The 55,786-nt window shown below is 68.1% G+C and carries 57 protein-coding genes (1 of these 57 cut by a window edge); 31 read left to right on the top strand and 26 right to left on the bottom strand.

Annotated features, from left to right (window positions below):
• The 3 genes in view from C5E06_RS14410 to C5E06_RS14400 are tightly spaced (each overlapping or abutting the next) and all read right to left on the bottom strand, a layout consistent with a single transcriptional unit that may run on beyond the window.
• On the bottom strand, positions 1-295 hold the start of the coding sequence (locus C5E06_RS14410; protein ID WP_104307348.1) for an NAD(P)H-binding protein. 455 nt of this gene lie to the left of the window's left edge; the window shows 295 of its 750 coding nt (coding positions 1-295); the start codon lies at positions 293-295; its stop codon lies off the left edge, out of view.
• Positions 292-1,302, bottom strand: a complete 1,011-nt coding sequence (locus tag C5E06_RS14405) for an ankyrin repeat domain-containing protein (RefSeq protein ID WP_219820218.1) — start codon at positions 1,300-1,302, stop codon at positions 292-294. Before C5E06_RS14405 ends, C5E06_RS14410 begins: the two co-directional genes overlap by 4 nt.
• A complete protein-coding gene (locus C5E06_RS14400) occupies positions 1,299-2,321 on the bottom strand; it encodes an alpha/beta fold hydrolase (RefSeq protein WP_104307346.1) in 1,023 nt (340 codons plus the stop codon). Before C5E06_RS14400 ends, C5E06_RS14405 begins: the two co-directional genes overlap by 4 nt.
• Before the next feature lie 123 nt (positions 2,322-2,444).
• Here C5E06_RS14400 and C5E06_RS14395 point away from each other — a divergent pair, with 123 nt between their 5' ends.
• Both C5E06_RS14395 and C5E06_RS14390 read left to right on the top strand, forming a co-directional pair.
• Positions 2,445-3,071: a TetR/AcrR family transcriptional regulator gene (locus C5E06_RS14395; protein WP_219820217.1), complete on the top strand. Its 627-nt coding sequence runs from the start codon at positions 2,445-2,447 to the stop codon at positions 3,069-3,071.
• Complete coding sequence (locus C5E06_RS14390; protein WP_104307345.1) at positions 3,059-3,862, top strand: alpha/beta fold hydrolase; 804 nt, start codon at positions 3,059-3,061, stop codon at positions 3,860-3,862. The genes C5E06_RS14395 and C5E06_RS14390 overlap by 13 nt, the downstream gene beginning before the upstream one ends.
• Positions 3,863-3,898: 36 nt before the next feature.
• Here the strand turns inward: C5E06_RS14390 and C5E06_RS14385 are convergent, their stop codons facing one another.
• A complete protein-coding gene (locus C5E06_RS14385) occupies positions 3,899-5,086 on the bottom strand; it encodes an MFS transporter (RefSeq protein WP_104307344.1) in 1,188 nt (395 codons plus the stop codon).
• 262 nt (positions 5,087-5,348) lie between these two features.
• Here C5E06_RS14385 and C5E06_RS14380 point away from each other — a divergent pair, with 262 nt between their 5' ends.
• Genes C5E06_RS14380 through C5E06_RS14370 form a run of 3 tightly spaced genes read left to right on the top strand, consistent with a single transcriptional unit; the run spans position 5,349 to position 9,585 of the window.
• Positions 5,349-7,280 (top strand): glucose PTS transporter subunit IIA, encoded by a 1,932-nt coding sequence (locus C5E06_RS14380; RefSeq protein WP_104307444.1) that lies wholly within the window; start codon positions 5,349-5,351, stop codon positions 7,278-7,280.
• Complete coding sequence (locus C5E06_RS14375; RefSeq protein WP_104239893.1) at positions 7,267-8,721, top strand: family 1 glycosylhydrolase; 1,455 nt, start codon at positions 7,267-7,269, stop codon at positions 8,719-8,721. Before C5E06_RS14380 ends, C5E06_RS14375 begins: the two co-directional genes overlap by 14 nt.
• 36 nt (positions 8,722-8,757) lie before the next feature.
• Positions 8,758-9,585, top strand: coding sequence for a PRD domain-containing protein (locus C5E06_RS14370; protein ID WP_104239894.1), 828 nt, complete (start codon positions 8,758-8,760; stop codon positions 9,583-9,585).
• 27 nt (positions 9,586-9,612) lie between these two features.
• Here the strand turns inward: C5E06_RS14370 and C5E06_RS14365 are convergent, their stop codons facing one another.
• Positions 9,613-11,040, bottom strand: a complete 1,428-nt coding sequence (locus C5E06_RS14365) for an MFS transporter (protein WP_258067657.1) — start codon at positions 11,038-11,040, stop codon at positions 9,613-9,615.
• Positions 11,041-11,101: 61 nt separating this feature from the next.
• Here C5E06_RS14365 and C5E06_RS14360 point away from each other — a divergent pair, with 61 nt between their 5' ends.
• A complete protein-coding gene (locus tag C5E06_RS14360; protein WP_104307342.1) occupies positions 11,102-11,761 on the top strand; it encodes a TetR-like C-terminal domain-containing protein in 660 nt (219 codons plus the stop codon).
• 42 nt (positions 11,762-11,803) lie between these two features.
• Here C5E06_RS14360 and C5E06_RS14355 read toward each other — a convergent pair whose 3' ends face one another.
• Positions 11,804-12,343, bottom strand: a complete 540-nt coding sequence (locus C5E06_RS14355; protein WP_104307341.1) for an ABATE domain-containing protein — start codon at positions 12,341-12,343, stop codon at positions 11,804-11,806.
• Positions 12,344-12,385: 42 nt separating this feature from the next.
• Between C5E06_RS14355 and C5E06_RS14350 the strand changes: the two genes are divergently transcribed.
• Together C5E06_RS14350 and C5E06_RS14345 are read left to right on the top strand one after the other, a co-directional pair.
• The gene (locus C5E06_RS14350; protein WP_104239898.1) at positions 12,386-12,772 is read left to right on the top strand and encodes a carboxymuconolactone decarboxylase family protein; all 387 of its coding nucleotides are present in this window, start codon (positions 12,386-12,388) and stop codon (positions 12,770-12,772) included.
• On the top strand, positions 12,769-13,689 hold the full coding sequence (locus tag C5E06_RS14345) for a phosphotriesterase (RefSeq protein ID WP_104307340.1): 921 nt from the start codon (positions 12,769-12,771) through the stop codon (positions 13,687-13,689). Before C5E06_RS14350 ends, C5E06_RS14345 begins: the two co-directional genes overlap by 4 nt.
• A 1-nt stretch (position 13,690) precedes the next feature.
• Here the strand turns inward: C5E06_RS14345 and C5E06_RS14340 are convergent, their stop codons facing one another.
• Positions 13,691-14,062: a DUF4440 domain-containing protein gene (locus tag C5E06_RS14340; RefSeq protein ID WP_104307339.1), complete on the bottom strand. Its 372-nt coding sequence runs from the start codon at positions 14,060-14,062 to the stop codon at positions 13,691-13,693.
• Positions 14,063-14,150: 88 nt separating this feature from the next.
• On the bottom strand, positions 14,151-15,005 hold the full coding sequence (locus tag C5E06_RS14335) for a siderophore-interacting protein (protein WP_104307338.1): 855 nt from the start codon (positions 15,003-15,005) through the stop codon (positions 14,151-14,153).
• A 132-nt stretch (positions 15,006-15,137) separates the two neighbouring features.
• Here C5E06_RS14335 and C5E06_RS14330 point away from each other — a divergent pair, with 132 nt between their 5' ends.
• From C5E06_RS14330 to C5E06_RS14315, 4 genes are read left to right on the top strand one after another with little or no spacing between them, the layout of a single operon-like run.
• Positions 15,138-16,124 carry an ABC transporter substrate-binding protein gene (locus C5E06_RS14330; RefSeq protein WP_104307337.1) on the top strand — a complete coding sequence of 329 codons (987 nt, stop codon included), beginning with the start codon at positions 15,138-15,140 and terminating at the stop codon, positions 16,122-16,124.
• Entirely contained in the window at positions 16,114-17,178 is a 1,065-nt protein-coding gene (locus C5E06_RS14325; RefSeq protein ID WP_258067655.1) for an iron ABC transporter permease, read from the top strand. The genes C5E06_RS14330 and C5E06_RS14325 overlap by 11 nt, the downstream gene beginning before the upstream one ends.
• Positions 17,175-18,242, top strand: coding sequence for an iron chelate uptake ABC transporter family permease subunit (locus C5E06_RS14320; protein ID WP_104307335.1), 1,068 nt, complete (start codon positions 17,175-17,177; stop codon positions 18,240-18,242). Before C5E06_RS14325 ends, C5E06_RS14320 begins: the two co-directional genes overlap by 4 nt.
• The gene (locus C5E06_RS14315) at positions 18,239-19,033 is read left to right on the top strand and encodes an ABC transporter ATP-binding protein (RefSeq protein WP_104341739.1); all 795 of its coding nucleotides are present in this window, start codon (positions 18,239-18,241) and stop codon (positions 19,031-19,033) included. Before C5E06_RS14320 ends, C5E06_RS14315 begins: the two co-directional genes overlap by 4 nt.
• On the opposite strand, the gene C5E06_RS14310 is transcribed toward C5E06_RS14315, so the two are convergent.
• The 5 genes from C5E06_RS14310 to C5E06_RS14290 are packed head-to-tail and all read right to left on the bottom strand — an operon-like array spanning position 19,023 to position 23,729.
• Positions 19,023-20,246: an MFS transporter gene (locus tag C5E06_RS14310; RefSeq protein ID WP_104307333.1), complete on the bottom strand. Its 1,224-nt coding sequence runs from the start codon at positions 20,244-20,246 to the stop codon at positions 19,023-19,025. The genes C5E06_RS14315 and C5E06_RS14310 overlap by 11 nt on opposite strands.
• A gap of 9 nt (positions 20,247-20,255) precedes the next feature.
• Entirely contained in the window at positions 20,256-20,813 is a 558-nt protein-coding gene (locus C5E06_RS14305) for a hypothetical protein (protein ID WP_258067654.1), read from the bottom strand.
• Positions 20,810-21,886 (bottom strand): LacI family DNA-binding transcriptional regulator, encoded by a 1,077-nt coding sequence (locus C5E06_RS14300; RefSeq protein ID WP_104307332.1) that lies wholly within the window; start codon positions 21,884-21,886, stop codon positions 20,810-20,812. Before C5E06_RS14300 ends, C5E06_RS14305 begins: the two co-directional genes overlap by 4 nt.
• Positions 21,883-22,719, bottom strand: a complete 837-nt coding sequence (locus C5E06_RS14295; protein ID WP_104307331.1) for a TIM barrel protein — start codon at positions 22,717-22,719, stop codon at positions 21,883-21,885. Before C5E06_RS14295 ends, C5E06_RS14300 begins: the two co-directional genes overlap by 4 nt.
• Positions 22,716-23,729, bottom strand: coding sequence for a Gfo/Idh/MocA family oxidoreductase (locus C5E06_RS14290; protein WP_104239909.1), 1,014 nt, complete (start codon positions 23,727-23,729; stop codon positions 22,716-22,718). The genes C5E06_RS14295 and C5E06_RS14290 overlap by 4 nt, the downstream gene beginning before the upstream one ends.
• Before the next feature lie 139 nt (positions 23,730-23,868).
• Here C5E06_RS14290 and C5E06_RS14285 point away from each other — a divergent pair, with 139 nt between their 5' ends.
• From C5E06_RS14285 to C5E06_RS14265, 5 genes are all read left to right on the top strand, one after another.
• A complete protein-coding gene (locus C5E06_RS14285; RefSeq protein WP_104307330.1) occupies positions 23,869-25,371 on the top strand; it encodes a sugar porter family MFS transporter in 1,503 nt (500 codons plus the stop codon).
• 307 nt (positions 25,372-25,678) lie between these two features.
• On the top strand, positions 25,679-27,544 hold the full coding sequence (locus C5E06_RS14280) for a BNR-4 repeat-containing protein (RefSeq protein WP_219820216.1): 1,866 nt from the start codon (positions 25,679-25,681) through the stop codon (positions 27,542-27,544).
• Between the two features lie 175 nt (positions 27,545-27,719).
• A complete protein-coding gene (locus C5E06_RS14275) occupies positions 27,720-28,391 on the top strand; it encodes a FadR/GntR family transcriptional regulator (RefSeq protein ID WP_104239911.1) in 672 nt (223 codons plus the stop codon).
• Positions 28,388-28,720 (top strand): L-rhamnose mutarotase, encoded by a 333-nt coding sequence (locus C5E06_RS14270; protein WP_104307329.1) that lies wholly within the window; start codon positions 28,388-28,390, stop codon positions 28,718-28,720. The genes C5E06_RS14275 and C5E06_RS14270 overlap by 4 nt, the downstream gene beginning before the upstream one ends.
• A gap of 1 nt (position 28,721) precedes the next feature.
• Positions 28,722-29,600, top strand: a complete 879-nt coding sequence (locus C5E06_RS14265; protein WP_104307328.1) for an amidohydrolase — start codon at positions 28,722-28,724, stop codon at positions 29,598-29,600.
• Positions 29,601-29,643: 43 nt separating this feature from the next.
• Here C5E06_RS14265 and C5E06_RS14260 read toward each other — a convergent pair whose 3' ends face one another.
• Together C5E06_RS14260 and C5E06_RS14255 are read right to left on the bottom strand one after the other, a co-directional pair.
• Positions 29,644-30,603 (bottom strand): aldo/keto reductase, encoded by a 960-nt coding sequence (locus C5E06_RS14260; RefSeq protein ID WP_104239914.1) that lies wholly within the window; start codon positions 30,601-30,603, stop codon positions 29,644-29,646.
• Positions 30,600-31,898: an enolase C-terminal domain-like protein gene (locus tag C5E06_RS14255; RefSeq protein WP_104239915.1), complete on the bottom strand. Its 1,299-nt coding sequence runs from the start codon at positions 31,896-31,898 to the stop codon at positions 30,600-30,602. Before C5E06_RS14255 ends, C5E06_RS14260 begins: the two co-directional genes overlap by 4 nt.
• A gap of 112 nt (positions 31,899-32,010) precedes the next feature.
• On the opposite strand from C5E06_RS14255, the gene C5E06_RS14250 reads away from it, so the two are divergent.
• From C5E06_RS14250 to C5E06_RS14225, 6 genes are all read left to right on the top strand, one after another.
• Positions 32,011-32,853 (top strand): fumarylacetoacetate hydrolase family protein, encoded by an 843-nt coding sequence (locus tag C5E06_RS14250; RefSeq protein ID WP_104239916.1) that lies wholly within the window; start codon positions 32,011-32,013, stop codon positions 32,851-32,853.
• An 8-nt stretch (positions 32,854-32,861) separates the two neighbouring features.
• Entirely contained in the window at positions 32,862-33,593 is a 732-nt protein-coding gene (locus C5E06_RS14245; protein WP_104239965.1) for an SDR family NAD(P)-dependent oxidoreductase, read from the top strand.
• Between the two features lie 137 nt (positions 33,594-33,730).
• Entirely contained in the window at positions 33,731-34,957 is a 1,227-nt protein-coding gene (locus tag C5E06_RS14240; RefSeq protein ID WP_104307327.1) for an ABC transporter substrate-binding protein, read from the top strand.
• Positions 34,954-35,904, top strand: coding sequence for a carbohydrate ABC transporter permease (locus C5E06_RS14235; protein ID WP_104239918.1), 951 nt, complete (start codon positions 34,954-34,956; stop codon positions 35,902-35,904). The genes C5E06_RS14240 and C5E06_RS14235 overlap by 4 nt, the downstream gene beginning before the upstream one ends.
• Positions 35,897-36,775, top strand: a complete 879-nt coding sequence (locus C5E06_RS14230; protein ID WP_104307326.1) for a carbohydrate ABC transporter permease — start codon at positions 35,897-35,899, stop codon at positions 36,773-36,775. The genes C5E06_RS14235 and C5E06_RS14230 overlap by 8 nt, the downstream gene beginning before the upstream one ends.
• An 82-nt stretch (positions 36,776-36,857) precedes the next feature.
• A complete protein-coding gene (locus tag C5E06_RS14225) occupies positions 36,858-38,216 on the top strand; it encodes an alpha-L-fucosidase (protein ID WP_104307325.1) in 1,359 nt (452 codons plus the stop codon).
• A gap of 140 nt (positions 38,217-38,356) precedes the next feature.
• On the opposite strand, the gene C5E06_RS14220 is transcribed toward C5E06_RS14225, so the two are convergent.
• The 3 genes from C5E06_RS14220 to C5E06_RS14215 all read right to left on the bottom strand — a co-directional run bounded on the left by C5E06_RS14220 (position 38,357) and on the right by C5E06_RS14215 (position 40,597).
• On the bottom strand, positions 38,357-38,857 hold the full coding sequence (locus tag C5E06_RS14220) for a MarR family winged helix-turn-helix transcriptional regulator (RefSeq protein WP_104239921.1): 501 nt from the start codon (positions 38,855-38,857) through the stop codon (positions 38,357-38,359).
• A 21-nt stretch (positions 38,858-38,878) separates the two neighbouring features.
• Positions 38,879-39,052 (bottom strand): hypothetical protein, encoded by a 174-nt coding sequence (locus C5E06_RS19390; RefSeq protein ID WP_181058150.1) that lies wholly within the window; start codon positions 39,050-39,052, stop codon positions 38,879-38,881.
• 129 nt (positions 39,053-39,181) lie between these two features.
• Positions 39,182-40,597 (bottom strand): CitMHS family transporter, encoded by a 1,416-nt coding sequence (locus C5E06_RS14215; RefSeq protein ID WP_104307324.1) that lies wholly within the window; start codon positions 40,595-40,597, stop codon positions 39,182-39,184.
• A gap of 124 nt (positions 40,598-40,721) precedes the next feature.
• Between C5E06_RS14215 and C5E06_RS14210 the strand changes: the two genes are divergently transcribed.
• Entirely contained in the window at positions 40,722-41,468 is a 747-nt protein-coding gene (locus C5E06_RS14210) for a GntR family transcriptional regulator (protein ID WP_104307323.1), read from the top strand.
• A 6-nt stretch (positions 41,469-41,474) separates the two neighbouring features.
• Here C5E06_RS14210 and C5E06_RS14205 read toward each other — a convergent pair whose 3' ends face one another.
• Positions 41,475-41,786, bottom strand: a complete 312-nt coding sequence (locus C5E06_RS14205) for a putative quinol monooxygenase (protein WP_104307322.1) — start codon at positions 41,784-41,786, stop codon at positions 41,475-41,477.
• A 56-nt stretch (positions 41,787-41,842) separates the two neighbouring features.
• Between C5E06_RS14205 and C5E06_RS14200 the strand changes: the two genes are divergently transcribed.
• Genes C5E06_RS14200 through C5E06_RS19680 form a run of 3 tightly spaced genes read left to right on the top strand, consistent with a single transcriptional unit; the run spans position 41,843 to position 45,074 of the window.
• Positions 41,843-42,937 carry an Ldh family oxidoreductase gene (locus tag C5E06_RS14200; RefSeq protein ID WP_219820388.1) on the top strand — a complete coding sequence of 365 codons (1,095 nt, stop codon included), beginning with the start codon at positions 41,843-41,845 and terminating at the stop codon, positions 42,935-42,937.
• Between the two features lie 29 nt (positions 42,938-42,966).
• Positions 42,967-44,340, top strand: coding sequence for an NAD-dependent succinate-semialdehyde dehydrogenase (locus C5E06_RS14195; RefSeq protein ID WP_104307320.1), 1,374 nt, complete (start codon positions 42,967-42,969; stop codon positions 44,338-44,340).
• Positions 44,337-45,074: a cupin domain-containing protein gene (locus C5E06_RS19680; protein ID WP_228496681.1), complete on the top strand. Its 738-nt coding sequence runs from the start codon at positions 44,337-44,339 to the stop codon at positions 45,072-45,074. The genes C5E06_RS14195 and C5E06_RS19680 overlap by 4 nt, the downstream gene beginning before the upstream one ends.
• A gap of 76 nt (positions 45,075-45,150) precedes the next feature.
• Here the strand turns inward: C5E06_RS19680 and C5E06_RS14185 are convergent, their stop codons facing one another.
• On the bottom strand, positions 45,151-45,900 hold the full coding sequence (locus C5E06_RS14185) for an IclR family transcriptional regulator (RefSeq protein ID WP_181062992.1): 750 nt from the start codon (positions 45,898-45,900) through the stop codon (positions 45,151-45,153).
• Between the two features lie 174 nt (positions 45,901-46,074).
• Between C5E06_RS14185 and C5E06_RS14180 the strand changes: the two genes are divergently transcribed.
• Positions 46,075-47,097 carry a VOC family protein gene (locus C5E06_RS14180; RefSeq protein WP_104239928.1) on the top strand — a complete coding sequence of 341 codons (1,023 nt, stop codon included), beginning with the start codon at positions 46,075-46,077 and terminating at the stop codon, positions 47,095-47,097.
• A 174-nt stretch (positions 47,098-47,271) separates the two neighbouring features.
• Here the strand turns inward: C5E06_RS14180 and C5E06_RS14175 are convergent, their stop codons facing one another.
• Positions 47,272-48,006 (bottom strand): SDR family NAD(P)-dependent oxidoreductase, encoded by a 735-nt coding sequence (locus C5E06_RS14175; RefSeq protein ID WP_104307318.1) that lies wholly within the window; start codon positions 48,004-48,006, stop codon positions 47,272-47,274.
• A 140-nt stretch (positions 48,007-48,146) separates the two neighbouring features.
• On the opposite strand from C5E06_RS14175, the gene C5E06_RS14170 reads away from it, so the two are divergent.
• A complete protein-coding gene (locus tag C5E06_RS14170) occupies positions 48,147-48,389 on the top strand; it encodes a hypothetical protein (RefSeq protein ID WP_104239930.1) in 243 nt (80 codons plus the stop codon).
• On the opposite strand, the gene C5E06_RS14165 is transcribed toward C5E06_RS14170, so the two are convergent.
• Positions 48,350-49,186, bottom strand: coding sequence for an IclR family transcriptional regulator (locus C5E06_RS14165; RefSeq protein WP_258067650.1), 837 nt, complete (start codon positions 49,184-49,186; stop codon positions 48,350-48,352). The genes C5E06_RS14170 and C5E06_RS14165 overlap by 40 nt on opposite strands.
• Positions 49,187-49,622: 436 nt before the next feature.
• Here C5E06_RS14165 and hutH point away from each other — a divergent pair, with 436 nt between their 5' ends.
• A complete protein-coding gene (hutH, locus tag C5E06_RS14160; RefSeq protein WP_104307316.1) occupies positions 49,623-51,233 on the top strand; it encodes a histidine ammonia-lyase in 1,611 nt (536 codons plus the stop codon).
• 34 nt (positions 51,234-51,267) lie between these two features.
• Here hutH and C5E06_RS14155 read toward each other — a convergent pair whose 3' ends face one another.
• Entirely contained in the window at positions 51,268-52,074 is an 807-nt protein-coding gene (locus tag C5E06_RS14155) for a nitroreductase family protein (RefSeq protein ID WP_104307315.1), read from the bottom strand.
• 168 nt (positions 52,075-52,242) lie between these two features.
• On the opposite strand from C5E06_RS14155, the gene C5E06_RS14150 reads away from it, so the two are divergent.
• Positions 52,243-53,112, top strand: a complete 870-nt coding sequence (locus tag C5E06_RS14150; protein WP_104307314.1) for a ThuA domain-containing protein — start codon at positions 52,243-52,245, stop codon at positions 53,110-53,112.
• A gap of 181 nt (positions 53,113-53,293) precedes the next feature.
• Here the strand turns inward: C5E06_RS14150 and C5E06_RS14145 are convergent, their stop codons facing one another.
• Genes C5E06_RS14145 through C5E06_RS14135 form a run of 3 tightly spaced genes read right to left on the bottom strand, consistent with a single transcriptional unit; the run spans position 53,294 to position 55,610 of the window.
• On the bottom strand, positions 53,294-53,647 hold the full coding sequence (locus C5E06_RS14145; protein WP_104307313.1) for a hypothetical protein: 354 nt from the start codon (positions 53,645-53,647) through the stop codon (positions 53,294-53,296).
• Complete coding sequence (locus tag C5E06_RS14140) at positions 53,644-54,408, bottom strand: class I SAM-dependent methyltransferase (RefSeq protein ID WP_258067647.1); 765 nt, start codon at positions 54,406-54,408, stop codon at positions 53,644-53,646. The genes C5E06_RS14145 and C5E06_RS14140 overlap by 4 nt, the downstream gene beginning before the upstream one ends.
• A complete protein-coding gene (locus C5E06_RS14135; RefSeq protein ID WP_104307312.1) occupies positions 54,405-55,610 on the bottom strand; it encodes a type III polyketide synthase in 1,206 nt (401 codons plus the stop codon). Before C5E06_RS14135 ends, C5E06_RS14140 begins: the two co-directional genes overlap by 4 nt.
• Between the last annotated feature and the right edge of the window lie 176 nt (positions 55,611-55,786).

The following is a 55,786-nucleotide window of genomic DNA, read 5'->3' as shown; positions in this document are numbered from 1 at the left end:
CGCAGTCCCGGATCATCGCCCCGAGCTCGTCTGCGGTGGAGGCTCCGAGGTCCCCGAGCAGCGGCGACACCTCGGCCCGCTCGAGCGCTGCGGCCTGCCGCCGCGTCCGAACGAGACCGGAAACGGGCACGCCCTGACCTTGGAGGCGGGCCGCGAGCAGCCGGCCGACCCTGCCTGAGATGCCGAAGATGAAGACGCGAGGAGGCACCGCCCGCTTCGGCGCTGAGCTCGACTGCTCATCCGCAGAAGTGGGAGCTGAGTGGATGGGCTTCGAAATGATGATGCTCCCTTTCATCGGCGAACCTCTTCTGCTGCCAGCAGGTTCACGAGCTCCTCGTATCCGTAGAGACGGGCGAGATCCTTCGGCGTGAGCCCTGCGTGTGTTCGCAGCACCAGTGAGGCCCCCGCCTCGAGGAGCACCCGAGCCGAGTCGACGTGGCCGTGCCAGACCGCGTCGTGCAGCGCAGTGAGGCCGTTGTACAACCCCTGGGCGTCAAGGTCTGCCGACAGGCATGTCTGGCGTGGCGCAAGCAGGCAGCGGAGGACGTCAGCATGTCCGAAGTAGGCGGCATCGTGAACCGCGGTGCCCTTCATCAGGCCGATCGTGAGGCGCGGGTCTGCGCCGGCATCGAGGAGACGATCTGCGACATCGACGTGACCTTCGCGAGCGGCCACACCCAACGGCGTGTAGTCGTCATCGAAGCCACCGACGATCGGGTGGCGCTCGTCGAGCGCGGCGCCGCCTGCGATGAGCTGCTCCACCGCGGAGAGATCCCCCGCGCTCGCGGCGGCGAACAGCGCAAGGGAAGCCACATGCCGCTCGTTGGCACTGTCATGGTCCAGGATGAGCGCTTCGATGGCACCCAAGCCATCCTCGCGGGCGAGCTGGACTGCCGTCTGGTGCCAGTGGTTCATCACGTCGGTTCGAGCTCCTCGGTTCAGGAGAACCTGGACGGCTTCCGGCTGCTTCTGCAGGACAGCATCCATGAGCGCGGTGTTGCCGAGAGACGGGGACTGCTGATCGATGAACGCGCCGTGATCGAGGAGCAGCGACACCACATCGCCGTTGCCGCCCTGCGCTGCCTTGTGCAGAGCTGTGGCGCCCATGTGACGTTCCACTGTCAGCGGGTCGGCTCCTGCGGTCAGCAGCAGGTCGACGAGTTGCGCGTTCCCGAAGGCGGCGGCGACCATCAGGGGCGTGAGGCCGTCTGGCAGGGGCTGGCTGGCGTCTGCTCCCGTGCGAAGAAGGTCAGCGACCCTGGACAGGTCTTCCGCTCGGACAGCTTGGTCGAGGTTCATCATCGTTTGCTCTCACTTTCAGCACCCATGTCACTGGTGCATTGCCATTCGATACCGGCAAGGAATGCCAAGATCTCCGCCGTCACCCGTTCGGCCGCTTCGTGCTGCGGCCAGTGCCCGACCCCTTCGAGGCGGACGACGTCTACCAGCCCAGGGGCGGATGCGCGCAACTGCTCAACGGTGGGCGGCTCGGGGTGGAAGAGCTGGCAGAGGCCATCTTCAGCGCCCCATATGTACAGAGCGGGCTGCCGGATCGGCACCCCCTTGAACGCCGACATCTGCTCGAAGGTGATGTCGGACGCGCGGTAGTAGTTCAGACCCGTTGCGAAGCCGCTCCCTTGGAAGGCGGCGATGGAGCGCGAGACATACGTGGGGTCGGCCCAAGCGGGGATGCCGACTGGCGCAGGTCGGAGCATGCCTCGGGAGGAGTCGACGGGATCCCACCCTTCACCAACGGCGGGACTTCCGGAAAGCCAGTACAGCGCACTCGGAATGGATGCAGCCGCGGGCTCGAAGGCAAGATGCCCATCGGGCTTCATCATCTCGAACGCGTAGTAGCTGTCGCCCAAGCCGTCCTTCTTCAGCTGGCTCCACAGGCTCGCTTCCCCGCGGGGCAGAAACGGGATGCTCAAGCTGACAAGTCCGCGGAACAGGTCTGGACGGAGCACCATCGCGCGCTGCGCCACGTCCGCACCCCAGTCGTGGCCGACAAGCACGGCCTCGGAGATCTCCAGCGCATCCAGAACCCCGACAAGGTCCCCCACCGTGTGGAGAGCGCTGTAGAGCTCGACACTGCTTGGGGAGTAGCTGGCTCCGAACCCTCGCATGTCGAGAGCCACAGCCCTGTACCCCGCCTCGGCGACTCCGGCCATCTGACCGAGCCAGGTCTCCCCCACGTCAGGGAACCCGTGGGCGAACAGGACAGTGGGCCCATCTCCTTGATCGAGCACTCGGAACGGGTGGCCGTTCACGTCGATCTGCCGCTCGCGCAACGGCGGCCTGTTTCCTTCTCCTCGGTTCAACGGTGGTCCTCCTTCTCTCTTGCGTGGCCGAGCCGAAGCGCTTGGGCGCAGAAACGCCCCATTGGTGCCTTCGACTCGGTAAGCTACTTTCTGTAGCAACAGTAACCTACTGAAGGTAGCTTAATGACGGCCCAAGCAACACCGCCCCCCGAAGAACCACGGAAGCGTCGCCTCCCCTGGGATGCTCGCCACCAGGATCTGCTGGAGAAGGCGCTGGCCATCGTGCGGCAGGACGGGGTGGACGCCCTGACGCTGGGCACCCTCGCCCAGCACGGGGGCGTGTCGAAGCCCGTCGTCTACGATCACTTCGAGTCGCGCTCGTCGCTGCTGACGGCCCTGTACCGGTGGATCGACGCGGAGCGGAAGCGGGCGTTCCAAGAGGGGATGGCCCAGGACGGTCTCGCCCACGAGCCCACGATCGACGCCCTCTCCGAGACGTACATCCGGTGCGCGACGGATGCCAGCAGCGAGTTCTTCGCCGTCGGGGCTGCGATGACGGGCAACGAAGAACGTGCCAGCATCTACCGCGAGCTCGAGGAGACGGGCGTGCAGATGTTCGAGGCGATCCTTCGGCCGCACGTCCGCATGCCCGACCCGGAACTCCACCGCCTCTGCATCGCCCTTGTCGGCGCGGGCGAGTCCCTGTCGGCCTCGACCCTCAAGGGGGCGATCACGGAGGCCGAGGCGATCGCGACGTACGCCCAGCTGATCGGACTGGCGACGAAGAAGGACAGCGGATGTCGGAGCTGAGCGCCGACGACCGGGTGATCCTCGTCCATGGGTGGCCGGGACTCCCGTCGGACTACGACGCGGTGCGAGACGCCCTCCAGCCCGCGACGACGATCGTGCCCGACCTCCGCGGATTCGGAGCAGCGTTCGCGGGCGAGCTCCCGCTCGCTGAGGCCACAGCGGAAGCGCACGCCCGCCGTCTCCTCGATGGACTTGCGGACCCTGCCAGCGGCGGCCGCACCATCATCGCCGGCTACGACATCGGCAGCCGAATCGCTCAGGCAGCGCTTCGCCTCGACCCGTCGCGGTTCGACGGGGCCGTCCTCACCCCCGCGTATCCGGGCATCGGCGACCGCGCGACGGCGCCGTCCCTCGCACCGACATTCTGGTACCAGCACTTCCAACGCGAGCCGATCGCTGCCGAGCTGATCGATGGCAGACCCGACGCGGTCGCCAGCTACCTCGACTACCTCTGGCGCACCTGGAGCGGAGCCGCCGCACCCCAGCGTCACCCGCAGCGCGAGGAGCTCATCGCGGCCTACTCCCGGCCGGGAGCGTTCGCCGCGAGCATCCAGTGGTACCTCGCGAATCGCGGGTACGCGGGCGAACTGCCACCGATCGAGACCCCGACCGTCATGCTCTGGCCGACGGAGGATCCCCTGTTCCCGATCGAGTGGGCCGACCGGCTCGACGATCACTTCAGCCGCGTCAGCCTGCACCCCGTCGTCGGAAGCGGACACCTCCTCCCGATCGAAGCACCCGCCGCCTTCGTCAGCGCGATCCGCTCCCTCGTCGTCGCCAGCGAGCGCTGAACACACCGGGCGCGCGGCAGCCGACGTCGCCAGGACTCAGAGCGCTCCGTTGCCGGTGGGTCCCTCGGCGAGGTCCCTGAACCGGGGCGCGCCCAGATGCATGCAGAAGGCCGCGACGCTCAGCAGCGTCGCGAACACCGCGAGTACGACCTCGGTCCGCACCACGCTCCCGAGGACTCCGATCGCCAGCACCGTCGACGCGGATGCGGCGTAGGTGGCGACGGCGAACTTCGACGCGAGCGAGCTCTGCTGGCTCGCGGCCGCTCCGCGCGTCAGATGCACCAGCGACGTCCGGTAGGCCACAGCCCCTCCCGCACCGAGCAGCGCCATCGCGAGCAACGCGAGCGGGTTGTTCGAGAGCAGCACCGACGTGACCGCGAGCGCACAGCCGACGGCGAACGCGAGGTGACCGCTGGCTGCGGGGAGCAGTCGACCGAGCGGCACGCTCGCGAGCTGAGCGACGGCCGCGGCAACCAGCATGGTGACGCTGCCGCCGAACTGCGCCAGCGGCATCGCGGCATCGGAGAACACCGTCGGCGCGTAGACGACGCCAGCGCTGAGCCCCGTCCAGACCACCGCGGCGCGCGCGATCGTCCGGACGTCGGCGCGCGTCAGCCGACGGGAGGTCGGAGCCCCGACTCCGCGCTTGCGCGCAGCCCGTGGCACGCTTCGGGGAAGCAACAGGACAAGGGCCAGTGCGAGCAGGAGCGCTATCGCGGCGCCAGCGACGTACATGGACATCGCCCCGGCGATGGTCTCGAGCGCCGCAACCCCCTGGGCGATCGCGGTGCCGACGACAGCGCCGACGAGGTTCCCCGTCGCGGCCAGTCCCCGCCCACGCCCTTTGAGCGCATCCACCACCAGACCGGCCGCACCGCCCGTCGCGAGCCCGACCGCGACCCCGGTCGCCGCCCGCCCGACGAGCAGCTGCACCTCGTTCGAGGACGCGAGGAGCAGGTTCGCGAGCGCCGCGATGAGCAGGGCCGCGACCACGGCCGAACCGGGTGTCACTCGCAGCCGGGAGAAGCCGACGACCAGGAGGGTGGCAACCGCTGCTGACACGTAGACCACGAACGTCAGCGACACACCGAGCGGGGTCAGGGGCACCTCGACCCGGAGCATGGGCAGCAGCGGGTTGATGCTGTTGGCGCCGGCGATCACGAAGCCGAAGGCGATGGCCGCGAACGCAGCCAGCGCACGCTCCCTGGGGCGGATGTTCGTCAAGGGGACTCCAGATATCGCTCACCGATCGGATCGCGAAGGCCCCGAAGGTCACCTGGCGCGCGGGTGTCACGCGCACACCCTGCTGAGCCCGAGTGTACCTCCGAACCGCCGGTGGACACCGCCCCAGGATCCGTGTAAGTTCATGCAACGGACATGTGACTGGTCATGCAGGCAGGATCCGATTGTTGCTCTACAGAGCTACGGTCGGGTCCTTTTTTGTTGCCCGGAAGCTGTCCCCCGAGTTCCAATGGAGGAGCACAACATGAATATCAGCTCAGAGGCGGCAGAGATCCTCGAGCACGTCGGCGGGAGCAGCAATGTGTCTGCCCTGCAGCACTGCTCGACCCGCCTGAGGTTTACCCTCAGCGACGACAGCCCCGTCGACGAGGCGGCACTCAAGTCCATCCCCGGCGTGCTCGGCGTGGTCCGCGGACCCCAGACGCAGGTCATCGTGGGAGGACGAGTTCTCGAGTACTACCGAGCGGTCGAGAAGCTCCGCTCTGGGTCGCCGACCGCTCCGGCGGCCGAGAAGCCCCGTACGCCGTGGACCGTCAAGCGGGTCGGCTCCAAGGTGCTGGACTTCGTCGTCAGCGTCTTCGTGCCCATCATCCCCGCCATCGCGGGCGCGGGAATCTTCAAGTCGCTCCTCGTCCTCGCGGCCGCGCTCGGCTGGATCGACCGGGAGAGCGACTCGTACGCGCTCATCGCCGCCGTCCCCGACGCCGTGTTCGCGTTCCTGCCGCTGCTTGTCGCCTACACCACCGCGAAGAAGCTCGACGTGAACCGGCCGGTGGCCCTCGGCTCCGTCGCGCTGCTCCTCTTCCCCGGGTTCACGAGCCTCGTGAGCCAGGATGGCGGCGCGGCGCTCTTCGGGATCCCCGTGCCCGTCGTCAACTACAACGCGCAGGTGTTCCCCGCGATCCTCGCCGTGCTGCTCCTCTGGGGTGCAGAGCGCTTCTTCACGAAGTTCTCGTGGCCGCCCATCCGCACCTTCTACGTGCCCCTCATGTGCTACCTCGTGGTCGCGCCCGCCACGGTGTTCCTCATCGGTCCGTTCGGCTTCGAGATCGGCGACCTCTTCGCAGGCCTGCTCTTCAACTTCCACAACACCTTCGGGTGGATCGCCGTCGCGCTCCTCGCCGCCATCCTGCCGTTCCTCATCTCGGTCGGCATGCACAAGCCGCTCCTGCCGCCGACGATCACGACGATGGCCACGTACGGCAAGGAGAGCTTCTACCTGACCGCCTCCCTGGCGCACAACATCGCCGAAGCCGGCGCGAGCTTCGCCGTCGCTGTCCGCACCCGCAACCAGGTGCTCCGCGCCACGGCCGTCTCCGCAGGCTTCTCGGCGCTGTTCGGCGTTACCGAGCCGGCCCTCTACGGCGTCACCCTCCAGAACCGACGCGCACTCATCGCGGTGCTCGCCGGCGCCATCACCTCGGGCGCGTACCTCGGCATCACGCTCGTCGACACCTTTGCGATCGTCAGCCCCGGCCTCGCGAGCTTCTCCATGTTCATCGACGCCCTCGACCCGTGGAACCTCATCCACGCCCTCATCGGCCTCGTGATCGGCGCGGCCGTGTCGTTCATCGTCGGCGTCGTGCTCTGGAAGGACTCCGACTCCGGCACCCTGCGCGTGCTCGGCAAGACCGACGAGCACGCGGATGCGAGCGCGGACGCGGGGGCGGATGCCGCCGCGGTCTCGGCACAGCCTCGCGCGCTCACGATCGTCTCCCCCATGCAGGGTGAGGTCGTCGAGCTCGCCTCGCTCGGCGACGGGGTCTTCTCGACGGGTGTGCTCGGTGACGGCGTCGCGATCCGCCCCACGGATGGACGCGTGGTCGCCCCCGTGTCGGGCACCGTCACGTCCCTCCTCGACTCGCAGCACGCGATCGGCATCCGCACTGACGACGGCGTCGAGGTGCTCGTGCACGTCGGCATGGACACCGTCGTCCTCGAAGGCGCCCCCTTCACGACGCACGTCGCGCAGGGCGACCGGGTCGAGGCGGGCCAGCCCGTCATCGACGCGGACCTCGACGCCATCGCCGCGGCCGGCCTCGACACGATCACCCCCATCGTCGTCGTCAACACGGCCGGGGGCGACGCGCAGTTCGACACCGGCCAGCACGTCAACCGGGGCGCATCCCTCATCTCACTCACCAACATCAAGGAGACCGCACATGGCACTGTCTGATCACTTCCTCTGGGGCGGCGCAATCGCCGCGAACCAAGCCGAAGGCGGCTGGGGCGAGGATGGCCGAGGATGGGTCGTCACCGACGTGCTCCGCCGCCACCCGAACGCCAACAACGACGACTTCGCCGCGCTGCACGCCGTCACCCTCGAGAGCATCGCCGAGGCCAAGCGCGACCCGGACCCCACGTACTTCCCGAAGCGGCGCGCCATCGACTTCGTGCACCGCTACAAGGAAGACCTCGCCCTGTTCGCCGAGATGGGCTTCAGCGTGCTGCGGGTGTCGATCCTCTGGTCGCGGCTCTACCCGACCGGCGAGGAGCTCGAGCCCAACGAGGACGGCATCGCCTACTACCTCGACCTGTTCGAGGAGATGCAGAGCCACGGCATCCAGCCCCTCGTGACGCTGTCGCACTTCGACGCGCCCCTCGAACTCGCGGTCACCCGCAACGGCTGGCTCGACCGGGCCACGATCGGCCTCTTCGAGCGTTTCGCCCGCACCTGCTTCGAACGGTTCGGGCACATCGTGAAGCGGTGGATCTCGTTCAACGAGATCGATGGCATGGAACGCCACCCGTTCACCTCGGGCGGCATCATCGAGGAGACCGTCACGGGGACCTCGATCACGCAGGCCTGCTACACGGCCCTGCACCACCAGTTCATCGCAGGCGCATCCGTCACCCGCATGCTGCGAGAGCTGCACCCGGACGCGCAGATGGGCTGCATGATCACCATGCTCACGACCTACCCGCGCACCTGCCACCCGAACGACGTCGCCGCGACGCGCGCGAAGGAACGCCTCCTCTACATGTGCTCGGACGTGCAGGCCGGCGGGTCGTACTCGCCGATCGTGCTCCGCCAGCTCGAGGAGATGGGCGTCACCGTGCCGTTCGAGGACGGCGACGTGGAGCTCCTGCGCGAGCACACGGCCGACTTCGTGTCGTTCAGCTACTACATGTCGATGACCGAATCCGTCGACCCCGACGCCGAGCGCACGCCGGGCAACACGGTCCTCGGCGTCAAGAACCCCTACCTCGGCTCGTCCGAGTGGGGCTGGCAGATCGACCCGATCGGGCTGCGCATCTCCCTCCTCGACCTGTACGACCGCTACCGCAAGCCCCTCTTCATCGTGGAGAACGGGCTCGGGATGCGCGACACGGTCGACGAGGACGGACGGATCCGCGACGACTACCGCGTCGAGTACTTCCGAGCGCACTTCGAGCAGATGATCCAGGCCGTGGACGAGGGCGTCGACCTGCTCGGCTACACCAGCTGGGGGCCCATCGACCTCGTCAGCTCGTCGACGTCGCAGATGAGCAAGCGGTACGGGTTCATCCACGTCGACCTCGACGACCTCGGGAATGGCACACTGGAGCGCCGACGCAAGGACTCGTTCCACTGGTACCGCCAGGTCATCGAGTCCAACGGCGCAGACCTCAGCTAACCCCCTCCCCTCCAAGCGGCGTCAAAGGAGACCACCGTGCCCGCCATCAAGAAGGTCCTCAATTCCAGTGTGGTGCTCGTCGTCGACGACCGCGGCGTCGAACGCGTCCTGCTGGGCAAGGGCATCGGGTACGGCCAGAAGCCGGGCGACGAGGTTTCGGCGACGATCACGGACCAGGAGTTCATCTCCCTCCCTGACTCGGATCACCGGAACCTCGTCGAGCTGCTCGCGCAGATCCCGGCAGAGTACGTCGAGCTGACCCGCGAGATCGTCGCGGATGCGGGTCGAGCGGGACTCACCCTCGACCCGCACGTGTACCTCACCCTCACCGACCACCTCCACTTCGCGGTGGAGCGCTACCGGAAGGGCATCGCCCTCACGAACCGGCTCGCGTGGGAGGTGCGCACCGTCTACCCGGACCACCACGCCGTGAGCGTCCGCGCCCTCGACGACGTCGAACGACGCCTCGGCGTGCGGCTCGGCGAGGAGGAGGCAGCCAACGTCGCCTTCCACCTCGTCAACGCCGACACGGGCAAGCTCGGCGTCGACTCGATGCGCGTCGTCGACCTTGTCGCGAAGGTCACGAGCATCGTGACGATGACCTCCGCCGTCCGGGTCTCCAGGAAGGACCTCCACGCCTCGCGGTTCCTCACGCACCTGCAGTTCTTCGCGGAGCGATTCTTCGCGGGCCAGCTACTGGGCGGCGACGACTTCCTGTTCCGGAACCTCAGCGAGCGCGCCCCTCGTGCGATCGCGACCGCGGAACGCGTGCGCACGTTCATCCGCGAGACGCACGGCGTGGAGCTTCCCGACGAGGAAGTGGCCTTCCTCGCAGTGCACATCGCGCGCGCCTCGCCGGAGTAGAGAGATGAACGCGGCGCCCCATCCCTCCTACCGGCGTCGGTCCCCGGCTTCGGCCACCTGACCCCGGAGGCGACCCGCGACCCACACACCGACCAGGGCGAGTGCGGCGGTGGAACCGAAGACCGCGAGGAACGCGGGCGTCGTGGCGCCGAGCCGTGCGACGGCCGCGCCACCGAGGCCGGCGATGACCGCCGTCGCGAGGGTCTGCGCGAGCTGCAGGCTCGCGCTGATGCTCCCCGCGGCCGAGGTCGGCGTGGCCGACACGGTCGCCGCCGTCGACGCGTTGAACGCGATCCCCATCCCGATTCCCGCGATGCCCCAGCCGACGACGGCCCAGCCCGGCCAGACCGCCGGAAGCGCGACAGCCGCCCCCATGAGCAGCTGGCCACCCAGCAGGACGAGCATCCCGACCCTCGTCGAGCGAGCGCGCTGTCCGGGCCGGGCTGCGTCGATCCGCGCCTGCACGAACGACCCGGCCGTCCAGGCGAGCGCGCCGGCCGCGAGGCCCAGCCCTGCGATCGTGACGTCGAGGCCGTGGATGCTCGTGAGCCCGAGGGGCAGGAACGCCTCCGACCCGAAGTACACGCCGCACAGGATGAAGCGCACGACGACCCCGGCCGGCGCACCACGGCGCGCACGGAAAGATCCCACGGGCAGGGTGCGGCGCAACCCCACGACCGCGGCCACGAGGCCCACGATAAGCAGCGCGAGCATCAGCGGGAGCGCATCCACCTCGAGGCCGAAGAGCACGGCCCCCGTCCCGGCCGCCAGGAGCACCGAGAACCAGACGGGCGCGGAGAACAACCGGCCACTCCGCACCCTCGGGCCTGCCGAGACCCGGCGTGCACCCGGCAAGACGAGCGGGAGGAGGAGGATCGTGATCGGGGCGATGGTCCAGAACACGACGCGCCAGTCGAGCACCGTCGTGAGCACCCCGGCGAAGACCGGGCCCAGGAGCGACGGGATCGTCCACGCTGACGACAGGAACGCGAACATGACGGCCTGGAGCCGAGGCGGATACGCGAGGCCGACCAGGCTGTAGGCGTACGCCATGATCGCTCCGACCCCGAATCCCTGGAGCGCTCGCGCGGCCACGAACACTCCCCACCCGGGGGCGAGGCCAGCGAGCAGGCAGCCGAGCGCGAAGACCAGGCTTCCGACCACCACTGCCCGGGCGGGCCCCCTGCGGTCGATGTCGCTCCCGGCGACGACGGTGCCGACGATGCTGGCGAGCATGAGCGCCGAGAGCCCCCAGCCGTATCCGCGCAGGCCTCCCAGCTCTTCGGCGACGGCCGGGAGGACGGTTGCGACCCCAAGCGATTCGAAGGCCACCGCCCCGACGCTCACGAGGATCCCGATCGTCGACCCGCGCAGACGGGGCGAGAAGACACCTCCGGCCTCGACCTCTGAGGGTGTCGTCGCCCCCGCCGTGGAACGCGATTCATCCTGCTGCATGCCCACTCCCATTCATTACATTCCACACCGGAACGTAATGAATGTAGGGTACGGTGAGGCAATGCCGCAACCAGAGCCGCACGCTGCACCCCGGACCCGATCACTGCCGCACGGCCGCCCCCGCGACGCGACGATCGACGCCAGGGCGACCGAGGCGGTCATCGGCCTCCTCGAGACCGGCCAGTACCGCTCGCTCACGATGGAGAACGTCGCGGCAGCCGCCGGGACGAGCAAGCCAGCGCTTCGACGGCGCTGGAAGAGCCTGCCCGGCATCGTCGTGCACACGCTCATCTCGGTGCTCGGAACGACGCCGACACCAGATACCGGCTGCGTGCACTGCGACCTCGTCAGCGGCATCTCGAACATCGCCGACGGGTTCGGCAACTCCCCCATCACCCGCGCACTCCCGGGACTCCTCGCCGACCTGGAGGCCGACCCGGAGCTCCGCGAGCTGTTCCTCCGCGAGTACTTCGAGGCTCGCCGCGCGACGAGCAGGACAGTCCTCGAGCACGCCATCGAGCGAGGAGATCTGCGGGCGGGACTCGACATGGAGCTCACCCTCGACCTCCTCGCGGCACCGCTCTACTACCGAGCGTTCTTCGGCCACCAGCCGATCGACGCGAAGCTCGCCGAGCGCACGGTACTCAGCGTCCTGACCGGTATCGCCGACCCCTCCTGGCGAGAACGGCACCATTCGGAACAGGACCGGCCGCCAAGCTAGCCGAGTCGAGCGCCGCCTCGAACGCCGTGCTGAACACCGTGCTCAAGAAACGGACGATGCTGCCGCCGCCGCGCGGTGCGCGCGCACACGTCCGCGGGATGCACACGCAGCCGCCGGGCACCACCGCCTGCGGCCGGATGAATCCAGAAAGACCCAGCGGCAGTCGACCTCGTCGCACTGGCGGAGGAGCGCTCGGTCGGGCCCACGCAACGTGAGGGTCGCCTGGATGGCGAGCGCTGACAGCGCGGACGCGACATCGCCGAGCGGCGCCCCGGCTAGAGCCGGATTCCCCTTCGTGGAGAACTCGAGGAGCGCATCCATGCTCAGCTCCCTGGGTGACGAGGGCTCCACGGCTGCCATCGCCAGCCCACGAAGGGTCTCGCGGAGCCGCACCGCCTCCTTCAGGTCGCCTCCACTCGGCGCCTCGAGGGGTCGCAGGCCCATCAGCGTGAGCCACCGCTGGAGGTCTTCGGGGGCGCGAAGGCGCTCGATGGGATGCGCACCGAATGTCTGCCCCCGAGTGGCGAGGAGATTGAGCCACGCCGCTCCACCATCTGTCCTGAATGCTGTCTTGTCGGCCACTCGACAAGTGTAACGTGTGAACCGTTACAGGATGGAGACGCCATGGACAGGCAGTACGACCCAGAGGCAGGCCTCGATACGCTCGCCGCGTTGCAGGAACCCGAGACGACGCAGGGATGGCGCACGACCGTCGACGCGACGGCGCCCGGTTTCGACGAGTGGATCGTCGGTGCGGTCTTCGGCGGCACCTACCAGCGCCCTGGGCTCAGCCCCCGCGATCGACAGCTCCTCAACCTCGGAGCCCTCGCGGCACTGGGCGGCGTCGATCCTCAACTGCAGGGACAGATCGCATCCTCGATCAGGATCGGCATGTCGCGGGAGGAGGTCGCCGAGGCCTTCGTTCACCTCGTCGCCTACGTCGGCCTGCCCCGCACCATGGCGGCCCTGCGCGCACTCGACACGGTCTCCCCGAACAGCGCGACAGCGTGACCGGGGAGGTCGTCCGAACGACTGCCGGCGACCTCGACGCGGCGAGCCTCGGCGTCGTGGATTCGCACGACCATCTCTTCCTCTCCACGCCCGCCCTCCCGGGCCAGGAGCTCACCGACTTCGGGGCCGCGGTGCTCGAGGCTGACCTCTTCCGCGAGGCCAGCGGAACCACGATCGTGCAGTGGACTCCGCGCGGCCTCGGTCGGCAGCTGGCCGCACTGCAGGAACTCGGGCATGCGTCTCGAGTCCACATCGTCGCCGCGACCGGCCGGCACCGCCGGGAGGTCTATCGGCCCGGGCATCCACTGCTCGACGCCAGTGCCGTCGAACTCGCGGCGGCCTTCGTCGAGGACGTGATCGATCGGCGGTGCGGCCTGATCAAGGTCGGGACCGGACCGGCGGGCGTGACGCCGTTCGAACGGGCCAGCTTGGATGCGGCTGCGGCCGCGCATCACGCGACCGGCGCGCCCATCGCCGTCCACCTGGAAGGAGGAAGGTGCGCCCTCGCGGTCGTCGGCCTGCTCCGAGAGCTCGAGGTGACGCCTGAAGCCGTCGTCCTGGGACACCTGGGCCGCAACCCCGACCTCGAGTACATCGCCGAAGTCAGCGCCACCGGCGCGTTCCTGTGCGTCGACGGGCCCTCGCCCAACCACGCCCGCACGGACTCCGCCCTGCTGTCCGTCATCAGCCGGATCGTTGACACGGGCCACGCCGACTCGCTCCTCATCGGCGGCGACACCACGACGCGCTCGGCGACGGCAGCCGGCGGCGGGGCCGGGATGCGCGGCCTCCTCAGCCAGACGAGGCGGACGATCGCCTCGCACGTCGGCGACGTCGTCGCCACAGCGATGTTCACGACGAATCCCGCTCGGGCGTGGCGCCTTCGCGACAGTGGGCACCCCGAACGAGGTTCGTGAACTACAGCTCAGTCGGCGAGCTGGGGATGATCGTCCCCTGGTGGTATCGGAGGGTTGGGCCTCGCGTGTCCCACAGCGACGCATGCCTGCTGTCCCGGCCGGGCTCATGGAGCACGTAGTTCACGAGCACGAGCTCCGCACTCACCCGGTTGAAGAGCCACTCCGATGTGCGCGGAAGAGGGCGCTCCTCCTCGCCGGCCAGGGCCGCCACCGACTCCGCGTACGTCCAGCGACGCCCGGAGCGCCCGATCTCTGCGAAGTCCTCAGATAGGAACGCGGACGTCTGGGCGGAGTCGGCTCGCACGGCCGACGAGAGCAGCGCGAGTTCAGCGCTCTTGATGTCCGCGAAGTCCTCAATATCCGTCTCCCACATAGAGCGACCCTACCGACGCATCTGCTCGTCGCAGCCCCGGCAGGAGCCTCTCGGCCCCTGCCCGTTGGACCTGAACGGGAGCACGGGCTCAGGCGCCCTCGAACTCCAGCCGGTCGTAGACGACGGGATCCATGACATCGAGGCCCGCGTCGACAGCTTCCCCGTAGACGACCGCTTCCCTGTCATCCCTCTGGCTGCTCGTGAGCCCCGAGATCCAGTACGCCGTGGCGTGCAGATTCCCCCGAGGCACCCCGAGACCCTCGATGAGGTGGCGGCGGATGCTGCGAACGGTCGCCGACTCGGCGGCCAGCCACACCTGCGCATGCGGGGGTACGGTCAGGTTGCGGGCGGCGCTCACGAGGGCGCTCTCCAACCCCTGGGACGACCTCCCGGTGAGCCAGACGACACGCAGTCGGTCACCCAGCGACTCGATCGCCGCGGAGAGAAGCGCACGATCTTCTGGGTTGCCCGTCTCCGCCAGCAGAGCCACTCGGTGACCAGTGGGAAGCGACTCGAGGATGGCGGCGGTTGCGGGGAGAGCGCTGGCGTCGGCGATGAACACGTGCTCTGTGACCCCGTCACCGACGGCGAAATCTCGCCGGAAGCCGAGGAAGCGCACCCGTTGACCGACCGCGACCGTCTGCGACCAGTCGCTGGCACGACCCGCCTCATGCAGGGCGACGTCGAAGTCGAACTGCAAGCGCTCTGCCCGGAAATCACGGACCGTGAAGCCCCGGATAAGCGGGTTCGCCTCCGAGCCGATATCAATCTTGAAGGCATCTGCAGGCAGCGGCTCCGTGTAGTCCGCAAGGCACGCGCCCCCGAGCGTGACCCGTTGGAACCCCGGAGTGAGACGACGGCTCGCGACCACCTCGACGAAGTCGTCGATCAGGATCGCTCGCCCCTGGGAGAGCTCCCGGATGCGGTCACGGATCGTTGCCATGAAGGCCTTCCTCTGGGGATGAGAGGCGCCGGACAGGACGCACTCCTACGACGCTGAACTTAGGTTAGCATTCCCTTACATAAGCCTCCGTGACAGCCGTACTGTCCCGCATCAGAGAAAGCCCTCCCCCCAATGACGCTTCCCATTGCGCGCATCGCCGCTGTCAGTCTCGCGGCCTTGACCGCCCTCTCCCTCGCGGCTTGCTCGGCACCAGCGGAGTCCAGCCCTGCCGCGGGCAACGACAGTTCGGCACTCTCAGGCGAGTTCCCCCGAACCGTGACGACGATCCAAGGCGATGTCGAACTGACGGAGAAGCCGGAGCGCATCGTCGTCCTCGATTCTCAGAGCGCCGACGTCGCCGCTGCCCTCGGTGTCGAACCGGTTGCCTACGACATCGGCACGAGCGACAGCCTCGAGACGCTGCCCTGGCTCGACGGGGCCCTGACGGGCTCCTTCGAACCTGGTCTCATCGGCGCCGACGGCTCACTCGACTTCGAAGCCATCCTGGCAACGGACCCCGATCTGATTGTCGTCGACTACTGGACGGCAGCGGAGGGAGAGGCCTACGACCGCCTCAGTGCCATCGCGCCGACCCTCACCAGTGACGTCGAAGCCGCGCAGAGCTGGCAGGAACGCACGACCTTCCTCGCGGACGCGCTCGGAGTCGCCGACCAGGGCGAGCGTGTGATCTCTGAGACGGAAGCCTCCATCACGACAGCAACCGAGGGGCTCTCCGCACTCGATGGCGAAAGCTACTCGTACCTCGGCTATTCAGTCGAGCAGGGCGGCTTCTGGTACGGAAACGGGACATGGCTCGAGGACTTCGGGCTCGCCCCCGCCGACGGCCAGGACAACAGCCACGAGGAGTTCACCGTCATCTCGCTCGAGAATGTGAGTGACTTCGACTCTGATGTGCTCAGCATCTGGGCGATGACCGACGCAGACAAGGCCGCCCTCGAAGCGGATGCGCGCTTCCAGGCACTGCCCGCCGTGCAGAGCGGCAAGGTCGTCTGGCTCGACTATGCCCTCGCCGTTGCCACCAACGTGCCCGGCCCGCTCAGCATCACGTACATGCTCGACGAGGTGACTCCGACCTTCGAGGCAGCCCTTGCCAGCTGAGCTCACCGACACGCGAGGGGCGGCGCTGACGGGCGCTGCCCCTTCCGCTGCGGGCGCGCGACGCCGGATGCGGATGCTCGGTCTCGCAATCGGGGTCGCGCTGCTCCTCGTGACGGTCGTGCTCTCGGTCCTCATCGGCGCGAAGCCGCTCCCGATCTCGGACATGATCTCGGCGCTGGCGAACCCAGACGGCTCAGAGGCCTCCGAGATCCTCTTCACCCTGCGCATTCCACGAACCGTGGTCGGCATCTTCGCGGGCATGGCGCTTGCCGTGTCGGGCGCTCTGATGCAGGCGCTTACGCGCAATCCCCTGGCTGACCCCGGGCTGCTCGGCGTCAACGCCGGTGCCGCGCTCGCCGTCGCGCTCGGCATAGCGCTTGTCGGCATCACGACGCCGAGCGAGTACAGCGTTTTCTCGTTCGTGGGCGCCGTCGTTGCGACGCTCGTGGTGCTAGCCATCGGCCGCACGGGAAGATACGGCGCCTCCCCCGCTCGGCTCGTCCTCGCGGGCGTCGCCCTAGCCGCGGTCTTCTCCGGCATCAGCATGGCCCTCACCATGCTCTTCCCCCTTGTCTTCGCGGGCTACCGCGCCTGGACCGTCGGGTCGCTGGTCGGGCACGACCTGCTCGGTGCCATGCCAGTTCTGCCCGTCATCGTGGTCGGCCTCATCGTCGCGGTCTGCATCAGTCGCGGTCTGGGAGCGCTCTCGCTCGGCGACGATCATGCGCGCGCGCTCGGAACGCGGGTGCGGCTCGTCCGCGGGGCCGCGCTCGTGTCGGTGACGCTGCTCGCGGGATGCGCCACGGCGCTCATCGGGCCGGTTGCGTTCATCGGACTCATGATCCCGCACGTCGTACGGAGGTTCACGGGGCCGAGCCAGCCCTGGATCCTCGCCTCGTCACTCATCTACGGACCGGCGGTGCTGCTCGCCGCAGACGTCCTCGGCCGGGTCGTCGCGCAGCCAGGCGAATACCCCGTCGCGTTCATGATGGCGATCATCGGCGCGCCCGTGCTGATCGCGATGATGGCCAGGCGCCGGGTGATCTCGCTGTGAACGAGGGCGGCGGCTCCAGGCCCGGGACCACGCCCACGGGCACGCTGGTCCTGCGGCGGGCGGCCCTCAGCATCCGCGTCCGCATCCGCACCCTTATCGTCGGCGCATGCCTGGTCGCCGCGATCGTCCTTCTCGGCGTCACTGCCCTCTGCGTCGGCAGCCTCGTCCTCTCACCCGGCGAGGTCCTCGCTGCCCTCCTCGGGCAGGGCGACAGCCGCAGCCAGCTCGTGGTGATGGAATGGCGGCTCCCCAGGGTTCTGGCTGCCGTCGTGTTCGGCGCGGCCCTCGGCGCAAGCGGCGCGCTCTTCCAATCGCTGACGAGGAACCCCCTCGGCAGCCCCGACGTCCTCGGCTTCGATGCCGGGGCGGTCACCGGGGCCCTCGTCGCGACTCTGGTGCTCGGCGCGGGGCAGACCGGCCTCACCATCGGCGCCCTCGTCGGCGGTCTCGCCACGGCCGTGGTCGTAGCGGCATTCGGCCTGTCATCTGGGAGCGGCAGCATCCGCCTGATCGTCGTCGGCATCGGCATGAGCGCCATGTTGCTCGCGATCAACCAACTGCTCATCCAGCGCGCCGAGCTCGAGGAAGCGATGCGCGCAAGCTCGTGGACGCTCGGGAGCCTCGCTTCGATCGGCTGGGAGCGCCTGGTGCCAGCGACCTGCGTCATCGCCGTGCTCCTCGTGCTGGCCGTTCTGGCAGCCCGACCCGGTCGAATGCTCGAGCTCCACAACGATGCGGCCGCGGCGTTCGGGGTCAGCGTCCGCCCCGTCCGACTCGCCCTTCTCGCCATCGGCGTGGCGCTGGTCGCCGTGCCGGTGGCGGTGGCCGGGCCGATCGCGTTCGTTGCGCTCACCGCTCCACACCTGGCACGCCAGCTGACCCGGGTCGGACCGCTCGCCGTGCTGCCCGCCGCGCTCATGGGTTCACTCGTCCTGCTGAGCGCGGACGTGGCCGTCCTCGTCGCCCCCACCACGTCGAGCCTGCCCGTGAGCATCGCCACGCTCGTGCTCGGCGGGAGCTACTTCATCTGGCTGCTCATCAACGAATGGAGGCACGCGCGATGACCACACCACGGCTCGCCGCTGACGGAGCTCGACTCAGCTACGGCGGCAAGGTTGTCAGCGAGCATCTCACCGTCGCTATCCCGGACGGGTCGTTCACCGTCATCGTGGGCGCGAACGCGTGCGGCAAGTCAACGCTCCTGAGGGCCCTCGCCCGCCTGCTACCCACGACCGAGGGGGCAGTCGTCCTCGACGGGCGCAACATCCTGTCTCTTCCCACGCGCGAGGTCGCGAAGACCATCGGGTTGCTCCCGCAGACATCGGTTGCTCCGGACGGCATCACGGTCGCCGACCTCGTCGCCCACGGCCGCTACCCGCACCAGCGAATGCTGAAGCAGTGGAGTGCGGCAGACGCGGCTGCAGTGGATGAGGCGTTGGAGCTGACGGAGACCGCCGCTCTTGCGGACCGGTTCGTCGACGAACTCTCGGGTGGGCAACGACAACGCGCGTGGATCGCCATGGCACTGGCCCAGGAGACCCCGTACCTGCTGCTCGACGAACCCACCACGTATCTCGACATCGCGCATCAGATCGACGTGCTGGAACTGTGCGCTGCGTTGAACCGCCGGGGGCGCACGCTTGTGGCAGTGCTGCACGATCTCAACCACGCGGCCCGCTACGCAACCCACCTCATCGCCTTGAAGGACGGATCGCTGGTCGCCGAGGGCAACCCCCGTGAGGTCGTGTCGGCCGAGTTCGTGCAGGAGGTCTTCGGCGTCGAGTCGACGATCCTCAGCGATCCTTACTCGGGTTCTCCCCTCGTCGTGCCTGCGGGGCGCAGCGTCAAGGCCTGACGTCGGAGCCTGACCGACCGGATACGCCGCCCCGCAGCGCGCCAGCAGCAACCAAGCTGCAGACCACGAACACTCCGGCCCCGGTGGCGACCGGTATCGCGAGGTCGACCACCCCCAGGAGCCCGCCCATCGTCGCCCCGATGGCAAGCCCCAGGAGGCCGAGCACGCGCGTGCTGGCGCCCACGCGTCCGAGCAGCTCGTCCGGGATGAGGCGCTGGCGGAGGGACTGCGAGCAGATGTTCCAGACCGTCGCGTGCAGGATGTAGAGCGCCAAGAGCACGCCGGCGACGATCGGGTTCGTCGTGAGGCACAGTCCACCGAGCGTCAGCGCCCCCAGCGCCAGACTTGCCACGATCGTCCATCGGTATCCGAGCCATGCGCGAAGCCGGGCTGCGAGGAAGGAGCCGAGCAAGCCACCGAGGGCCGACGCCGCGAGCAGCAAGCCGTATCCGGTGCTGTCCAGGCCGAGGCGCTCCTCGGCGAACAGCACGAGAATAGAGAAGGGCAGCATGTAGCCGACGCTCGCGAGCGCTCCGATGAGCGCAAGGCTCCCGACCACACGGTGGCGTGCCAGCCAGGCGATGCCCTCACGCACCTCGACGGAGACCGAACGTCGTGCGTCGCGCGCATCCGATCCTGGCCTCGACAGTCGCCGAATCGGCAGCGCGAGGGCGACGAGGCCCGCGACAGCCCACAGCCCACCCATCGCGAAGACAGGAGCCGCTGCGGCGAGGGCGAACAGCAATCCCCCGAGGGGAGGGCCAGCGAACTCGTCCGCGACGAGCTGCGCCGCCGCGACCCTCCCGTTCGCGGAATCGAGTCGCTCTCGGTCGACGAGCGACGGCAGCATGGCCGATGCGGCGTTGTCCGCCGCGCTCTCCAACGTCGCGACCACCGCCATCGCTGCATACAGAACCATGAGGGAGGAGAAGCCGAGCTGGATCGCCAGGGCGAGCCCCAGCAGGGCGCAGCCGCGCAGCACGTTCGCCGCGACGATCAGGGTCCGGCGGTCGACCCGATCGACCCAGACGCCGATGGGCAGCGCGACCAGGAGGCGGACCAGGGCGTAGAGCGTCGCCAAGCCCGCGACGAGGCGCGGGTCGTCGGTGACCGAGGCGGCCAGCAGCGGCATCGACACGAACGCGATGCCGTCTGCCAGGTTCGACAGGGCGTTCGCGCTCCAGAGCACACGAAATCCGCGACCGAGTGGCATCCGGGAAGCCTACCGATGCGTGGCTTGCCTGATATCCCTGATCAAGCGCGGAGTCCGAAGGCGTCGCACCCCTGGCAGCCAGGCACGGGCCGGGTAGCTCAGCCGCACGACGAAGTAGTTGAGGTACTCGACGGCCCCGAATGCCCATGTGAACAGGACGAGCACCGCGACCAGCCAGGAGCTGGGCCACCAGGCCACGATGCCGACGAGGCCGCCGACGAGCACCGCGAGGTTCAGCCACTTCAGCACCCAGAACGTGCGCGCGAGCCCGACGGGCATCCTGGAGGTGCCGACCCAGCGGCGGGCGAGCAGCCAGTACGAACCACCGTGCAGGAGCACAAGCAGCAGGGGTGCGAGCGCCGACCAGAACGCGGCCACGTCACTGCCCGACGGCAAGATGGGTGGCACGGCCCACACGCCCAGCATCGTGAAGGTCAGGACCGACGCCAGCTCGCCGGTGCCGAGCGAGAAGTACTGGCGGCGGGCCGCGTCGCGCAGCCCGGGCAGCGAACCGCTGGGACGGGACGGACTCGCCCCGTCGAAGCCGGGCGGCCGATGGTCCGTCACCTCGAGCGCTCGACCGAGTTGCCGTTGCTGGTGCTGCTGCGCACGACGAGCCTCGTCGGCAGGATGCGGTGCTCCCCGCTCCGCGGCTGCTCGCCTTCGGCGCTCGCGTCGACGCGCCCCACCACCATCTCGACGGCCGCGGATGCGAGCTGCGCCGGGTCCTGCGCGAGGCTTGTGAGCTGCAGGTACGGCAGCTCGGCCTGCTCGGAGTCGTCGAAGCCGACCACGGCCAGGTCCTCGGGAACACGTTTGCCGAGGAGGCGCGCCTGGGCGACGACGCCCTGCGCGCTCCGGTCGTTGAAGGCGACAACCGCGGTGGCGTCCGGGTAGCGCGCCAGCGCCTCCTCGATCACCTTCGCGCCGGCGGCCTCGGAAGCTCCGCCCGCGACGATCGCGACCTGGTCGCCGAGCCCGGCAGCAGTCGTGGCGGCGAGGAACGTGGCCGTGCGCACCTCATCACCCGAGACGCCAGGCGCCCCGAGGTACAGGATGCGCGAGTGCCCGCGCTCGTGCAGGTGCCGCACCGCAAGCTCCATGCCGCGCGCGTCGTCCATGGACACGCTGTCGAACGACGCCGACGAGTACTGGCTGGCGACCGTGACGACGGGGACCTCCTCGGCGATGCGTTCGAGCTGCTCCTCGGGCAGCGACGCTCCGAGCAGGACGAGCCCCTCGACCCGCTCCCCCAGCAGCGCCTCGATCGCATCCGCCTCGCCCCGCCGCTTCGTGACCGCGGCGAGCGACACGTTGTACCCAGCAGACCGGGCCGCGAGCTGGAGCTCGTCGATGAGCTCGCCGTGGAACGGCTGCGCCGCGTGGAAGACGATGCCGACGAGGCGCGAACGGCCCTGCTTGAGCATCCTCGCCCGCTCGTCTCGCCGGTACCCGAGACGGGCCGCGACCTTGAGGACATGCGCGCGAGACTCCGGGCTCGCGCCGGGCACGTCGCGCATGACAATCGACACGAGCGGCTGCGAGACGCCAGCCGCGTCGGCGACGTCGCGCATCGTGACGCGCTTGCCGCCGCCCGGTCTCGCCGGGCGGCGGGCGTCTCGTGCGTCAACGTCGCTCATACCTCGATGCTAAAGGCCTCCCGGAACCTGCGGAGCGCGAGGTCGGAGTCACCGGACGCGAAGGCCTCCATCGCGACGACCCCGCGGTAGCCGAGCTCGTCGAGTTCCCGAGCGACCCGCGGGTAGTGGATCTCGCCCGTTCCCGGCTCGCAGCGCCCTGGCACATCCGCGACCTGGATCTCGCCGATGTAGGGCAGCGCGCGCCCACACAGGTCAACGAGGTCACCCTCGCCGATCTGCGCGTGGTACAGGTCGAGGTTGAGCCGGAGGTGCGGGCTGTCGACCGCAGCGATGAGCGCGATCGTGTCGCTCGCCCGGTTGAAGGGCACGCCGGGGTGGTCGACGGCGTGGTTGAGGTTCTCGAGCGTGAACACCTTGCCGTACTCCTCGCCGAGCTTCGCGAGGCGCTCCAAGGTGCGCAGGGCTGGGAGCCAATCAGCCGGAGTGGTGTGCGCGCTCGGACGCACGGGCAGGCCGTTGTCGTCGAGGCCGGTCCCGTGGATCACGAGTCGCGGCACATCCAGCACCTGGGCTGCCTCAAGCGACTCGCGCGCCGTGGCGACGATCGCGTCGGCCCCGTCCGGGTCGATGAGCTCTCCGCGGATGTACCCCGACATGGAGCCGAACGTCGCGCCGGTCGCGACGAGCGCATCCAGGTCCTTCTCCCACCATCGCCAGATCTCGACCTCGAAGCCGGCCTCATCGATGCGCCGCACTCGCTCCTCGAACGGGAGGTCGAGGAACAGCATCTCCGCGCAGGCGGCGAGCACGAACGGCGACTCGGCAGCGCCCGAACCAGCACTCGAGCCAGCGCCGGCGACGGTCCCGCTCATCGGACGACCTCGACGGGTGCGCCGGTCTTGACCGACTCGATGCAGGCGAGAGCGATGACCATGGCCTCGAGCGCGGCCTCCGTGCCGGGGCGGGGGCTCTCGACGCCGGCGACGGCGTCGACGAACGCCTGCAGCTCGCCCGTGTAGGCGGCTCGCATGAGCTGCGTGTCGGCGCGCACCGTGTCGAAGGATGCGCCCGCCGCGCCATAGAGGCGCAGGCTCGACGCCGCCAGCTCACCCGCGGTCGCCATGCCGGCGCTGCCGAAGACCTCGGCACGGGTGTCGTAGCCGTAGGCGGCGGAGAAGTTCGCCTCCGCAGTTGCGATGGCGCCGTTGTCGTAGCGGATCGTGACGACAGCGGTGTCGAGGAGGCCCTTGTCCTTGAAGTCCGGCGCGACGAGCGCATCCGCGACCGCGTAGACCCGGGTGGCGCGGGCGCCCGGGTTGAAGAAGTTGAGGGTGTCGAAGTCGTGGATGAGGGTCTCGAGGAAGATCGTGAACGGCGGGATCGCCGCGGGGTTCGCGAGGCCCGGGTCGCGGGTCACCGAGCGCAGCAGCTGCGGTGTGCCGAGGGCTCCCGCGTCGAGGGCGGAGCGCAACTCGGGGAACCCGTTGGCGTAGCGGCGGTTGAAGCCGACCTGGAAGATCACGTCGTGGCGTTCGACGGCGGCCTCGACGCGGCGAAGCTCCTCGAGCGAGACACCCGTCGGCTTCTCGCAGAAGATGGCCTTGCCTGCCGCGGCCGCCTGCTCCACGAGCGCCGTGTGGAAGCGGGGCGGGGCCGTGATGACGACCGCGTCGAGGTCTGGACGGGCGAGCAGCTCGGCGATGTCCGTGTACGACTGCTCGACACCGAGCGTCTCGGCGAGCTTCGCCGCGGCGCCCTCGACGGGGTCGGCGATGGCGATGAGCTCGGCGTTCGGGATGTCGCGGGCGATGAGCGCGGCGTGGTTGCTGCCGATGCGGCCGGCGCCGATGAGCGCGACACGAATGAGGGGGGTCTTGGACATGGTGCTTCTCCTGAGGACGGCGGTGCCGACACGACACTGTGCTGCTGGGTGCGCCCAGCACGCACAGACTATTACGTACTAGCGCCCTGCGTCTAGTACGTATAAGGTTGCCTCCAATCGGCCGGGAGACCCGGCCAGAATCGCGCAGAGATCACCCAGGAGCGCGACGAACCGCGGAGACAAAGGAGTTCTCATCACTTCCACGCATGGGGCATCAGCGTCAGAGACGACCCTGCCCAAACTCACGCCAGGCCCGTACCGCAAGCGGCTCGGACTCATCTCGATCGTCGCCTGCTTCGGCGGACTGCTCTTCGGCTACGACACGGGTGTCATCAACGGCGCGCTGCGCCCCATGGCCGCGGAGATCGGCCTCGATGCCTTCACGGAGGGCGTCGTCACCAGCTCCCTCGTGTTCGCCGCCGCCTTCGGCGCGCTCTTCGGAGGACGCATCTCGGACGCCATCGGCCGCCGCCACACGATCATCATCCTCGCCGTGCTGTTCTTCCTCGGCACGGTCGTCGTCGTCGCGTCGCCGAACTTCGCGCTGCTCGTCGTCGGGCGCGTCATGCTGGGGCTCGCCGTCGGCGGCGCATCCACCGTCGTGCCCGTCTACCTGGCAGAGCTGGCGCCGTTCGAGATCCGCGGTTCGATCACAGGCCGCAACGAGGTCGCGATCGTCACGGGCCAGCTCTCCGCGTTTGTCATCAACGCCATCCTCGGCAACACGCTCAGCCACATCGACGGGGTCTGGCGCATCATGTTCGCCGTCTGCGCGATCCCCGCCATCGCCCTCTTCTTCGGGATGCTGCGCATGCCCGAGTCGCCGCGCTGGCTGGTCGAGAAGGGCCGCCACGCGGACGCGCTCACCGTGCTCAAGACGGTGCGATCTGAGGAACGCGCGATCGCCGAGCTCGGCGAGGTCGAGCAGGTCACGAAGGAGGAGCAGACGGAAGCGAAGGTCGGCCTCGGCGCGGTGCTCACGAACAAGTGGCTCATCCGCATCCTGCTCATCGGCATCGGCGTCTCCATGATGCAGCAGCTGACGGGCATCAACTCGATCATGTACTACGGCCAGGTCGTGCTCATCGAGTCAGGCTTCGAAGCGGATGCGGCTCTCATCGCGAACATCGCGCCCGGTGTGGTCGCCGTCATCGGCGGGTTCATCGCGCTGTACATGATGGACCGCGTCGACCGCAGAAAGACGTTCGCGATCGGCCTCACGCTGACGACGACCTGCCACCTGCTCATCGGCGCTGCCTCCCTGCTGCTCCCGGTCGGCAACCCGGCCCGCCCGTTCGTGATCCTCATCCTCGTCGTCGCGTTCGTCGCCTCGATGCAGACCTTCTTGAACGTCGCCGTCTGGGTGTACCTGGCGGAGATCTTCCCGCTGCACATGCGCGGCCTCGGCATCGGCGTGTCCGTGTTCTTCGGCTGGATGACCAACGGCTTCCTGGCGCTCTACTTCCCGAGCCTCATCGCCGGGATGGGCATCAGCGGGGTGTTCTTCCTCTTCGCCGGAATCGGGGCGGTCGCGTTGCTCTTCACGATCACGCAGGTTCCCGAGACCCGAGGGGTGACCCTCGAGAAGCTCGAGGTCGGCGTCACGACGGGAGCAATCCACGTGCTCGGAAAGACCCGCTAGCCACCACAGAATTCACGACTCGGCCGCTTCTGCGAGCGGCCGACCCGCCCGCGGGATCGGCTTCGATCTGGACGTCCGAGCCGACTCCGCGGGCTCTTTCTGTGCACTGCGCGACCCCAACACCTCAACCGCGAGAGGTCAGACCTGAGTGCGAGCAGCGGACAATATTCGCGTGCTTTCCGCGACAAACACTGTAAATTTCGGTTAATCATCGGATGAATCGGGGCATTTTGGGGGTTTGGGCCTTTCCCCGCGTTGATTGAAACGATACAGTCAACGGACCACGAGACGAAGGAGTCCCGCCCCTATGGCTGAACGCACACGCCGCCTCCCGCTGCTATCGAGCGCCAGTGTTCTCACTGCCGCCTTCATCGGCCTGCCGTTGCTCGCCGCGCCCGCGCAGGCGACAACCAGCCCGATCGACACCCCACCACCCGCGGCTTCCTCCACCGCAGAAGCCGCTGCGACCCCGACCCCCACCGCAAGCGCCTCCCCACTGCCATCGGCGAGCGCGTCCGCGACGACTTCCCCAACACCCGGCCCACTCGTCTGCGACGACCGGGGCGCACCGTACGACTTCGCCGATACCTCCGAGACCGTCATCGAGGAATCGGAGCTCGGCCTCACCTGGGCGGGCATGTACGTCCTCCAGGACCTCCTGACCCAGGACGATCGCCAATACGTCGGCTTCTACACCGACGACCGCGAGATGGTCATCGCCCAGCGCGCCCTCCGCACCGACGGGACCAGCGCAGGCGATTGGATCTACCAGCCCCTCCCAGAGACGCTCGAATGGGACAGCCACAACTACATCTCGCTGGGCCTCGACCGCGACGGTGCGCTCCACGTCGCCGGCAACATGCACGATGTCGCGCTGAACTACTACCGCACCGATGTATCCGGTGACGTGACGACCCTGACCGCGGTCCCGACCATGGTCGACCCAGCGACAGAAGACTCCGTGACCTACCCGGAGTTCGTCAACCGCAAGGACGGCAGCCTCGTGTTCAGCCACCGAAACGGCGGCTCGGGCTCGGGTGTCACCTACTTCAACCTGTTCGACGAGACGACGCAGTCATGGTCGCGCCTGATCGACCAGCCCCTCTTCGACGGCGCCGGTACGACCGAGAACCCGGAAGGCACCTGGAACTCCTACTATCAGGGCCCCACGTTGGGCCCCGACGGAAAGTTCCACCTGCTCTGGGTCTGGCGAGACACCCCAGACGCCGCCACGAACAGCATGCTCAGTTACGCGAGCAGCGACGACCTCGTGACCTGGCAGGACAGCAAGGGCGAACCGCTCACCACCCCATTCACGTATGGAGCCGGCGACGTCGTCGACCCGATTCCAGACTACGCAGGGCTCCTCAACGGCAACGCGCGTATCGGCTTCACTGCCGACGATGAAGTGCTGATCAGCTACCACAAGTACGACGAAGCGGGGAACTCGCAGGTCTTCACGGCCACGCCAGACCGCACCTCCTCCGACCCAGCCTGGAAGATCGACCAGGTGTCCGACTGGGAGGGGCGATGGAGCTTCGGTGGCGGCGGCAGCCTCGTCTTCGAGGTGCAGATGCTGGGCTCCGAGGTGCTGTCCGACGGCGACGTGCAGGTCAACTACCTGTGCTCAGGCGAGCCGATGAGCATCATCATCGACAGAGATCAGCAGCCGGTGACCCAGGTGTCGACCCCGCCGTACCCGGCGCAGGTCGCAGAGCTCGCCGGCACGTATCCGGGACTGCAGGTGAACGTGCAGCAGGACCGAGGCGGCAACACGGACAATGGCCGATACGTCCTCCGGTGGGAGAGCCTCGGTCAGAACCGCGACCTGCCGCGGGACGAATGGCCAGAAGGTGGATCGACGCTCTCCGTGCTGCTGCTCCGAGCAGCGTCGGAGACTCCGCCGGAGACGATCGACCCCACGGCCACTTCGCAGCCCACGGCGACGGCAACCGCCACCGCGCTGCCGCCGATCTCAGTCCAGCCGACGGAGACGACCGAGACCGGGGGCCAGGGGCCAGGCACGATTCCATCCGCGCCGGGCTCCGCCGAGGCCGACAGCGGTTCCGAGCTCGCAACCACCGGCGCCGACCTGCCGTGGCTCGCCTTCGGGGCCGCCGGTGCGCTGCTCCTGCTCGGTGCGGCACTCCTGGCTCGGAGAAAGAACGCCTGAGCCCGCCGACAACACCTGAAGTCATCACCCAAGAGCGCCCCTCCGCTGGTCTGCGGAGGGGCGCTCCTCTCATCCGCACCCCGAGACGGATCACGCGGGGCGCCACCTCGCGCCACTGGACACCGCGCCCACGTCGAGCTAGCAGACATCGGATGAATGCGACTACACTCCGATCATGGCAGTCACCGACGGAGCTATCCTGCAGATCAAGGAGATGATCGTCTCCGGCGATCTCGTGCCTGGGTCCAAACTCCCCCCAGAGAAGGAGCTGAGCGATCGACTCGGGTTGTCGCGCAGCTCGCTTCGCGAGGCCGTCAAGGCGCTCGAAGTCATCCGGGTCCTGGATGTGCGGAGGGGCGACGGCACGTACGTCACGAGTCTCGAGCCACGCCTGCTGCTCGAGGCGATGAACTTCGTCGTCGACCTGCACCAGGATGACAGCGTGCTCGAGATCCTCGCAGTGCGACGCATGCTCGAGCCTCAGGCTGCGGCCGTGGCCGCGCGGGAGGCCTCGCCCGAGCAGCTCGAGAACCTCGAGGAGATTCTCCGTGAGATCGGTGACGACACCGAGGTCGAGGGGCTCATCGAGCACGACCTGAAGTTCCATCGCCACATCGTCGAGAGCACCGGGAACAAGTACCTGACGAGCCTCATCGACTCGCTGTCCAGCCGGACCGTGCGGGCCCGCGTCTGGCGCGGCATCACTCAGGCTGGAGCAGTTGCACGGACGATCGACGAGCATCGGGCCATTCTGGACGCGCTCCGCTCAGGAGACGCGGAGCTCACTGCGGCACTCACGCTCGCCCACGTGTCCGGTGTCGAGCGCTGGCTGCGAGACGCTCGATGAGGGTCGCGCTGCACTCGGAGATCAAGCCGGGCGCCATCGAGTGGTATCGCGAAAGCCATGCGGTGATTCCCACCGAGCTCGTTGCGACGTTCGACCGCGTCGGAATCCGCAGCTGGACCATCTACCGCTCAGGGCATCGGCTGTTCCACGACGTGATCTGCGACGACTGGGAAGCGGCGAACGCAGCACTCGACGGAGATGCCGCGAACGCGCGCTGGCAGGAAGACATCGGACGCTTCGTCGAAGTGTTCCGAGGCCCCGACGGCGAAGACGGGTACTCGCCGCTCGAATTGATGTGGGATCTCGAGGCTCAGAAGCGGCGCAGCTGACATGAGCGGAGTCCGCGGTTCAGGGTCGGTGGATGCGCACGTGCACGTCTGGGACCGGGCGCGGGTGCGGTTCGACTGGCTCGACGCACTGCCGGACCTCTCCGCGTCGCGACTGCCCGCGGAGTACGACGCTCAGCGAGGCGACGTGCACGCGGCCGTCTTCGTGCAGGCTGGCGCCGCCCCAGAAGACGCACTGACGGAGGCCAGCTGGGTGCAGTCGCTTGCGCCGAAGTGGCCGGCGCTCTCCGGCATCGTCGCGGACGCCGACCTCCTGCGCGGCGTCCCCGCACTCGAGGCACACCTCGACGCCCTCGAGCAGCTCGAGCTCTATCGCGGCGTTCGTCACCTGCTGCAGGACCTCCCCCGTGGCGCCGTGGCGTCAGACGCACTCGTCTCGGGCCTTGGCGTGCTCGCCCGGCGCGGTGCGAGCTTCGATGCCTGCGTGCGCTGGTGGCAGCTCGAGGAGTTGGCGGACGCGGTGTCCCGCGCCGCTTCGCTGCCGGTGATTCTCGACCACGTCGGCAAGCCCCCGCTCGCCGACGACGAGCGCGACGCGAGCTGGGCGTCCTGGGAGCGCGGCCTGCGCAGGCTCGGCGCCCTGCCGAACGTCTCCGTCAAGCTGAGCGGCTTGTCTGCCGAGGCTGGCCCGAGCTCGCAGGCGAGCTTCGCCGCTCGGGTCGGACGAGTCGTCGATACAGCACTGGCTGTCTTCGGCCCAGACCGCTGCATGTTCGGGAGCGACTGGCCGGTGAGTGCCGTCGGCGCCGCCGGACTCACGACAGCCGAGTGGCTGGAGTTCGTACGCGCGCGATTGTCGGACGCCGAGTGGCTGCAGGTCGGGACGGAGACGGCGGCGCGGGCCTATCGACTGCGGCGATGACCTGATGGCGGTGCCAGCCGGCACCGCCATCAGGTCATCGGCGTCAGCGCTCGAATGCTGGAGCAGGAATGAGGCCGAGCCGCTCGAGCTCGAGCCACAGCTCTTCGGGGATGGATGCTCGCAGGTGGCGTGCGTTCTCGCGCACGGCGGCAGCCCGCGAGGTGCCGACGACCACCGTCGAGACTGCAGGGTGGCGGAGGGGGAACTGGATGGCGGCCTGGGGAAGCGTCACCTCGTACCTCTCGCAGACCTGCGCGAGCAGGTCGACGCGTGCGGCGACCTCCTCTGGCACAGCCCCATAGTTGTAGTGCGCATCAGCCGCGCGGGTCGCCGTCGCAAGCAGTCCGGAGTTGAAGACCGCAGCCGTCACCACCCTCACGCCACGCGCGAGGCAACGAGGCAGCAGCTCGCTGGCTGCTGGCTGCTCGAGCAACGTGTAGCGGCCGGCGATCATGACCACGTCGATGTCGCTCTCCTCGACGGCCCGGAGCGCCGCACCGACGTCGTTGACGCCGATGCCGACCTCCGCGACGACACCCTGCTCGCGCAGCTCCACAAGAGCAGGCAGCCCTTGGGAGATGCCGGCGTCGAGGTCATAGACGTCGGGGTCGTGGAGGTAGGCCACGTCGACCCGGTCGACGCCCATCCGCTCGAGCGACTCATGGAGACTTCGCTCGACGCCCGACCTCGACGGGTCGAACCGGCGGATGCGGTCGGCGGGCACAGCGAACCCATCGGCTTCGTCTGTCCTGCCATCGAAATCCGGGTTGGGCACCAGGAGACGCCCCACTTTCGTGGAGAGCACGTACTCGTCCGAAGGAAGGCCGGACAGGAACGCCCCGAGCCTTCGCTCGGACAAGCCGAGCCCGTAATGCGGCGCCGTGTCGTAGACCCGAACGCCTTCGTCCCATGCCGCCGCGAGAGCCGCACGGGCCTGCTCGTCGCTGACCTCCCGGTAGAGATTGCCGAGAGAGGCGGCCCCGAAGCCCAGCCGGTCGATCACGCGACCACGACCGGCTCTGAGGAGAACGCGTAGTCGATGAGGGTCTGCGAGAGCATCTCCGTTCCGGCGCCGGGGGCGAGCGGGGTGACGTAGTGCCCGTCTTCGAGGACAGTCGGGCTCACGAAGTGCTCGTGCAGGTGATCGACGAACTCGATCATCCGATTCTCCATCGTGCCGCTCACGGCGACGAAGTCGAACATCGAGAGGTGCTGCACAGCCTCGCAGAGCCCCACTCCGCCCGCGTGCGGGCAGACACGCACGCCGAACTTCGCGGCGAGCAGGAGGTTCGCGATGTTCTCGTTGACGCCTCCGACACGGCTCGCGTCGATCTGCATGACCTGCATGCCATCGGCCTGCAGGAACTGCTTGAACATGACCCGGCTGTGCGCGTGCTCGCCGGTGGCGACGGGGATGGGTGCGATGGCGCGGGAGATGGCGGCGTGCGCGAGGACGTCGTCCGGGCTGGTCGGCTCCTCCACCCAGGCGATCCCGTAGGGAACGAGCGCGGTGATCCACTCGATGGCATCCCGCGTGTCCCAACGCTGGTTCGCGTCGATCGCGATGGGAAAGTCGGGGCCGCAGATCTCGCGGGCGATGCGCATCCGCCGGATGTCGTCATCCAGGTCTCCGCCCACCTTGAGCTTGATCTGCGGGAAGCCGTCGTCGAGCGCCTCCCTGCAGAGTCGCGCAAGCTTCTCATCGGAGTAGCCGAGCCATCCGGGGGTCGTCGTGTAGGCCGGGTAGCCCGTGCGCAGGAGGGTCGCCTCCCGCTCTGCTCTTCCCGGTTCGGAGGCTCGAAGGATCTGCAGCGCATCCTCGCGGGTCAACGCGTCGGACAGGTAGCGGAAATCGACCAGCTGCACGAGCTCTTCTGGCGACATGCGCGACAGGAGCCGCCAGAGCGGCTCACCGGCGCGCTTGGCCTTGAGATCCCACAGGGCGTTGACGACGGCGCCGATGGCCATGTGCATGACGCCCTTCTCGGGGCCGAGCCAGCGCAGCTGGGAGTCGTACACGAACCCTCGGTAGGTGGCGCCCATATCGGCGAGCAGCTCTTCGACGTCCCGCCCGATGAGGTACTGCTCGAGCGACCGGATGGCGGCCACCTGCACGTCGTTGCCGCGGCCGATCGTGAAGGCGAACGCGTGGCCCGCGAGGCCGTCTGCGGCGTCGGTCTCGATCACCGCATACGCCGCCGAGTAGTCGGGGTCGAGATTCATCGCGTCGGTGCCGTCAGCGGTCAGAGACGTCGGGAACCGGACGTCGACAGTCGTCAGTGACTGAACTTTGCTCATTGTTCCTCCTTGCCGAGAACTGTAAACATCGGATCAATACCGCGTCAAGTGTTACAGTAGCCGCGTCGTAGGCCCTCAGAGGTCGTAATCTTCAGATGTTTGGAGCGTATGTATGCGTTTTCTTCGATTGGGTGACGAGGGGGCAGAGATCCCCGTCCTTCGCGCGGCCGGCACGGACTTCGACCTGCGAGGGGTCACCGAAGACCTCGACGGCGGGTTCTTCGAGCACGGTGGCATCGCTCGCGTCCGAGCGGCGCACGAGGCCGGGGAGCTCCCCGAGCTCGACGGAGCAGAAGCACTCCGCGTGGGCACTCCCGTCGCGCGCCCATCGGCGATCATCTGCGTCGGGATGAACTACGCAGCCCACGCCGCAGAGTCAGGCGCCGCACCCCCGAGCGACGTCGTCATGTTCCTCAAGACACCCAACACGGCCTCCGGGCCGTTCGACGACGTGCCCCTGCCGCGGGGCTCAAAGAAGTCGGACTGGGAGGTCGAGCTCGGCGTCGTCATCTCGAAGCGCGTCAGCTACCTCGAGAGCAGCGACGAAGCACTGGATGCGGTCGCCGGCTTCCTCATCGGCAACGACCTCTCCGAGCGGGCCTGGCAGCTCGAAGCCCCGGGTGGGCAATGGAGCAAGGGCAAGTCGGCCCCTCGGTTCTCGCCGCTCGGGCCTGAGCTGGTGACTCCGGACGAAGTCGACTTCCGAGCACTGCGCCTTCGCAGCTTCGTCAACGGCGAGCCGAGGCAGGACTCCTCGACAGCCGACATGATCTTCGATGTCCCGCACATCATCTGGACACTGAGCCAATACCTCACGCTCGAGCCGGGCGATGTCGTCCTCACGGGCACTCCGGAAGGGGTCGCTCTTTCCGGACGGTTCCCGTATCTGCAGGTCGGCGACGTGGTCGAGCTCAGCATCGATGGCCTCGGAACGCAGCGGCAGGTGATCGTGTGAGCGGATCCATGCAGGGGCTTGTCGCGATCGTGACCGGCGGCGCCTCTGGGATCGGCGCCGCGATCGTGACGCGACTCCAGGAAGCTGGGGCGATCGCCGTGCCGTTCGATCTCGCGCCGAGCGAGGGAGGCGCCGTCGTCGACATCGGCGACGACGCGGCTGTGCGGGCGGGCGTGGAGTGGGTCGTCGAACAGCACGGGCGGGTCGACATCGTCGTCAACAATGCCGGCATCAGCACGGTCGGGACGATCGAGACCAACTCCGACGAAGAGTGGCACCGCGCGTTCGACATCAACGTGCTCGGGGCTGTGAGGGTCACGCGAGCCGCGTTGCCACATCTGCGTCGCTCGCCCAGCGCAGCGGTGGTGAACACCTGCTCGATCGCATCGACTGCAGGTCTCCCACAGCGCGCGGTCTACGGAGCGACGAAGGGAGCGCTCCTGGCACTGACGCTGCAGATGGCCGCGGATCACCTCGCCGACGGGGTACGCGTGAACGCAGTGAACCCGGGCACCGCGGACACACCGTGGGTTCAGCGGCTGCTCGCCGACTCCGCCGATCCCGACGCGGCGCGCGCCGCGCTCGAGGCGAGGCAGCCACAGGGCAGATTGGTGGACGCCGACGAGGTCGCCGAGGCCGTGGCCTACCTCGCGAGTCCGGCCGCACGTTCGACAACGGGCACGAGCCTCGCGGTCGACGGCGGGATGGCCGGACTCCGCGTGTCGCCTGCTGCGAGTTGAACCGATGTTTACCCGCATTCCATCCATTGAATTGACTCAAACTCACTCTTGACCATCTAAACATCGGATGATTAGATCGCCTCAGGCGAAGCTTCGGGGCCGCACGCCCCAACATCGCAACATCAAAGGAGATAACGATGAAGAGACGCACGAAGACTGCCGCCGCCGTCCTGGCAATCGGGTCGCTGGCCCTCGCAGGATGCGCGTCGGGAGACTCTGCCGAATCCGCTGACGGGCTCGTCTGGTCGATGTGGATCGGATCCACGGAAGACCAGACAGCCTGGCAGGCCGTCGGCGAAGCAGGAGCCGCCGCCTCAGGGGTGAACGTGACCTTGCAGGGAGCACCATTCGCCGACTACTGGACGAAGCTGTCCACGCAGCTCGGCACCTCCGCCGCCCCGTGCATCGTCTCGATGCAGAGCCTCCGCATCAACCAGTTCAACAGCGGCCTCCTGCCGCTCGACGACCTCATCGCCGGCTCCGACATCGACCTCGCCGAATTCGACCAGGGCGCGCTCGACGCGATGCAGGTCGACGGCCAGCAGTACGCGATTCCCTACGACACAGGCCCCATGGTGCTCTTCTACAACAAGGACGCCTTCGCCGCGGCGGGCGTCGCCGACCCGGCTCCCGGCTGGACCGCAGACGAGTTCGATGCGGCCACCGCGAAGCTCAAGGACGCCGGCCAGGTGGGCTTCGCATCGACGGTCGAGGACCTCTTCCTCGAGAGCAGCGTGCTCGCCTACAACGGAGGCCGCGTCCTCGATGAGAACGGCGAGTTCACCTTCGACGACTCAGCCTTCGGCGAGGGAGTCGAATGGATCGCGGAAGCAGTCCAGGACGGCCGCGCGACAGTCGCCAACGGACCGGACAACACCGCGGACGACAACGCCTTCGTGAACGGCTCAGCCGCCTCCGTCGTCGGAGGCCCGTGGCTGCTGCTCGACTTCAACGCGAAGACGGACTTCGAGATCGGCGTCGCGACGCTGCCCGCCGGCCCGAACGGCGGAGGCACCTTCTCGGCCGGCAGCGGCTTCGGCATCTCCTCGGAGTGCGCAGACCCGGAAGCCGCCCTCTCTGCCATCGCAGGCATGACCTCCGAGGAGGTGCTGACCTCGCTCGCTGAGCAGGGCCGCGCCTTCCCGGCACGCACCGCCGCGCAGCAGGTGTGGTTCGACAACGCCGGTATCGACGGCCTCCAGGAGGCCATGGATGCGGCGCTCGAGACGGCGATCCCCCTCCCGGGTTCCGCGAAGGGCGACCAGTTCAACCAGCTGCTCGTCCAGTACGGGCCGCAGATGGTGAACGGCGACAAGCCGGCGGATGAAGTCCTGCCCGAGATCGCGACGCAGCTCGGATCATGACGCTCACCACTGAACCGGAGGCGACGACGCCCGCGGTTCCCTTGACCACCGAGGCGAAGCGAGAGCCGGCGCCGCCGCGCAGGCAGCGCCCGAACCTGTGGGGGCCGGCATTCGCTGCCCCCCACGCGATCGGGCTCGGGCTCTTCACCTTGACCCCCATCGTCATCGCGCTCGTCATGAGCTTCCACGACTGGCCGATGATCGGCAGCCCGACGTTCACCGGCATGGACAACTTCCAGCGCCTGTTCGCTGACGAGACCTTCAGGGCCGCGTTCGGCAACACGCTCCTCTTCGTCGTCCTCTACCTTCCGCTGAACCTCATCGTCTCGATGGGCATGGCCGCATGGCTGTCACCGCGCATCAAGGGACGCCAGTTCTTCCGGGTGCTGTTCTTCCTGCCGACCGTCACGCCGATCGTCGCCAACGCGGTCGTCTGGCGTCTCATCTACGAGCCCGGCGGCACGCTCGACGCGACGTCGCAGACGCTCTTCGGGATCGAGCTGCCGAACTTCCTGGCCGATCCCAACTGGGCCATGGCCGCGATCGTCGTCATGAGCGTGTGGCAGGGGTTCGGCTACAACATGCTGGTGTTCTCGGCCGCCCTCGACTCGGTGCCCGAGAACCAGATCGAAGCCGCACAGCTCGACGGCGCCAACCCCTGGACGATCTTCTGGCGCATCCAGTTGCCCTTGATCTCGCCGTCGGTGTTCTTCGCCACGATCATGACGCTCATCACGTCGTTCCAGGTCTTCATCCAGCCCTACATCCTCACCAAGGGAGGGCCCGGAACCTCGACGCTGACGCTCGTGCAGTTCATCTACAACCAGGGCTTCACGTTCCAGCAGCTCGGGCTCGCCGCCGCAGCCGGCTGGGTGCTGTTCATCATGATCCTGGTCATCACCGCCGTGCAGTTCATCGGCCAGAAGAAGTGGGTGCACTATGAGTAGCGGCACCACCCAGGTCCGACGCAGGGCCGCAGTTCCGAGTCGAGCAGGTCAGCGCATCCGTTCCGCCATCGGCTACGTGCTGCTCGGGATCGTCACGCTCATCTTCATCTCGCCGCTTCTCGTGATGATCGGGTCATCTCTCAAGAAGCCGAACGAGATCTTCTCCACTCCCCCGAGCCTCTTCGGCTCGACCCTCGAATGGGGCAACTTCGTCGAGGTCTTCGAGTACGCCCCCTTCGGCCAGTACCTGATGAACGGCATGATCGTCGCCGTGCTCGGGACCGCGCTCACGCTCGCGGTCGCCGCGCTCTCCGGCTACGCGTTCTCTCGGCTCAAGTGGAAGGGTCGCGGCGCCACGTTCGCCGTGTTCCTGGCGACCATGATGCTCCCGCAGGAGGTCATCATCGTGCCGGCATTCGTGCTCATGCGCTCGCTGGGGTGGGTGAACTCGTACGAGGCGCTCATCATCCCCTGGGCGTTCACCGCGCTCGGTGCCTTCCTGCTCCGCCAGTTCTACATGACGGTGCCGCAGGAGCTCGAAGACGCAGCCCGCCTCGATGGCGCTGGAACGGTGACGATCTTCTTCCGCATCATGCTGCCCCTCTCCCGGTCCACGCTCGCCGTGCTCGCGGTCTTCACCTTCATCACGTACTGGAACTCGTTCCTGTGGCCACTCATCATCGTCAACGATGTGAGCGCCCTCGGGACGATCCCGCTCGGACTCCAGCAGTTCTTCGGCCAGCAGGGCACCCAGTGGCATCTGCTCATGGCGGCGTCCGTCATCTCGATGCTCCCGACGACCGTCCTGCTCGTGGCGCTGCAGAAGCACCTCGTCCGAGGTGTCGTCACGTCCGGCATGGGCGGCCGCTGACCGCGACTCCCGTCGCCCACCGACGGCCCTCCCCCACCCCAACCAGGCAACAGCAACCGCTTCAGAGAGGAAGCCGCTTCCCATGGCAATGTTCAAGTCAGAGCCCGTCCGCCCAGAGGCCTACAAGAAGTTCGAACGCGAGACACCCGAGTGGTACCAGGATGCGAAGCTCGGCATCTTCGTGCACTGGGGACCGTACTCGGTGCCGGCCTGGGCCGAGCCGATCGGTCCGCTCGGGACGTTCGACGAGGAGTACTGGTTCCGGCACAACCCCTACGCCGAGTGGTACTACAACACGGTGCGCATCGAGGGCAGCACGGCGCACCAGCATCAGCAGGAGGTGTTCGACGGTGCCCCGTATGACGCGTTCATCGACCTGTGGAAGGCGGAGAACTTCGATGCGGGGGCGGTCATGGACCTCGTGAAGTCGACCGGGGCTCGCTACTTCGTCCCCACCACGAAGCACCATGACGGCGTGGCGCTGTGGGACGCTCCGGGAACCGGCGACCGCAACACCGTGCAGCGCGGCCCCCACCGCGATCTCGTCGCGGAGTTCAAGGACGCCGCCGAGGCTCGCGGCGTGAGGTTCGGCGTCTACTACTCGGGCGGACTCGACTGGCACTTCACCGACGCTGCCGTCATCGATGGCCCCATCGAGGGAGACCGACGCCCCGTCGACAAGGAGTACGCCGACTACGCGCACGACCACGTCGTGGACCTCATCGAGAAGTATCAGCCTGAGGTGCTGTGGGGCGACATCGAGTGGCCGGACGCTGGCAAGGCGCCAGGCGAGAAGAGCCTGGTCAACATCTTTGAGAAGTTCTACGCGAGCCGTCCGGATGGGGTCTCGAACGACCGGTGGGGCGAGACCCACTGGGACTTCCGGACCAGCGAGTACGAGCAGGGACGCGCCCAGGAAGGTGACGGCGCCTGGGAGAACTGCCGCGGCGTCGGGTTCTCGTTCGGGCACAACACGCTGGAGGACGAGTCGAACTCGCTCAGCGGCGTCGACGCGATTCGGAACTTCGTCGACATCGTGTCCCGTGGCGGCAACTTCCTCCTGAACATCGGGCTCACGGCCTCAGGCGAGGTGCCGGAGCTGCAGCGGCACACGCTCGAGGTGCTCGGGGCCTGGAACGCGGTGCACGGAGAGCCCGTCTTCGGCTCACGTCCGCTGGATTCGATGCTCGGCGCAGAGAGCGACACTCCGTGGGTGCGTTGGACGCGCACGGGTGGCATTGCGAACGCCTTCGTGGATCTGCCTGTCGGCGAGACCGTCGTCCTCGAGGCACTGTCCGATCGGCTCGACCTCGCGGGGGCGGAGGTCGTCGGCGCGACCTCCCGCGTCGACGGTGACACGGTGACGCTCGTGCGCGCAGACGGTGCCGTCGAAGGCCTCGTTCGCGTCTCCTTCCCGATCCGCGGCGACGTCGAAGCGTAGGTATCCACGGCGGAAACCACGACGCCGCCCGAAGCTGTCATCGCGACAGCCTCGGGCGGCGTCGTGGTTTCCGCCGTCACCTGCTGCCGCCCTGTGCCACCGAATGCCGAGGTCGTGCGCCGAAGGGTCAGCCTCCAGCGTCAGCTGTTCGACGACTCCCCATCGACGACCGCGGTGACGCGGTCGAGGTACAGCGAGACGAGCTTCGCCTCCTGCGGCGAGAGGTCCTCGGAGAGGCTGCGGATCTGGCCGGAGACGGGGTCGATCTCGTCGGCGTCGAGGTCGGTGTCGACCGGAACGATCATCTTGCGTCGACGGTCATCCGGGTCCGGCGCCGTTCGCACGAGGCCCGATTCGGTGAGGCGCTGCACGAGCATCGTCGCCGACGCGCTCGTGACGTCGAGCCAGTCGGCCAGCTCGCCAGGGCTCGTTCGCTTCCCCTCACCGGTGCGCTCGAGGATGAACCGCATCGCGGACCGGTGGGTCTCGCTCAGCTCACCGGTCGCCTGGCGGCGCCGCCCGAGGCGCGCCTCCGCTCGGCGCAGCTCGTCGACGGCCTCAGAGGCCTCGTCCCCTGGAGTCGCGGAGGGGCGCTCACGGGTCGTCGAGTTTTGTTCGCGGTTCCTTGAGACGTCAGTCATGAGCTGTGGTCACCGACCCGATCAGAGGAACGCGGAGACGGCGGCGATGCAGCCGACGCTGAGCGTCGCACCGATGACGGACAGGGCGAGAAACTCCTTCGGGAGCGTGCGTCGCTGGTAGGCGTCCCAGTAGCGGTCCGAAGTGGAGCGCTTGGCTGACTTCTCAGAGGCGGAGGTGGGAGCGAGGGAAGTCATGTAGTTAGCCTAGCTACGTTCACGGAGGGCAACAAGGTGAGAACTCCCCACCCCGAGTGCGAACTGCAGCTCGAACCAGAACGAGCCACCGGCGCGTCAAGCACCGGTGGCTCGCTTCCGCAGCAGTCTTCAGAAGAGCTGGTACGCACCGATCAGGCCGCCCACGATGAGCATCACGAGCGCCACGAGGATGCCCCGCACGATGACCTTCTTGAAGTGGTCTCCGAGGTTGACGTTCGCAAGCCCGATAAGCAGCAAGAAGGAAGCCACGAGTGGGCTGGACTGATGCAGCGCCTGTCCAACGAGCCCAGCGCGCGCCATCTCGACGGGAGCGATCCCGTAATGGCTCGCCGTCTCCGCGAGGATCGGAAGCACTCCGAAGTAGAACGCGTCGTTGGTCATGATGAACGTGAGCGGGATGCTGAGCAGCCCCGCGATGACGGGCATGAACGATCCCATCCAGTCCGGGATGATCGAGACGAGCCACGCGGCCATCTCGGTGATCATGCCGGTGCCGTTCATGATGCCGGTGAGGACGGATGCGGCGAAGACCATGCCGACGACGCTGATCACACTGTCGGCGTGAGCTTTGATCTGCGCGGACTGTTCCTTGATCTTCGGGAAGTTCACGACAAGGGCGATACCGGCGGCGGCCATGAAGATAACGGCCGGCTCGACGACATCTATGACAAGCAGCGTCATGACGGCCAGGGTGAGGACGAGGTTGAACCAGATCAGCCTCGGACGTGCGTTGGGGCGGGTCTGGATGGTGCCGGTCTCCGTGACCTCACGAGCGAAGTCGTTCTCGATGACCACCGATGAGCCCGTCTTGGGCATTCCCTCTGCGGCGGCGATGCTGTGCACGAGCTGCCGGCTGGAGTTCTTGTCGACTGAGGGTGACACGCCGCCGCCTTCGCCGGGCAGGGACAGCCTGCCGATGCGCTTGCGCTCGGAACGGCCCAGGAAGTATGCGAGGACCAGCACGGTGACGACGCCCGCGAAGATCGCAGGGGCCATGGGGACGAAGATGTCGATCGGCGACACCCCAAGGGCCGCCGCGGCGCGAGCAGTCGAACCGCCCCACGGCACTGTGTTGAGGACACCGTTGGAAAGTGCCGCGACGACGGTGAGCACGACAGGGCTGAGCCCAAGACGCAGGTAGAGAGGCAGAAACGCCGAGGTGACGATGATGAAGGTAGTGGAGCCATCCCCATCGAGCGAGACGATGCTCGTCAGCAGCGCGGTCCCGATGACCAGACGCACCGGATCGTCCTTCACGAAGCGCAGGATGAGTCGGATCAGTGGGTCAAAGAGGCCGACGTCGATCATCGTCCCAAAGAAGATGATTGCGAAGAACAGCAGTGCCGCGGTTGGTGCGAGCTTGAGCAAAGACTCGATCACCATGTCACCCATGCCGAGGCCAGCCCCAGTGAACGCCCCGAAGATCAGGGGGACGAGGATGAGCGTGGCGATGGGGGTCGCCCTCTTGCTCATCACGAGGTACATGAAGACGGCGATCATCAGAAAGCCGAGGACTACGAGCATCGTTGCTCCTCATTGTCGATACGGGGACTCTAGGTCGCCTGCGGTTGCGCAGCACAACCCAGCCAGGCTAGGTACACGGAGTATATACACACAGGTATACCTATTGAGAACCTAATATGTACCCATGGTCGAAATCGCGCAACCCCGTTCAGCTGATTCATCTGCCGGTGCGGTGCCGGAGCAGCTTGCGAAGACCGAGCGCGTGTATCGCCACCTGCGTGAGGACATCGAGAACGGGACATTCACCCCTGGGCAGGCGTTGCCCGAGGCGATGCTTGTGGAGCACACCGGCGCTTCACGCACGCCGGTCCGTGAAGCACTCCGTCGGCTGGCAGTGGATCAGCTCGTCGAGATCGAGCCCCGACGCGCCCCGACGGTGACGCGGCTCTCATTGCGAAGCGCCCGAGCACTGTTCGACTATCGACGCATTCTTGAGCCGGCAGCGATGAAGGCGATTGCTGCACGGCAAGTGAAAGACCCGGCGCTGAGCGTGCGATTTCTCGACCTTGAAGCGGCATTCGCTGAGCTCGTGGACGAGCCATACTCCCCGGAGTTCGCAGCCCGTTTCGCCGAGTTGACCCGCAAGTTCGATGACACCGTGGTGTCGCTCACCTCGAACGACTACCTCGCTCGAGCGATCACGGAGCTTCGACCGCACGCTTCCCGCCTGCGGAGAATTGCCCATGCCGACGTCGGCCGTCTCGCGGAGTCCGTACGAGAGCACATCGAGATGTGCCGCGCCATCGCGCAGGGCGACGGAGACAAAGCCGCGGCCGCCTGCATGAACCACCTCTTCCACGTGGATCAGGCGATTTTCACCGCCTTGCTCGACTCCACCCGCCCTGACGCGATGGTGGACATCGACGGCTGATCGCCGTCAGCGACTCGTGATCGCAACGAAGCGGTCGCCAGTCGTGATGACCTGCGAGCCGGGGACGAGGGCTCGAGCCGCCACATCCTTCCAGGTCGCATAGTGCGCCGCACGACGGTGCTCGAGGGTGAAGGCGACCTCGTCGCGGTAGATCTCGTAGAACCCGTACTGACGAGCCTCTCGGTCGATCTCGATGACATCGAAACTCAGGCAGCCGACCTCGTCGCGCACGGAGGACTCCGCGTTCTCCGTGATCGCTGCCAGGAATTCGCTGACGTATTGTTCCTGCACTTCAACCGTGACCCAGACGCTGAACATGTACTCTCCCTCTTGCTAGGTATACCTGAAGGTGTACCCTAACTCATGCACCAACGATGGTGCTGGTTCCGAGAGGTCGAAGAATGCAGACGATAAGCCCCCAGGGAGTTCGCGTTGAAGCCGCGGTGTGGCGTGTTTTCGCGTCGAGCGTGCTCCAGTTCCACCACTTGAAGGAAGCCGACGCTGATCTGGTCGCGGACAGCTTGGTGCAGGCCGATATGTGGGGGCATCAGTCGCATGGGCTGCTGCGCCTTCCCTGGTACGTGGCTCGCCTGAGAACCGGAGCGATGCAGGCCTCCGCAACCCCCACGACGCTCGTGGACACGGGCAGTCTCCTCCTGATCGATGGGCACGATGGAGTTGGACAGGTCCTGACTGAGCGTGCACGCAAGGAGGCCGTGACTCGGGCTCGCGTGCATGGCATCGGCGCCGTCGGCGTTCGCAATTCGAACCACTTCGGGACGGCCATGTACTTCACCCGCCGCGCGGCGCACGACGGTTGCGTCTCCATCCTGACCACCAATGCGTCCCCGGCGATGGCGCCGTGGGGTGGCCGCGAGAAGCGTGTGGGCACCAACCCATGGTCGATCGCGGCACCGAATGGCGACGGTGTGATCTCGCTCGATATCGCGAACACCGCCGTGGCGCGCGGGAAGATCTACCTTGCCCGCCAGCGGGAAGAGCCGATTCCCTCCACTTGGGCGCTCACGCCGGACGGTGCTCCGACCACTGACGCTGGCGAAGCCGTACACGGCGTGATCTTGCCTATGGCTGGCCACAAGGGATACGCCATCAGCTTCATGATGGACGTGCTTTCCGGCGCGCTCACGGGGAGCAAAGTTGGCCGGAGCGTCCACGGGCCGTACGAGGCGGACAAGCCCTCCGGGGCTGGGCACCTCTTCCTCGCCATCGACGTCGCAACCCTGGGCTCCCCGGACGAGTTCCAATCCAGGGTCCAGCAGATGATCGACGAGGTCCACGACACCCCGCTCGCGCAGGGGCATGAACGCATCTACTACCCCGGCGAGATCGAGGACGAATCGGCAGCAGCGAACGCCGCTGCTGGCGGCATCATCCTCCCCGCGAACACCTGGGACGACCTGGCGGAACTCGCGAGCGAAGCGCGCATCGCGCTCCCCCACCGCAGCTAACTCACTTCAAAGAAGAACGGAAGAGAACAATGCCTACCGCTATCAACCCGACAACCGGCCAGAACATTGCCGACTACCCGCTGCACACCCCTGAGGACGTTGACCGCGCTCTAACCGCAGCGGTCACCGCGCAGCGGACGTGGCGGACGACACCCCTCGAAGAGCGCACGCAGCTGCTCACTCGCATCGCCGCGACACTGCGCGGCGGTGTCGACGAATACGCGGCGCTCATCACCGATGAGATGGGAAAGCCCATCGCTGAGGCGCGCGGCGAAATCCTCAAGTCCGCCAAGACCCTCGACTACTACGCCGAGCACGCGGCGTCGTACCTTGCATTCGAGGAGATCGAGTCGAACGCCACAACCTCCGGCGTGGAGTTCGATCCGCTCGGCGTGGTCCTGGCGATCATGCCCTGGAACTACCCGTTCTGGCAGTTCTTCCGCTTCGCAGCGCCCGCCCTCGCTGCTGGCAACGGCGCGATCCTCAAGCACGCCAACAACGTCCCCGGCAGTGCTCTCGTCATCCAGAAGATCATGGACGAGGCCGGCACCCCAGCCGGACTCTTCTCGACGCTCATCATCAACGCGTCCGAGGTCAAGGGCATCATCGAGGACGAGCGCATCGCCGCGGTCACCCTCACCGGCTCTACCGAAGTCGGCGCACTCGTCGCCGCGCAGGCGGGCAGCGTCCTCAAGAAGCAGGTCCTCGAGCTTGGCGGCTCCGACCCCTTCATCGTGGCAGCAGATGCAGACCTCGAGGCCGCATCCACTGTTGCCGTCAGCTCCCGCTTCAACACCACCGGGCAGTCCTGCGTCAACGCGAAGCGCTTCCTCGTGGACGAGAGCATCGCGGACGAGTTCGTGAGACTCTTCACCGAGAAAGCTGCTGCTCTGGTCGTTGGAGACCCTCGCCGCGAGGAAACGCAGATCGGCCCCATGGCACGTGGCAACCTCCGAGACGCTCTGCACGAGCAGGTCGAGCGCACGCTCGAGTCCGGGGCAACGGCGCTCATCGGAGGCGCGATCCCGGACGGCCCTGGCTACTTCTACCCGCCAACGATCCTCGACCACGTCAAGCCGGGCAGCGCCGCGTTCGACGAAGAGACCTTCGGCCCCGTCGCTTCCGTCACTCGCGTCGCCAACATCGATGAGGCCGTCGAGCTCGCAAACTCCAGCGAATACGGGCTCGGGGCGACGATCTTCTCTCGCGACGTCGACGCTGCTCGAGCCACCGCACGACGAGTTGACTCGGGAGCCGTGTTCATCAACGGCCAGGTCGCCTCCGACCCGCGCCTGCCCTTCGGCGGCATCAAGCGATCCGGCTACGGGCGCGAGCTCTCCGGATACGGCATCCGCGAGTTCGTGAACGTCAAGACGATCTGGATCGGACCGGTCAGCGAATGAGCCCCATCAGCTCCTACCAGCCCCATGTCTTTCGACCGGAAGAGCTGCCCTCAAAGAATCGCGGCGGTGGTGCACGCACCATCCCCCTCGTCACCTACGGCCGAGGCGCGACTTCCTACCTCAACGGCATGACGATCTTCGACCCCGGCGCCCAGATCGGCCACCACACCCACAACGTCGCCGAATCCGTCATGGTCATCGAAGGCCGCGCCATCGTCGACATCGACGGTGAACGCTCGGAGCTCAACACCTTTGACACCACCTTCGTGCCCGCGAACATTCCCCACCACTTCGAGAACATCTCGGCCACCGAGCCCATGAGAATCCTCTGGACCTACGGATCGATCGATTCCACACGCACGCTCATCGACAGCGGTGAGCACGGGCGAATCGACGGGGAATCGGCCGACAGCGCTGGCCCCTCCGGTCTCGACTCTGTCACCGAAGTCGCGACCTTGAGAGTCCATGACGGACACCAGGCGGCGTTCGAGCGCGCCGTCGCAAGAGCAGCCCCCTTGTTCCAGCGAACTGCCGGTGCGCGCACCTTCGCGCTCGAGTCTGTCGCAGAGGACGCCACCGAGTACCGGCTCATCGTGCGATGGGAGTCCGTCGACCACCACATGGTCATCTTCCGGGAGTCTCCCGAATTCCAGGAATGGCGAGCCCTCGTGGGCGAACACCTCGCCGAACCGCCTCGTGTCGAGCATCTCAAGAACGTCTTGACGGCGTTCTGACTCCCGGTCTGCTTTGTGGTGCACGCCCCGTCGTGCCTCAGCATGTGCACCACAAAGCTCCCGTCGGGGGCTGTCCCTAACGCCCGAGCGCACCCGAGATCCCACGCGCCGCCATCCGCACCCCGAGTGCGAACTGCGGCTCGGCGAGGCGCTCGACGTGCGCGATGATCGACACCGCCGCGACGACCTCGCCGTGCGCATCCACCACCGGAGCGGCCATCGAGAACGCACCAGGCGTCATCTCCTCGACCGACCTGGAGAGGCCCGTCGCCCGGATCTCCGCGAGCCGGCGCCGAAGTGCCTTCTCCTCGGTGATCGTGTTCGGCAGGTACTGCCGCGGCTTCGACGCGACGACCTCGTCGAAGACCTCGATGGGCGAATGCGCGAGCAGCACGAGCCCGACACCCGTCGCGTGCAGGGGCAGCCGCGTGCCGACATCCGAGATGACCCGCACCGCGTTCGGGCTCGAGATGCGCTCGAGGTAGACCGCGCCGAGGCCGTCCCGCACTGCGATGTGCACGTTCTCCTCCGTCGCCTCCAGGAGATCCTCGAGATACGGCCGCGCGATGGCGCGCAAGCGCTCGACCGTCGTCCGGCGCGCCCCGAGGCGCCACAGCTTGATGCCGACCCGGTAGGTGCCCGACACCGTACGCTCGAGCCCACCCCACTCGGTCCAGGACGCGAGCATGCGGTGCGCCGTCGACACCGGCAGGTTCGCCGCCGCCGCGACCTGCGTGAGCGTCAGCTCCTCACGAGCCGCGAACGCGTCGACGATCGCGAACAGCTTCTGCGCCACACTGCGCTCATCACCACCGCCACCGGACATGCCGCAATGGTAGCCGCGAGCGGACCATCCACATCGATGATGCTCGCCATCATGAACTTCAGCTTCCCTGATATGTGGGTTCCGGACGAAAGTGGTGTTGTGCCCGCGACGGCACATGCAAGCCGCGGCCGAGAACCGCCACAGACGCACCGCACCAGACGAAAAGGATCGACGATGATCAAACTGCTCTCCCACCTCTCGCACATCGAGATCGCGACGCCAGACGTCGAAGCCTCGGTCACGTTCTACGAGAACGAATTCGGCCTGCGCGTCGTCGCACGCGAAGACGGCAAGGTCTACCTCCGCTCGTGGGGCGACTACTACACGTACAGCCTCGTCATCGCCGAAGGCCCAGAGGCCGCCCTCAACGTCATGGGCTGGCGCACCTCCAGCGCCGAGGCACTCGACGAGGCGGCCAAGCGCATCGAAGCCGCCGGCGTGCACGGCGAATGGGCAGACCGCAGCGTCGGCCACGGCAAGTCGTACACCTTCACCGGGCCGTACGGTCACACGATGGAGCTCTACTGGGACGTTGAGAAGTACCAGGCGGACGCCGAGCACGCCTCCGTCTTCCCCGACCGCCCCGAGAAGCGCTCGAAGCACGCCGTCGGCCCCCGCCAGCTCGACCACGTCACCGTCGCCGCCTCCGACGTTCGCGGCTTCGCGAAGTGGTACAACGAGGTCCTCGGCTTCCGCATCATGGCCTACACGGTGCTCGACGACCACCCCGTCACGGTCTTCTCCGTCCTCACCACCAACGAGAAGTCGCACGACCTCGGCGTCGTCCTCGACAGCTCGTCGCGCCCCGGCCGCATCAACCACTACGCGTACTGGGTCGACACCCGCGAGGAGCTCCTCCAGGGCGCCGACGTGCTCATGGAGAACAACATTCCCATCGAGTACGGCCCCTCCATCCACGGCATCGGCGAGCAGAGCTTCCTCTACCTCCGCGACCCCAGCGGCATGCGCATCGAGGTCAACACGGGCGGCTACCGCAACTACGTGCCCGACTGGGAGCCCAACGACTGGAAGCCCTCCACCGGCTCCAACAACCTCTACCGCAACGGCGCCATGCCGATCTCGATGACCGAGTCGTTCCCGCCGGACGCCGGACGCCCCACCGCGACCGAGGAGGGCATCCTCCCCGGAACCGAAGAGGCCATCCTCAACCCGTACGCAGTGCAGGGCCGCGGCTAGGTCACTCCGCTCCGGGCAGTGCTCAGCTCGTGGGCTGCTCCACCGGCGAGCTGAGCACGGCACTCGCACGATCCGCGCGGGCCCCCGCATCCACCAGGTTCCTCCTTTCCTGGTCCCGGATGCGCGGGCCCGCGTCTGTGCGAGCACTCATCTGTGCGTGCGTGCGTGCGCGCGTCAGCGCTTCGGCAGGGCGACCCCGGTGACCTCGGCCAGCTCCGCGATGAGGCGCGCCCGGAAGTCCGCGTCACGCACACCGACCGCCGGCTGCTGCTCGGCGCCGTGGTGCCAGTAGCCGCCCGTGACCTGCAGACTCGGGTCGACCGCCAGACGCTCCTGCGTCTCATGGCCGAGATCGAAGTCATCTGGCGCCCCTGACCCGCCCATCTTCGTCGCCACCCAGCCCGGGTCGACGGAATTGGCGAGCACGCGCGGAGCCCACAGCTCGGCGACGCCCGCCGAGAAGGCCGCGACGAGCAGCTTCGTGTCGGAATAGCTCGCCGTCACGGAACCACCCGACCAGTCGAGCCCCGCCAGCTGTGCCTTGCCGTCTCGGTGCATGCTGCTGCTGAGGTAGACATGCCGGCTCGGAGTCGTCAGGAGAGCCGTGCAGAGATACGGCGCGACAACGTTGACGGGCAGCAGGCTCGGCCCCGTCAGCACGCCGGCGTTGTGGATGACCGCGTCGATGGCCCGCCCATCGTTGAGTTCGTCCATCGCGTCGAGCACTGCCCCGCGGTCGGCGAGGTCGGCGATCACCAGGTCCGCGCCGCGGTCGATGAGCGCCGACACGGCCTCCGCCCGAGCCGCGCTCCGCGCGTGCACGATGACCTCGTGCCCCTGATCGAGGAGCGACTCCGCAGTCGCGTATCCGAGGCCGTCGGTGGAACCGGTGATGAGGATGCGTGTCATCGCCCCATCCTCACACCCCGACCGCTCAGCGCGCTCATACTCCGTCGGGGCCCGGCGCAGGAGGTATATTCACTGGAAACTGACGCGGTCGACCCGGTCGCCGTGACCCCCATTCGCTTCCCTGGCCTGAAGAGATGCACATGACACGACAAGAAGTTCTCGCCCTCGGATACCTCATCGCGGGACTCGCGCTCGGCGTGATCGCCGTCATCGCAGACCTCATGGGCGGACCCGCCTACCTGCACGCCCTCACCTGGGTCGGCGGATTCGCCGGCGGCTACGGCCTGATCACGATCATCAAGAGCGCGCGACAGCGCCGACGGCACCCGCTCGGGACCAAGGATTACGAGCCGGACACGAGCAACCCGCCGCACCTCACCTGAGTCCCCGCGGCCGGGCTACCGCCGAAGATGCGGCGGGTGATCTCGGCCGCTGACCTCTCGAGGAGCAGCCGCAGGCGCGGCTCATCCTGAGGGCGATCCTCCGACCAGGTGACCGCGATCGCAGCCGCCGGCCACCCAGTGTGGTCGAGCACTGGCATCCCCACCGAGCGCATCCCCACCGACACCTCGCCGTTCTCCGACGCCAGCGACCCGCTGCGGACCCCGTCGAGCACCGCCCGCAGCTCGCGCGGAGTCCTCGGGCCGCGACCCGTGCGATCCGCGAACGAAGACGCATCCGGGAACAGCGCACGCACCTGCTTCTGCGGCAGGGCCGCGAGCATCGCACGACCGGACGCGGTGAGGTGCGCCGGCAGACGCACCCCCACGTCGGCGACCAGAACCGGCCGACGTGGTGCGCGCTCGTCGACGATGTAGAGCACATCCCGGCCGCTCATCACCGCGAGGTGCGCGCTCTCCCCCACCTGGTCGACGAGGTCGGCGACCACCTGGTGGCCGACCCGCGCGAGCGGCTCCTGCCGTGCGTATCCGCCAGCCAACTCGAACGCGGCCGTGCCGAGACCCCAGCGACGCTCGCCGCGCACATGCACGACGAAGCGGTGCTCGAGCAGCGTCGTCAGCAGGTGGTAGACGCTCGAGCGCGGGATACCGAGCTGCGTCGCGATCGTGCTCGCCGCAACCGGCCCCCGCTGGCGACTCAGGAAGCTGAGGATCGCGAGCGTCTGGTCGGCCGCCGGCACCTGGGCGCGGCCAGCAGCCTTGCCGCCGGCCGCCGTCACGCGCTCATCCCGGCAATGCCCTCGAGCGACCTCGACCTGGCCGCGCGCGTGACCAACATCAGTGCGAAAAACTGCCCGGGACGCGCCAAGAGCCCCCGGACGGCAGATATTGCACTCAAGTTGGACAGGCGTGCAGGCGACTCCGCTGCGCCCGTCGCGCCTGTCGCAGCCACCAGGCCCGTCGCGTCTGCCGAGCCCATCGCGCCCACGGCGAAAGACTCCCGGGCAGCCGTGACCAACATGAGTGCAAAAGACGGCCCGGAACGCCTGATGAGCCAAAAAGGCGCCGGATGAGCACTCATGTTGGACACCGGGTCGACCGTCGGCAACGCACGCGCGAGCTGGCCCGCCAGCGCGGGCATTCTGTCTGGGATCACAGACACCAAGTCTCCTCCCGGCGCTGACGATGCGCAACGGGTGGGGTGGAATCGAGGTCATGAGCACACCCGCATCCGCCGCCGGCCGCCCCTCGTCCAGCTCCGCCGAGCCCGGCTCGGGACAGGCTGCGCCGCTCGCGCCCGTCACTCTCGGCCTTCACCCGCTCGAGCCCTCGGAGGTCGTCGCTGTCGCGAGGCATGGCGCGCGTGTCGACGTCGCACCGGCCGCGCTCGCCGAGGTGGCGCGCACCCGCGACCTCATCGAACGCCTCGCCGACGACCCGAACCCGCACTACGGCATCTCGACGGGCTTCGGCGCGCTCGCGACGAAGTTCATCGCACCCGAGCGGCGCGTGCAGCTGCAGGCGAGCCTCGTCCGCTCGCACGCGGCTGGTACCGGGCCGGAGGTGGAGCGCGAGGTGGTCCGGGCGCTGCAGCTGTTGCGCCTGCAGACCCTCGCGACGGGGCGAACCGGCGTGCGGCCCGTGGTCGTCGAGACGTATGCCGCCATGCTCAACGCGGGCATCACCCCGATCGTGCGCGAGTACGGCTCCCTCGGCTGCTCGGGTGACCTCGCCCCGCTCTCGCACCTGGCCCTCGCCGCGACCGGCGAGGGCACCGTCCGCGACGAGAACGGCACCGAAGTGGATGCGGGTGCGGCACTTGCGGCCGCCGGCATCGAGCCGCTTGTCCTCCGTGAGAAGGAGGGCCTCGCGCTCATCAACGGCACCGACGGGATGCTCGGGATGCTGCTGCTCGCGATCCACGACATCCGGATGCTGCTCACGACGGCCGACCTGGCCGCCGCGATGTCGGTCGAGAGCCAGTTCGCGACCGATGCCGTCTTCGCCGCCGATCTGCAGGCCCTGCGCCCGCAGCTCGGCCAGGGCGAGTCCGCCGCGAACCTGCGCCGATTCCTCGCCGACTCCCCCATCGTTGCCAGCCACCGCGGGCCCGAGGACGGCCGCGTGCAGGACGCCTACTCGCTGCGCTGCTCGCCCCAGGTGCACGGGGCCGCCCGCGACACGCTGGCGCACGCGGCGATGATCGCCGAGCGGGAGCTCGCATCTGCCGTCGACAACCCGGTCGTGACGCTGGATGGTCGGGTCGCGTCGAACGGGAACTTCCACGGGGCACCCGTGGCCTACGTCCTCGACTTCCTGGCCATCGCGGTCGCCGACGTGGCCAGCATCTCCGAGCGCCGCACCGACCGCGCCCTCGACCCGTCCCGCAACCGTGGGCTCCCGCCGTTCCTCGCGCACGAGGTCGGCGTCGACTCGGGTCTGATGATCGCGCAATACGCGGCCGCGGGCATCGTCTCGGAGCTCAAGCGGCTCGCGGTGCCCGCGTCCGTCGACTCGATCCCGTCATCGGCCATGCAGGAGGACCACGTCTCGATGGGCTGGGCTGCAGCGCGCAAGCTGCGCCGCGCCGTCGACGGGCTCGGGCGGGTGCTCGCCATCGAGGTGCTCACAGGATCCCGCGCGCTCCAGCTCCGCGCTCCGCTCGAGCCAGGCCGGGCCACCGGCGCCGTCCTCGGCCTCGTCTCCGCCGTCTCCGAAGGGGCCGGTCCCGACCGTTTCCTGAGCCCCGAGATGGAAGCCGTCGCCGAGCTCGTGCTCGCGGGAGAGGTGGCGCGGACAGCTCTGGCGAACTCCACCGACGTCTGACCCGCGACGCGGGGAGCACGGCAGGCCCCGTCGCCTACGTCGTCGGCTCGGCCTCGTCCCAGCCTCGCTGCGGGGTCTCGCACGTGTCGCGGAACACGTACTGCGAGGGCAGCTTGCGCTGGTGCGACGACCAGTCGATGGCGGGGCGGCGCTGTTCCTTGGGGAGGTAGCCGAGGCGGTACACGGCCATGAGCTCGAACTCGTCCGGCACCTTGAGCAGGTCGACGATCTTGTCCCACTGCCCCGGCACCTCCATGGGGAACGACACGAACTGGATGCCCATCCCGATCTCACCCGTGGTGAGCCAGATGTTCTCCATCGCCGCCCCCATGCTGAACACCGAGTAGAACGAGGACAGCTCCCCCGGCCGATACTCGGCCCGGTCGAGCATCACGCCGAGCAGCAGCGGCGAGCCCGCGACGAGCTTGCGGTTCTCCTCGCCGAGCGTGTTGGGGACGCGCAGCGAGTTCATGAGGAACTGGCCGCGCTTCGTGAACACCTGGCTCGTGAACGGCCGGAGGGGCGCGGGGAGCTTGTCGAACAGCATCCCGTCTCGCCGCTCCTCCATCTCCTGCTTGCTGAAGCGGAAGTACGGCTTGTACCGCTCGAAGAACGTGCCGTTGCTCATGGCCGTCGTCATGCTCTCGCCGCTGATGCTGGCGATCGCCTCGATCGTCTCGCGCGCCTCGACGACCACGAACCGCCACGGCTGGCTGTTGAGCTGCGATGGGGCACGGCCGGCGACCTCCATGAGGAGGCGCTGATGCTCCTCGCTGACGGGGTCTGGGAGGAACGGGCCGTTGGTGGTCTTGCGGCGCCGCAGGACGTCGAGGAATTCCATGCGCTGAGTCTGGCGCATCCGCCTGAAACGTATGCCCGAGCCTGCGGGTGGACCTCGGGGGCCGAAAGTCCAGCCCCTCAGCCTGATGCCGGTGATCCGAACTCCTTATGTGCGATTTCGACAGAAGGGTGGAAGCCTGGACTGACCACCCGGCTCAAAGGAGAACCAGTGACCAGTCCCCTCAACGTGCTCATCCTCTCGGGACACATGACGTCCGAGCATGACAATGAGTTCCGCAGCTTCCGCCAGCACAACCAGTGGCTGACGACGCTCCTCGAAGACACGGGTCGGTTCAAGGTGCGCGTCACCGAGGACCCCCGCGGTCTCACCTCCGAGATCATCGACAAGTACGACGTGCTGCTCATCGTCTTCGAAGGTCGCGACGGCTACCACGACCAGGGCACCGGATTCGGTCCCGAGACGGATGCGGCGATCCTGAAGTTCGTGCACGACGACGGCAAGGGCATCGTCTGGTTCCACGGCTCTGCCGTGCAGGAAGACGACTGGGGGTACCCGGAGGAGTACAACGCGATGCGCGGCTCGAAGCTCAGCGTGCCAACGGGCATCCGTCCCCGCCCCTGGGGTGAGGCGCAGCTGCGCACGACCGAACCCCGCCACGCCATCACCGACGGCATCAACGACACCTGGACGGTCACGGGCGACGACATCCTCGTCGGCGTCGAGCTGTACGAGGGCGCGAAGGTGCTGCTCACGACCTTCGACGACCTCGAGTCCTATGAGAAGGCGCCCATGTGGCCCATGCCGCACTACCCCGTCGCGATCCCGCCCGAGGGCATCGCCGCGCTGCCCGGAATCAACACCGACCAGCCCCTCGCCTGGATCAACGAGTACGGCACTGGCCGCTCGTTCACGATCACGATCGGGCACGACATCGACACGTTCCGCCGCATCGAGTTCATCCGCATGTTCCCGCGCGGCGTCGAGTGGGCAGCGACCGGCGAGGTGACGCTCACCGGACCGGACCGCCGCGGCGACCGCCGCATCAACCCGTGGCCGTACTACAACGGCGAAGGCTGAGGCGGGTCTCGGAGCGTTGAACGGTGAACGCGGGCCGCATCCAATCGCTGCCAGTCACCGTGCCGCTGGGCTCGCCTCTTCGGAGATCGCTGCCGGTCAATGTGCCGCTCTCGCCTCGCCAGAAGGGCCATTCCTCTGGCAGTGGTTCGGCGCGGCGCGGGGCGGGGCGGGGCGGGGCGAGTCAGCGTCGGGCGGATGCCGGGCGAGCGGATGCTCGCACCGCGAGCGCGTAGAAGGGTGCGGCCGCGAGCGCGATGGCGGGGTGCCGTCGGGAGTGGGTGCCTGCGTACGGGATCGCGGCGAGCGGGAGCGCGGTCGGCAGCAGCAGCGTGCCCGCGCGGCGGCGGTGCTCGTCGCCGCTCGTGAGCAGCGTCACGCCGGCGGCGAGCGTGAGCGCCGACGTGCAGATGTAGAGGGCGTGGTGGATCCAATGCCAGCGGCCGGTGCGCACGACGCCCGTCGCGACGCTCACGCCGAGGGCGCAGTTCGCGGCGTAGCTGGTCGTCGCGGCGACCAGCAGCGGGGGCACGTTCACGTCGCCGACGGTACACCGGCGGGCTGAGGCGAGCCCTGCGGCGTGAGCGTCTGGTCTCGGGTCAGCAGCAGGCGGTAGGGGAACTCGCGCCGCACCGTCCATCCCTGCGGCGCGACCGCTCGAAGCTCGGTCGCCGTGTAGCTGCGACGGATGGAGAGCGTCCCGTCGAAGTGCACGAACGACCCGCGGTCGAGGGGCTTCGTCGCGACGCCGAACGCGGCGAGCGCGAGGCGTCCGCGCTCGATGTCGCTGTGCAGGGCGAGCGGGGCGAGGGCCGCGCTGTCGGTGAGGAGGCCGGTGAGCGCATCCGCGTCGAGGTGGTGCAGGAGGTGGTTGGACGTGACGATGTCGTAGGACTCCCCCGCGGCGACGAGCTCGCTGCTCGAGGCCGCCCGGAAGCCGACGCCGCTCGCCGTGAGGCCGCGCGTCTCGACGAACTCGTGCGCTCGCTCGTCGGGGTCGATGGCGGTCACCTCGAGGCGCAGCCCGTCGTGCGCGGCCCACCGGGCGAGTGCCAGTGGGATGTCGCCGCCCCCGAAGCCGATGTCCAGCAGTCTGGATGCGCGCGTCCGGTCGAGCACGGGCCGCACGTCGCGGAGGTACACGCGACGCCAGCCCGCGACCAGCGCGTTGACGGCGCGGAACTGCCGGTACGTCGCGAAGAGGCGATCGCGGTCGCAATCGGGGTCGTCCATGAGCTCGAGCGACGTCGTATCGCGCGGGAGGGCGGCCGCCGAGGCGACCGCGCGGAGTGCGCTCACGCGCGCGTCCGCGTGAATCGTCCGACCTCGACCGTGAGTCCGGGACCGAACGCCATCGCGCAGAGCGCCTGCCCGCGATCGCTGGCGTTCTCGATAGTCGGATCGCCGGCGCTCGGGTCGCCGACGCCTGGGCCGTCAGCGCCCGGCCCGTCGATGCTCGACTCGCCGCCGCTGATGCCGCGCCTCGAGTCGCTGGCGTTCTCGCTGAGCAGCCGTTCGAGGATGAACAGCACCGTCGCACTCGACATGTTGCCGTGGTCGCGCAGCACGCCTCGTGACGGCGCGAGCTGCTCCTCGGTGAGGCCGAGGGCCTGCTCGACCTTGTCGAGGATGCTCCGCCCACCTGGGTGGATCGCCCACAGCGGCGTCTCGGCGGGCACGGTCGGCGCGAGCAGCGGAGCGACGACGTCTTCGATCGACGCCCCGATGATGCTCGGCACGTACCCCGAGAGGCGCATCCGGAACCCGCTGTCGCCGATAGTCCACGCCATCTCCGACTCGCCCTCGTCGGTGATGGTGCTCGCGAGGGCGTCGATGGTCAGGATGCGCGTGCCGGCCGGGGCGGGACGTGCCGTCACGAGGGCTGCAGCGGCCCCGTCGGCGAAGACCGAGGTGGCGACGATCTGCTCCGGGTCGTTCGAGCTCGTCAAGTGGATGGTGCACAGCTCGACGCACACGATGAGCACGACCGCGTTCGGGTCGGCCCTGGCGAAGGCATCCGCTGCACGCAGTGCCGGGAAGGCGCCGTAGCAGCCCATGAAACCGAGGTGGAAGCGCTGCACGCGGGGCGACAGGCCGAGGCCGCGCACGAGCTCGTAGTCGGGGCCGGGCGCGTAGAAGCCCGTGCAGGAGACGGTGACGACGTGCGTGATGTCGCCGGTCTCGAGGCCGCTGCCCTCGAGCGCGGCACGGGAGGCGCCGAGCAGCAGCTCGGGCACGCGCTCGGCGTAGACCGCATTGCGGGCGCCGGTGGAGGCGTCCAGCACCAGGCCTTCGGCGACGAGCGCCGAGTCGGTGCCGCCTGCGAGCGCATCCACGACCGTGTGCCTCGTCTCGATCGCGGAGCCGTCGAAGGCCGCGCCGATGAGGCGCGCGCCGAGGCGGTTGATGCCGGGCTGGGCCGCGAAGAGGTCACGGGCCTTCGTCTGGGGCAGCTCGGTCGGGGGGACGGCAGTGCCGATGCTGCGGATGTGCACGCTCACGGCACGACCGTACGCCCCGCATCCTGAGAGCCCCCGCGAGTCGCCGCCCTCGCAGAGGTCCGGGCGAATCGGAGCCCATCACGGCCCGACAAGGCCCCCTCGACGTGAGGCTCCGGGGGGGGTCCGCTGGGTAGCGGACCCGGGGGCGGTGGCTCTCAGGATGCGGGGCGTACGGT

Origin of the sequence: Pseudoclavibacter sp. RFBI5 (genome assembly GCF_002931395.1) — a bacterium.
GTDB lineage: Bacteria > Actinomycetota > Actinomycetes > Actinomycetales > Microbacteriaceae > Pseudoclavibacter.
This window is presented reverse-complemented; position numbering and strand designations above follow the sequence as displayed.

Coding starts and splice junctions, on each gene's coding strand:
- C5E06_RS14405 (WP_219820218.1), bottom strand. CDS start 1,302: ATGATGAACCTCGACCAAGCTGTCCGAGCGGAAGACCTGTCCAGGGTC.
- C5E06_RS14395 (WP_219820217.1), top strand. CDS start 2,445: ATGACGGCCCAAGCAACACCGCCCCCCGAAGAACCACGGAAGCGTCGC.
- C5E06_RS14390 (WP_104307345.1), top strand. CDS start 3,059: ATGTCGGAGCTGAGCGCCGACGACCGGGTGATCCTCGTCCATGGGTGG.
- C5E06_RS14380 (WP_104307444.1), top strand. CDS start 5,349: ATGAATATCAGCTCAGAGGCGGCAGAGATCCTCGAGCACGTCGGCGGG.
- C5E06_RS14375 (WP_104239893.1), top strand. CDS start 7,267: ATGGCACTGTCTGATCACTTCCTCTGGGGCGGCGCAATCGCCGCGAAC.
- C5E06_RS14365 (WP_258067657.1), bottom strand. CDS start 11,040: ATGCAGCAGGATGAATCGCGTTCCACGGCGGGGGCGACGACACCCTCA.
- C5E06_RS14360 (WP_104307342.1), top strand. CDS start 11,102: ATGCCGCAACCAGAGCCGCACGCTGCACCCCGGACCCGATCACTGCCG.
- C5E06_RS14350 (WP_104239898.1), top strand. CDS start 12,386: ATGGACAGGCAGTACGACCCAGAGGCAGGCCTCGATACGCTCGCCGCG.
- C5E06_RS14340 (WP_104307339.1), bottom strand. CDS start 14,062: ATGTGGGAGACGGATATTGAGGACTTCGCGGACATCAAGAGCGCTGAA.
- C5E06_RS14335 (WP_104307338.1), bottom strand. CDS start 15,005: ATGGCAACGATCCGTGACCGCATCCGGGAGCTCTCCCAGGGGCGAGCG.
- C5E06_RS14330 (WP_104307337.1), top strand. CDS start 15,138: ATGACGCTTCCCATTGCGCGCATCGCCGCTGTCAGTCTCGCGGCCTTG.
- C5E06_RS14315 (WP_104341739.1), top strand. CDS start 18,239: ATGACCACACCACGGCTCGCCGCTGACGGAGCTCGACTCAGCTACGGC.
- C5E06_RS14310 (WP_104307333.1), bottom strand. CDS start 20,246: ATGCCACTCGGTCGCGGATTTCGTGTGCTCTGGAGCGCGAACGCCCTG.
- C5E06_RS14300 (WP_104307332.1), bottom strand. CDS start 21,886: ATGAGCGACGTTGACGCACGAGACGCCCGCCGCCCGGCGAGACCGGGC.
- C5E06_RS14295 (WP_104307331.1), bottom strand. CDS start 22,719: ATGAGCGGGACCGTCGCCGGCGCTGGCTCGAGTGCTGGTTCGGGCGCT.
- C5E06_RS14290 (WP_104239909.1), bottom strand. CDS start 23,729: ATGTCCAAGACCCCCCTCATTCGTGTCGCGCTCATCGGCGCCGGCCGC.
- C5E06_RS14280 (WP_219820216.1), top strand. CDS start 25,679: ATGGCTGAACGCACACGCCGCCTCCCGCTGCTATCGAGCGCCAGTGTT.
- C5E06_RS14275 (WP_104239911.1), top strand. CDS start 27,720: ATGGCAGTCACCGACGGAGCTATCCTGCAGATCAAGGAGATGATCGTC.
- C5E06_RS14270 (WP_104307329.1), top strand. CDS start 28,388: ATGAGGGTCGCGCTGCACTCGGAGATCAAGCCGGGCGCCATCGAGTGG.
- C5E06_RS14265 (WP_104307328.1), top strand. CDS start 28,722: ATGAGCGGAGTCCGCGGTTCAGGGTCGGTGGATGCGCACGTGCACGTC.
- C5E06_RS14255 (WP_104239915.1), bottom strand. CDS start 31,898: ATGAGCAAAGTTCAGTCACTGACGACTGTCGACGTCCGGTTCCCGACG.
- C5E06_RS14250 (WP_104239916.1), top strand. CDS start 32,011: ATGCGTTTTCTTCGATTGGGTGACGAGGGGGCAGAGATCCCCGTCCTT.
- C5E06_RS14245 (WP_104239965.1), top strand. CDS start 32,862: ATGCAGGGGCTTGTCGCGATCGTGACCGGCGGCGCCTCTGGGATCGGC.
- C5E06_RS14240 (WP_104307327.1), top strand. CDS start 33,731: ATGAAGAGACGCACGAAGACTGCCGCCGCCGTCCTGGCAATCGGGTCG.
- C5E06_RS14235 (WP_104239918.1), top strand. CDS start 34,954: ATGACGCTCACCACTGAACCGGAGGCGACGACGCCCGCGGTTCCCTTG.
- C5E06_RS14230 (WP_104307326.1), top strand. CDS start 35,897: ATGAGTAGCGGCACCACCCAGGTCCGACGCAGGGCCGCAGTTCCGAGT.
- C5E06_RS14225 (WP_104307325.1), top strand. CDS start 36,858: ATGGCAATGTTCAAGTCAGAGCCCGTCCGCCCAGAGGCCTACAAGAAG.
- C5E06_RS14220 (WP_104239921.1), bottom strand. CDS start 38,857: ATGACTGACGTCTCAAGGAACCGCGAACAAAACTCGACGACCCGTGAG.
- C5E06_RS19390 (WP_181058150.1), bottom strand. CDS start 39,052: ATGACTTCCCTCGCTCCCACCTCCGCCTCTGAGAAGTCAGCCAAGCGC.
- C5E06_RS14215 (WP_104307324.1), bottom strand. CDS start 40,597: ATGCTCGTAGTCCTCGGCTTTCTGATGATCGCCGTCTTCATGTACCTC.
- C5E06_RS14210 (WP_104307323.1), top strand. CDS start 40,722: ATGGTCGAAATCGCGCAACCCCGTTCAGCTGATTCATCTGCCGGTGCG.
- C5E06_RS14205 (WP_104307322.1), bottom strand. CDS start 41,786: ATGTTCAGCGTCTGGGTCACGGTTGAAGTGCAGGAACAATACGTCAGC.
- C5E06_RS14200 (WP_219820388.1), top strand. CDS start 41,843: ATGGTGCTGGTTCCGAGAGGTCGAAGAATGCAGACGATAAGCCCCCAG.
- C5E06_RS14195 (WP_104307320.1), top strand. CDS start 42,967: ATGCCTACCGCTATCAACCCGACAACCGGCCAGAACATTGCCGACTAC.
- C5E06_RS19680 (WP_228496681.1), top strand. CDS start 44,337: ATGAGCCCCATCAGCTCCTACCAGCCCCATGTCTTTCGACCGGAAGAG.
- C5E06_RS14185 (WP_181062992.1), bottom strand. CDS start 45,900: ATGTCCGGTGGCGGTGGTGATGAGCGCAGTGTGGCGCAGAAGCTGTTC.
- C5E06_RS14180 (WP_104239928.1), top strand. CDS start 46,075: ATGATCAAACTGCTCTCCCACCTCTCGCACATCGAGATCGCGACGCCA.
- C5E06_RS14175 (WP_104307318.1), bottom strand. CDS start 48,006: ATGACACGCATCCTCATCACCGGTTCCACCGACGGCCTCGGATACGCG.
- C5E06_RS14170 (WP_104239930.1), top strand. CDS start 48,147: ATGACACGACAAGAAGTTCTCGCCCTCGGATACCTCATCGCGGGACTC.
- hutH (WP_104307316.1), top strand. CDS start 49,623: ATGAGCACACCCGCATCCGCCGCCGGCCGCCCCTCGTCCAGCTCCGCC.
- C5E06_RS14155 (WP_104307315.1), bottom strand. CDS start 52,074: ATGGAATTCCTCGACGTCCTGCGGCGCCGCAAGACCACCAACGGCCCG.